The sequence below is a fragment of the Micromonospora sp. NPDC050417 genome, from assembly GCF_044458865.1.
Lineage (GTDB): Bacteria > Actinomycetota > Actinomycetes > Mycobacteriales > Micromonosporaceae > Micromonospora_G.
This window is the reverse complement of the sequence record NZ_JBITIH010000036.1, coordinates 1-47001: the sequence shown is the minus strand read 5'-3', so window position 1 is coordinate 47001 and position 47001 is coordinate 1. Positions and strand designations below refer to the sequence as shown.

Genomic DNA, 47001 nt, shown 5'->3' with positions numbered 1-47001 from the left:
TCCGCTGCCTCAAACGCTACGTCGCGCGAGAGCTCTACGAGCTCATCACCCAACCCACCAGTTCCACAGCCGCTTGACATCCATAGGGGCATCAAGCTCGCAGTCCGCTTCCAAGCCGTACTCACCATCACCATCATCACTGAGTGGCTATGACCGGCTTATGAAACACGCCTTAGGTCCGTTTCTCGGCAAGGGCGAATACTCCGGCAGGCCCCGGTGTGCGGGTCGCGGCGATCGGCATGGTGAACGTCGCGGGCAGTCACTTTGTCCGGCGACCCACCCGGGACGGTCTCGGTTCCCACCTTTCCGAAGGCTGCTCAGCGAGCCGGCGGACGCGGTAGACAGCGCTGCCGAGCGCAAGGAGTACGAAGCGCCGATCCGGCTGCTTCCTTGGAAGGTGGTCAACGACCTTACGGTCAACGGCCGTCGTCACCGGATCATTCGCGCCCAGCCGTTCATCAGGATGGGACCGGACGGACCGGAGCCACCCCGGCCTACTGACCCGGACCCCACTGAGCGGGCAAGAAACACGGATGGGCCGGCGCGTAACGCGCGCCGGCCCATCCGTGGGTTCCGGGGTTTTAGCCTCCGTTCATGATGGTGCGGATTTGGTTGGTGTCGGTGATGGGTCCGACGTAGGCGCGGACGTCGTCGATGGTGCCGGGGAAGAAGCCGGCGTTGTTGTCGAGGTACTTGTAGCTGCCGATGCGGATGGGTCCGGTGGCGGCGACGCCGCCGGCGAGGGTGCCGGTGGCGGCTTGCGTGCCGTTGAGGAAGAGGGTCATTTTGGTGTTTTTGGGGTCCCAGACGCCGCAGAGGTGGGTCCAGGTGTTGGCGGCGGCGGTGCCGGGTGCGGCGACGGCGGCGTAGGCGCTGTCGCTGGTGGCGATGACGAATTCCCATGCTCCGGCGCCGTTGGTGCGTAGGTAGAGGCCGCTGGAGCGGGTTGCTTCTTGGCTGAAGATGGCGTGCCAGCGTGGGTCGCTGTTGTCGAGTTTGGCCCAGGCGCAGATGGTGTAGCCGATGGTGCTGTTGAGGGTGTTGGGCGCGGTGGCGTAGCTGGCGCCGTCGAGGGTGAGGCCTTCGCCGTACTTGCCGCCGTTGCCGGTGTTGGCGGTTCCGTACAGGGTGAGGTTGCGGTAGCTGCCGGAGGTGTCGGTGGTGCCGCCGGTGGCGTTGTCGAACTTCCATTCGCCGGCGAGTGCGTGTTGGACGCCGGGTGCGGTGCTGGAGAATCCGTTCATGATGTCGTTGATTTCGTCGGTGTCGGTGATGGGTCCGTCGTAGGCGCGGACGTCGTCGATGGTGCCGGGGAAGAAGCCGGCGTTGCTGTCAAGGTATTTGTAGCTGCCGATGCGAAGTGGTCCGAGGGTGGTTACGCCGCCGGTGAAGAGTTGTCGGTTGACGAGGGTCCCGTTGACGAAGAGCATCATTTGGGTGGTGCCGGGGTCCCAGACGCCGCAGAGGTGGGTCCAGACGTCGGGGGTGGCGGTGCCGGGGGCGGCGACGGCGGCGTATTGGCTGTCGCTGGTGGCGATGACGAATTCCCATGCTCCGGCGCCGTTGGTGCGTAGGTAGAGGCCGCTGGATCGGGTTGCTTCTTGGCTGAAGATGGCGTGCCAGCGTAGGTCGCTGTTGGTGTGTTTGGCCCAGGCGCAGATGGTGTAGCCGATGCTGCTGTTGACCGTGTTTGGCGCGGTGGCGTAGTTGGTGCCGTTGACGGTGAGCGCTTGGCCGTACTTGCCGGCGCCGGTGGTGGTTGCTCCGTCGACGAGGGTGAGGTTGCGGTAGCTGCCGGATGTGTCGGTAGTGCCGCCGGTGGCGTTGTCGAATTTCCATTCGCCGGCGAGTGCGTGCTGGGTGTTGGTTGCGCCCAGTTCGGTGGGGGTCAGTGCCGCGTTCCAGGTTTGGACGTTGCTGATTTGTCCGGAGTAGTACGAGGACGGGGCGCTGTTGTTGAGGTAGCGGCCGATGACGAACTTGCCGCCGGCGGGCCAGGTGCCGGCCGGGTCATGGTATGCGGTGTCGGCGAGGGTGCCGCTGACGTAGAGGGACATGGTGTGCGTGCTGGCGTTGAAGACCGCGGCGAGGTGGGTCCAGACGCCGAGTTGGGCGCCGGCGGGGGCGACGGCCTGGTCATATACCCAGCCAGTGTTGTCGCTGTTGGCCATGCCGAAACGCCAGGTGTTGTCGTCGGCGTTGTCCCAGAGGATGAAACGCGATGAGTGGGCGCCGTCTTCGGAGACGATGACGCCGCCGGCGGCGGTGGGTTTGACCCAGACCGCGATGCTGAACGACTTTGTTGTGTCGATGAGTGTGCTGTTGCTGGTCAGGACGTCCGTGCGGGTTCCGTCCGGGCTGGTGCCGTTGGCGCTGGTGTTCATCAGCAGGTCGGGGCTGTGGAGATCACCGTCGTGCCAGATCGGCCGTCCGCTGACCGTCAGCGGTGCGCCGCCGGTGGTGTCAGCTGCGGTGGTCGCGACCGTGTTCCCGAAGCCGTCGTTCAACGGCCAGGTGTGGGCGGAGGTGACGAGGGTTTGTGTTGGTTGGGCGGTGATGGTGGGGGTTGTTGTCAGGTTGCCGGTCAGGTAAGCGGTGACCCGACCGCCCGCGCCGACGGTCCAGAGGTCGGGGTTGCCGTCCCTGTTGATGTCGGCGGCCCGGAGGACGAGGCTGGCCGAGGTGTTCCAGCCGGTGGCGAGCTGCGTTTGGGTGTAGGTGAAGTCGATGCCGTCGAACGCGAGGCGCTGCCAGAGGAACAGCGCACCGGTGCTCTTGTTCCAGAGGAACAGGGCGGTTCCGGTCGGCGTTTCGGCGCTGGTGATGGTCCAGTTGTTCCAGTCCGTGCCACCGGTGGGGGTCCCGGTGGCGAGGGTGATCGGCCATTGGTAGTTGGCGGTGCCGTCGCCGCTGGCGTAGTAGTTCAGGTAGTAGCCATGGTCGCTGTCGCCGGTGATGGAGAGTAGGTCGGCCCAGGCGAGGTGCTGACCGGATGCGTCGCCGGCGCTGACGAGCTGGGTCGGGTTCAGGTTGTTGTCGTCGAGCAGGTCGCCGGGGCGGATGTTGGCCCCGTTTTGTGCGGTTTGCATCGCGGAACCGTCACCGCTGCCGGTGAGGTAGGCGCCGCTTCCGGCGCGTGGGCCGGTGGGGTAGTAGGCGAGGACGCCCTGCAGGCCGTTGCCGGTGAATCGTCCGGTGCTGATCTGGGCTCCGTCGAAGTCGGCGGGGTTTCGGGTTCCGAGCAAGCCGTCGGCGCCGAAATTGCTTGCGTTGGTGGCCAGCGCGCCGGTGGTTTTTCCGGTGGCCAGCCATGCGCCCGGTGGCAGTCCGTTCGCTGAGCCGGCGAGGAGCAGGTCGGCTACGTTGTCGCCGTTGAGGTCTCCGTCGAGTGCTGCTCCGGACGGCCGTGAGTTGAAGGTGATGGTGGCCGTGTCGCCGAAGTTTCCGGCGGGGGAGAGGCTGGTGACGGTCAGGGTGTTGGTGCGGCGGGTGGGGGTGACGGCAATGGAGGCGACTCCACTGGCCGTTGCGGTGACCCTGCCGGGTGCGCCGCCGTTGAGTTGGTAGGTGTAGGACGTCGGGATGGTGCCGGAGGTCGGTGGGTTGACCGTGATCGTGGCGGGTGTGCCGATGGTGGTCGTGTCCTCACCTGGCGTCGGTACGGTCGGTGCGCCGGCTCGGGTGGGGTCGAAGTCGAAGTTGCAGGTAGTCGACCAGTTGCTGGTGGCCAGGGTGTCGGTGACCTGGACCTTCCAGGAGAACCGGGTGACAGCGTTGCCAGCGGCGGCCTTGAGTGTGGCCTGGGCGACGTTGAGGACGGCGGTGGTGCCGGAGGTGTAGGTCAAGCTCGCCGGGTTGGACGAGGCGACCGGCGCTTGGTTGGTGTCGGAGGTCTTCCAGAGCTTGAACGCAATCCCGAGGCTGCCTCCGTCGGGGTCGGAGATCGGCGCGTACAGCGATACCGGCCCGTCGCCTAGGGCGGTGGGCGTCGCCGCCGTACATGACGTGGCGGGGGAGGTGTGTAGGCCGCTGGGAGTGTTCGGTGTGTGGTTGTAGGTGATGGTCAGCGTGGGGCTGGTCTCGAGGAACTTCTTCCAGCTTTCCAGGTCAGACGACTCGTTGACGCCAGTCATGACGAACGTCTGAGTTTTCCTGTTGCCGCTGACGGCGGATTTGATAGCCGAGAGCACATTGAAGGACACACCGTCTTGTGGGCAGGTGGAGTTGTAGCCGTGCGCGACGGTCTGATTGGCGACAGCGGTGCCCAGGTCGACACCGTCCCAGTAGTTCCATGTGGCGTTCGACTGAGAAAGCGTCGTCGAGGGAGCGTAGACGTTCACCTGCGTCTTTTTGCAGGAGTACGAGTACGTCTCGGTGATCTTGAAGGTAGCCTCGTTGATGGTCGCGCCGGCGAGTGCCGTGGTGTTGATCGGAAAGTTAATCAGGGTGTGTGACCACATGGGCCCGGAGTTACCGACCTGCATTCGTCCCTGAGGGTCCGGGGTGTTCATCCAGTAGTTCGTGGTCGGGTACGGTTTCCCCACCGTGGCCCAGCCTTTGCTGCTCGACCCGGACGACGACCAACTCGGGTCGATGAACAGCGGATAAACCGTGTCCACCGCGGACAGCAGTTCCGTGTCGGGGGAGAGAATGATGGTGTTGGCCCGGACGGTCGCGGCGACCTTGGCCGTATGGGCACCTTGACCCGGCCCGCGAGCGCTCGACGCGGAGGCCATCGCAGCATTGGTCTTGCCGCTGGGGCTGGGGCTCGGCGTCGCGCCCTTCGTGCCGGCGCTGGCCGTGGTCGTGGTCTGGGTGGTCGCGGAGTCCCACATCAGCGGTGTCGGTGCGGTGAAGACCGGCCGACCCGTGCGGTCGGTCGCGGTGAGGTTGCCGGCATCGTCGGCGGCGAGAGTGACTCCGTTCGCCGTGGTGTTCAGGGCGAGTTGTTTCAGTGCGGGGTCGGCCGCCGCGGCTGCGGTGCGCACGACGAAGACCTGCCGGAAACCGCCCTGGGCGTCGGCGGTCACCTGAAGGTCCACGTCAGTCAACACGTTGGCGTAGGTCGCGGTGTCGCCGCTGAGCGTCGGTGCCGGTAGGGGCATCGGCGCGGTAAGGGCGAGTGAGCGCCCGCCGTTGGCCATCGTGGCCAGGGGGCCGGAACCGCCGCCGGAGAAGGTGATGGTGTTGGTCGTGACGGCTGGTCTGACCGCGCCTTCCGCTGTGCGGGTGAGGGCCGTGTCGAGACTCTTCCAGTCGTCGCCGACCCGCTTGCGCACCGGCACTGCCGAGCGAGTCAGCGTCAGGGTGCCGTCCGGGTTCGCGGTCACCAGGTCGGTGGCGTTTGTCGCGCCGACCACGTCGACGGCCTTGCCGGTGCGCTGCGCCTGGGCGAGTGCCTGTTCGGTGGTGAGGACCGTCGAGACCGGCGCGGCCGGCTCGTCCACCGGCGCGGCAGAGACGGCGGGGACGGAGACGAGTCCGACGGCGCCGAGTAGCGCGGTGGTCGCCGCGACGGCTCCGGTTAGGACCTTGTTGGGTCGGCGACGTGTGGATACACGCATGAAGGGCTACTTTCGCGCGCTGTGACAGGTGAGGTGCCCGAAGGCTCCGACAGCTAATCAAGATCATCGCGGCGGTCACCCTGCGTGCGACGGAGGTCACTGTCTATTTCGGACGAGCTTGTCACGGTTGCTCGCATTTAGATCTTGGACCGTTACCTTTTCGTGATCGTGCCCGACGGTTTGATCATGGGACAGTGGCGCCCGGCCATGAGCGGACAAACATCCGCAGGCCGGTCGATTCCTCGATCTGACGGGGTGAGGGTGCGATGAGACGACACACGGGACTGTCGCGTGGGGCACGGATCCGGGGCGTACTCGCCGCCGCCGTGGCCACGACGGTGCTCGGTAGCGCGGTGGTGGTCGCCCCCGCCACGGCGGCCACGGTGACCGCCAAACCCACACCGCCGCCGACCGCCCCGGATGTCCGGGCCGTGCGCGGGGTGAAGCCCCTGCCGACTCACTTCGCGTCGCCGGCAAAGCCGACCGAGTCGTACGCCCCGACCCACACCAGTTGGCCGGCCGCCCGCATGAGCTCACTCACCCTCGCCTCAGCGGCCACCGCGACCAGCGGGATTCAGGCCGCCAAGGTACGCGGCGACGGATCACCGGTATGGGCGCAAGCCGTAGCCGACAGTAAAGGCCGCTACGCCGGCCCGACCGCCCTCGATGTCCGGGTACTCGAGCATTCGGACGCACAGGCGGCAGGTGTCGCGGGAGTGCTGTTGACGGTGGCAGGGGCCGGTGCCACTGCCGGCGCCGGTTCGCAGGGCGAGGTCACCGTCGGACTCGACTACTCCTCCTTCGCCCAGGCCTACGGCGGCAACTACGGACTCCGACTACGTCTGGTAGCACTACCGGCCTGCGCCACGAGCACCCCGGCGCTGCCGGCGTGCCGGCAGGTGACACCGCTTCCGTCGACGAACGACGCCGCCAGCCAGAGTGTGTCGGCACGGGTGAAGCTCACCGGGACAGCACCGATGGTGCTCGCGGCCGTGTCCGCCGCCGCTGCCGACGGCGGCAAGGCCGGCACGTACGCCGCCACCGACCTGATGCCGTCGGGGTCCTGGGCGGCCGGGACCAACACGGGAACGTTCAGCTACTCGTACCCGATGACCGTGCCGCCGGCGTCAACATCGCTGGCTCCGACCTTGTCGCTGAACTACGACTCGAGCAGCGTGGACGGGCAGACCGCCTCGACCCAGGCCCAGTCGTCCTGGGTCGGGGACGGCTGGTCGACCCCGAAGTCGTTCATCGAGCAGTCATTCGTGTCGTGCTCGGAGAACCCGGGCGGCAGCGCGTCACCCGTGTCCACCCCGGACCAGTGCTACGACGGTCCGATCCTGACCCTGTCGCTGAACGGATCGTCGTCGTCGCTGATCTGGGACGCGGGCAAGAAGGTGTGGAAGGCCGAAAGTGACAAGGGTGAGGTGATCATCCACGTCACCGACGCCAACAACGGCACCGGCACCTACAACACCGACTACTGGCGGGTGACCCTGCGCGATGGCACCAGCTACGAGTTCGGCCGCAACCAGTTGCCGGGCTGGTCGTCGGGCAAGGCGACCACCAACTCCGTCGACGTGCAACCGGTCTACTCGCCCCACCCGGGCGACCCGTGCTACAACGCGGCCGGATTCACCTCGTCGGTCTGCACCATGGCCTACCGCTGGAACCTGGACTACGTCAAGGACATCCGCGGCAACGCGATGGCCTACTACTACAAGCAGGACGTCAACTACTACGGCCGTAACAAGGGCACGAGCAACGTCTCGTACACCCGCGACAGCTACCCGGCCCGAATCGACTACGGCTTCCGTGACGGCGGCGCCTACGGCACTGTGCCGAACCAGGTGCTGTTCAACACCGACAACCGATGCGTGTCCGGCACCTGCGCCCCGTTGAGCGACAGCACGAAGGCGAACTGGCCCGACGTGCCGTACGACCTGGTCTGCGCGGCGGGCACGACCTGCACGGCGTGGAGCCCGTCGCACTTCTCCACCGTCCGACTGAAGTCAATCAGCACCCAACAGTGGTCGACCGCGCTGTCGAAGTACGTGCCCGTGGACACCTACGCTCTGGCGCACCGGTTCCCGAAGACGGGGGACGGCACCTCGCCCGCGCTCTGGTTGGACTCGATCACCCGCACCGGGTCGAGCACCAAGGCCGACGGCTCGACCGAGTCGATCACGCTTCCGTCCGTCTCGTTCGGCGATGTCGAACTGCAGAACCGCACCAACCCGGATGGCCTGGTCGCGTTCATGCGCCGCCGGATCGGCACCATCACCACCGAGACCGGTTCGGTGATCACCGCGACCTACGAGCTGCCGAAACCGTGTGCTACCCCGGTGACCCTCGACCCGGCCACCAACACCTCCTCCTGTTACCCGGTCTACTGGACCCCCGACGGATTCGTCGACCCCATCCGGGACTGGTTCAACAAGTGGGCGGTCACCAAGGTGACCTCGACCGACCCGACCGGTGGCGCCGCGGCGACCGCCACCAGCTACCGGTACCTCGACGGGGCGGCGTGGCACTTCGACGACAACGAACTCGTCAAGGCGAAGAACCGAACCTACGGGCAGTTCCGCGGCTACGCCCGCGTGCAGACCAGGAACGGTGACGGGGTCAACGACCCACGGACGCTGTCCGAAGCCACCTACTACCGGGGCATGTCGCGCAACAACGGCGGCGCGGCGGTGAACATCACCGACTCACAGGGCGGCAACCACGACGACGCCGACGAGCTGTCCGGCATGGTGCTGGAGTCGACGTCCTACCTCGGTGACGGCGGCCCGGTCGACAGCTCCACCATCACGTCGTACTGGGTGTCGGCGGCGAGCGCCACCCGGAGCCGCACCGGGCTGCCCGCCCTGACCTCGAACGTCGTCGCGCCGGTCCAGACGTACAACCGGCAGGCGATCACCGGCCCCGGGGCGACCACCTGGCGGGTCACCCAGACCGACAACAGCTATGACACGACAACCAGCAGCACCTCGTTCGGGTTACTGCAACGCACCTACGTCCACACGGTGCCGGTAGACCCGGCCTACGACCAATGCACCACCAGCACATACGCCCCGGCGAACGTGACGAAGAACCTCGTCGGTCTGGTCGCCGAGACCGAAACCGTCGCGGTGGCCTGCGGCGGCTTCACCTCAGGCTCTCCGGCATCCGTACCGGGAAGCCTCAACACCCTGACCGCCCCGACCACGGTGTCTCGCCCCGCCCAGACCGTGAAGGCCGTCCGGACCTACTACGACGACCAGGACTGGTCCACCACCTGGCCGCAGCCGAACCCGCCGAGTACCGGTGCCGCGACCATGACCCGTACCGCCACCGACTACACCGGGGGCGCGTACGTATGGCAGACCACCAGCCGCGCCAGCGCCTACGACGACTACGGTCGCCCGACCCTCGCCTACGACGCCAACGGCAACAAGACAAGCTCCTCGTACACGGTCAACGCGGTCGGCCTCACCACCGGCGTGAGCGTCACCAACTCGTTGAACCAGACCTCGTCCACCACCCTGGACACCACCCGGGGCTTGACCCTCACCTCCACTGACCCGAACAGCGTCGTCACCACCCAACAACATGACGCGCTCGGCCGGAACAAGGCGGTCTGGACCGACTCCCGGGCCACCAGCCTCCCCGCGAACTACACCTTCGACTACCAGGTGTCGAAGACCGGCGTGACCGCCACCACCACCAAGACGATGAGCGAACTGTCGCTCTACCAGACGTCGGTCACCATCTACGACGCGCTCCTGCGTACCCGGCAGGTCCAGTCGATGACGCCCAACGGCGGCCGGATGGTCACCGACTCGTTCTACGACACCCGAGGCTGGGTCACCCGCACCTACAACGGCTGGTGGGACGACACCACCCTGCCCACGGTGTCAACCCCGGTCAGCGCCGCCGACCTGCACAAACAGGTCGCGAACCAGACCCTCAACACGTACGACGGCCTTGGTCGAGCGGTAGTCGTCACGGCGGCGAAGGACGGCGTTCCCGTCTCCACGACGACCACCGTCTACAACGGTGACCGAACCACGGTGGTCCCACCGACTGGCGGCGTCACCAAGACCAGCGTTCTCGACCCACTCGGACGGACCAGTCACCTCCTCGAATACACGGCACGGCCGACCGTCAACACCCCGTCGAACACGTTCACCGGCGTTTTCACCGTCACCGGCGGCACCGCGGTCGACACCACCTACGGCTATGACGCCCGAGGTAACCAAACCACCGTCACGGACACCGCCTCAAACACCTGGACCTCGACCTACAACCTGCTCGGCCAGGTCGTCGCCAAGTCGGACCCGGACGCCGGCACCAGCACCATGCGCTACGACGCCAACGCCAACCTGATCCAGAACACCGACGGCCGCAACAAGACGCTGTCCTACACCTACGACGCGCTCAACCGGAAGACCGGCAGCTACGCCGCCACCGTCGAAGCGCAGTCGACCGCCAACCGGGTCGCCTCCTGGGTGTACGACAACTCCGACAACGCCGCGCCCACCATGAAGTACGGGATCGGGCACCTCACCAGCAGCACCTCCTACGTCAACGGCGCCGCCTACACCATCCAATACAAAGACTTCAACATCTTCGGCAAGTCACTCAGCGAAACGGTCACGATCCCCGCGACCCTCGCCGGGCCACTCCTCGCCGGCACCTACACCTACGCCCACAAATACGGCACCACGACCGGCCTACACACCAAAGACGTCCTCACGGCCCACGGCGGGTTGCCGATCGAAACCATCAACTACGCCACCACAGGCGTGTTCGACCTGCCAGTAGCCGTCGCCGGTGTGGGTAGCTACGCCCTCAACGTCACCTACGACGCCTACGGCCGTGTCACCCAGCAGGTCCTCGGCAACTCGACCAACCAGGCATCGGTCACCTACACCTACGACCAGCACACCGGCCGACTCACCGACCAACTCGTCAGCCGCGGCACCGCCACACCCAAGGACGTCGACAAACAGTCCTACTCCTACGACCTCGCCGGCAACATCCTCCACGAGACCAGCACCCGGCTGTCGGCCGCCACCCCGTCCGAGACGCAGTGCTACGGCTATGACGGCCTCGCCCGACTCACCTCCGCGTGGACCGCGACCGACAACTGCGCCACCGCGCCGACAACGGCGAGCCACGCCATGGTCGGCAACAGCATCGGCGGCGGCAGCGCGTACTGGACCAGCTGGCAACTCAACTCCGTCGGCAACCGGACCCAACAGGTTGAACACAACCTGACCGGCGGCACCGACTCCACCACGAACTACCAATACAGCACCAACCAGCCCCACGCGCTGACCTCGACCACCGGCGGCACCGGCGGCACCACCACCTACGGGTACGACACCGCAGGAAATATGACCAGCCGCATCGCCGGCAAGGGCAACCAGACACTCACCTGGAACGAAGCGGGCAAACTCACCGCCGTCACCGGCGGCACCGCCGGCAACAGTGACCTGGTCTACGACGCCGACGGCAACCTGCTGTTGGAGAAGAACCCCTCGAGCACCGTCCTGTACCTGCCAGGCGAGCAACTCGAACTCCGCAACGGCGCCACGGCCGTCACCGGCACCCGCTACTACCCCCTGCCGGGTGGTGGTAGCGCCATCCGCACCGGCACCGGCGCCAACTTCTCGTTCGCCATCGCCGACAACCAAGGCACCCCCAGTCTCTACCTCGACTCGACCGCCCAGATCCCCACGTGGCGGCAACACACCCCATACGGGGCTCCCCGAGGCGCTGCAGGTACCTACCCCGACAACCGCGGCTTCCTGAACAAGCCAGTCAACACCGACATCGGCCTCATCCACGTCGGCGCCCGCGAGTACGACGCGACGATCGGCCGGTTCGTCAGCGTCGACCCGGTCCAGGACCTGACCGATCCGCAGCAATGGAACGGCTACGCGTACGCGAACAACAGCCCGGTCACCATGAGCGACCCCACCGGCCTGCGTCCGGAATGCGGCGAAGGAAGTGTCTACGACTCCTGTGACAACGCGGTAAAGGCGGCATCAGGATCGGATGCGGCGAAGACCTTCGGTGGCTGGAGCAACAACAAGGTCGGCTACAACCACTGGGACCGGCCGGTACAGCACGTTCGCCAACCAGGCGAAGAAGCCCCAGCACCCAAACCAAAGAGCAACAGCAACAGCGACTGGCTCAGCCGGGCCTGGAACAGCACCAAACACTTCGCCCAAGAACACCCCGTCCTAACCGGGATCGTCGTCTCGGTCGCGGTCGAATTCGGTTGCACCGTAGCCACAGGCGGCGCAGGAGCAATCGGATGCGCCGCCCTAGCCGGGGCCGCCGGCAATGCTGTCACCAGCGCACTCGAAGGGGATTCGGCCGAGGATATCCTCGCCAGTGCCGCTGAGGGAGCCGTGATTGGTGCCGCATTCGCTGGCGCCGGCTCGCTGCTCGGCCGACTCGGTAAATGCCACAGCTTCGACCCGAACACGCCAGTCCTGCTCGCCGACGGTAGCACCAAACCGATCAAGGACGTTCAGGTCGGCGACGAGGTCACCGCAACCGACCCGACCACCGGCACAACCACCGCCCAACCAGTCACCGCCCTACACAATAACCTCGACACCGACCTGACCGACGTCACAATCACCACCGCCGGTGTGTCTACCACTCTGCATACCACTACCAACCACCCTTTCTGGGACGCGACCACCAACGAGTGGGCCGACGCCAGCGAACTACAAACCGGCCACCTCCTACGCGCTCAAGACGGACAAACTGCGGCAATCACTGCCGTACGCAGTTTTACTTCCGCGCGTCAGATGCGTGACCTCACCGTCGATCAAATCCACACGTACTACGTGATCGCGGGAACTACGCCCGTTCTGGTCCACAATTGTGGAAAGAGCGCAAGTATTGGCAATAAGTTTGGTGTCCCGAATCGACCGGGCGTTTATACCATCCATCTCGATGATGGCAATAAGTACGTTGGTTCCGCGATCAGGAACATGAGGGGGCGCGTGAACGCCGCGCTGATGGACCCCGGTCATTCGGTCGCCAAGGCGGGCTACAGCATCCCGAATGTTGTCAACGTTACGTGGATTCAGATGCCGAAGCGAAAGATAACCGAATACGTCGCAAGACGACTTGAACAATCTGTCATGGATGGGGTCGCAGGTCCTTTGGTGAACACAAAGTATCCGGAATTCCGACTCTGGTACCATGAATAGTCGAGTCGAGCCCGGGGCTCGCTCGTTAGGAAAGGTGGGTGCGTATGTCGACCTGGGGAACGGGGCTTTTCGCTAGCGATGGGGCTCAAGACTTCCTGGAGGAGTTTGCGGAGCTGGAGGCCGGCGACCGCGTGTCGGAGTTGGAGGGGATTTTTAGGGAACTACTCAATGACCCGTCACTTTTGATGCGAACCGTCTTTCCGGAGTCCCTGATAGCCGCCACATCTCTGGTCGCCCTGAGTCTGCCTGGTGGGCAGCGGATTATGGATCGTCAGAGTAGCTTCATCGCAGATTCAGTCGGGGAGGCGTTGCTCGATCGTCCTGCCTTACATTTGGTGCCCTCTGCGTTGCGAGTTCTTGCAATCGTGACCGCACCGGACGGTTCCTGGAGTAAAGAGTGGCGTCGACCGGAGGATCGAGAGGAGGCTCTTGGTGATATAGAAGCCGTGAGGGAGATTCTTGAGTCGGTGCACTCGTAACGACCGTGCCTACCTCGGGTAGAGGGCTGTCCAACGTGGTGGCCTGACCCACTGGCAGGCACGTGCCGCAGCCCCGGGTGGCGCGTTTATTGAGTTTCTGTCCTGGTCTCCCGTCACCTCCTTGGCAGTCGTGCCAGGTGCAATCTATTCCGCACGACGATCGTGTAGTTGCGGTTCAACTCGGGCCTGCGACACGAACCATTCCGGTAGCTGGTTTGGGTACGTGGTGCCAACGGGGTGCTGGCGGGCGGCAGCGCGGTGCCCGTTTGAAGATCGTCGAGATGGCGAGTTTCGTTACCGGGAGAGTCTGCTCCGAATCTTGGAGAACGCGTCTACCGCAGTGTCATCAGCGTCGGGGAGCGTGTGCAGGTACTTCTCTGTCGTCGAGATGCTTCCGTGACCCAGCCGCTCCTTGACTACTTGGAGGTCGGCACCCCCGGCCAACAGCCACGACGCGTGGGCATGGCGTAGACCGTGCATCTTGATGTCGACGTCGAGTCTGGAGGTGATGAGGGCGGGTTTGAGGACGGCCTCACGGAACCAGCGGCGGGGGATATATCCGGTCGTGTCCCAGCGGCGTGGCTAGCGGGGTTCGTCTTTTCCCTGACTGCGTCGGATTGCCCGGTAGTCCGCGTAGGCGCGTTTGCAGTAGCCGCATCGGCATTTGCCCGCGTTGTAGGCGCTGAGGGTTCCATGCCGGTACTGCCTGCCGTTGTCGTTGGGTTCGGTAAGCCCAACTCACTGGACTTGCCCAGAGAAGCTTCTCGGGCATTGCTGGTGACCTTGGGGGAATAGACAAAGAAAAGGTCGCTGTCACCGAGGTGCCTCGCTTCCATGAAGGCCTCAAGCTTGGCGATGATTTGGGGGCTGAGTTTAAATCGGCGTGTTTCTTTGTCCTTTGGATACTCCTGAACCATGAAGCGCCCGCCGTCTGGGTGGAACCGTGGATTTACCTCTACAACCTTGCGACTGACGGAGATTATGCGACTTCGCAGGGCGATATCTTTTGGTCGAAGTTCGGCCAGTTCCCCCCAGCGCATGCCGCTCTCGATGGCGGTCTCAACTAGTAGCTTTGACGTGATGTCGGGCAGGTGGTTGTAGAAGGTGTCGAATTCCTCGGGGGTTACGATCCGCAGCGACCTTTGCGGTATGGTTGGGGTCTTGACTCCCCTGCAGGGATGGAGAACGGTGACCTGGTCGTTGAGTGCCGTCGTGAAAATAGCGCTCAAGATGCTCTTGTTGAGCCGTATATTAGCGGGGCTCATGCCATCTGTGACAAGCTGGGTGACCCACTCGCGTACGTGACTGGGAAGGATCTCGCGCATACGGATAGGGCCAAAGGTGTCCATAATGTGGACGTAGATTGAGTATGTGTATCCTTCGCGGGTAGTGGCTTCCATTACGTGGTGGGGCAGCCATTCTTCCTCGACGTATCGCCGAAAAGTTTGTTTCCCGCGAGCTGGGCCACCGGCCCTCCCTTCGGCAATCCGTGTCTCCGCGCGCTGCCACGCCTTGTCGGCCTCCTTGGCGTTGCCGAAGGTGCCGGCCGAGCGTTCCTCGCCGCGCAGATCCGGGTAGTAGGCCGTGTAGCGCGGCTTGCCGGAGTGCCCCACTCTCTTGCGGCTGTACCCCATAGCTTCCTCCCCACGATCGACGGAAACAAACGCCGCTGGATTGCGTATTCGTCTTCGCGAACTTTTTGCCCGTGGGCAAGGCATTCGGAATTCTCAAGAACAGCAAACGAATTGCCAAGACGCTGGAACGCGCGACTAAGGCTTTGAAGACCTTCTTCAAGGAATCCAAGTGGGCTGACAGCACCATCAAAAAGGCGGGGAGCTGCGCGGTTCAGCCGCACAGCTTCGCCCGCGGCACGAAGGTGGTTCTGGCAGACGGCGAGACTGAGTCAATTGAAAATCTTAAGGAAGGTGATCGGGTTCTCGCGACCGACCCCGAGACAGGTAAGACTACAGCTCGCCCGGTCACCGCGACCCACACCAACCTCGACATCGACCTCACCGAACTGACCGTCACTCATGGTGACGGCAACACCGCAACGCTTCCGACCACGCAGCATCACCCGTTCTGGAGTGAGACGCGGGGTTCCTGGATCAATGCCGGGGACCTTCGGCCGGGTGAGCGCCTTCTTGCTCTCGATCGAAGACCCGCCACCGTCGCCCGCGCGCACAATTACACCGGCTCCAGTCTCATGCACGACCTCACCGTCAGCGACGTCCACACCTACTACGTGGTCGTCGGTGTCAATCCGGTCCTTGTGCACAATACCGATTCGAGCTGTCCAATACACGGTGGTCCAACCGGTGTTCCAACCCGCGACCTGTGGGGGGTCTGTGGATTTAAGGGTGTTTCCGGCCTGACCTGCCGGGCGTTGTGCCTGGTGAGGAGGGTGCCGTGATGACTGCGACACTGAACGATGTGACCCCGAGGAAGGTCAAGGCCGAGTTGTCGGCGGAGGCGAAGGCCGCCGCCGATCTGGTCCGGTTGGCCAAGGAACAGGGCCTGTCCTTGACCGGCCCGGACGGGCTGCTCAAGCAGTTGACGAAGACGGTCCTGGAGACCGCGCTGAACGAGGAGATGACCGGGCACCTCGGCTACGAGAAACACGAGACCGCCGGCGATGGGCGGTCGGGCAACGTCCGTAACGGGACCCGGTCGAAGACGGTCATGACCGATACCACCGGACCGGTCCAGATCGACGTGCCTTACCGGGGGAACCTCATGCCGAACCGAGTATTCGAGCCCCACAGGCGCGTAGGCCCGGCCGGGTCAGCGTGGTCGACCTCAACCGCCGGGTCTGCCCCGAGGGCTGGTTCACTTGGAACGCGGGCAGCATCCGGATCCGCAGCGACGGGCTGCACCTCACCCCCGAGGGGTGCGGGGCTGGATCGAACCCTGGCTGATTCCGCAGCTCACCAAGCTCGCCACCGAGGGGCCGGGCTGACCGCGTCACCCGCCGATCGGCCGGAACTGCGCCCGCAGGCCGGTCGGTGCGAGCCGGCCGAGGAACTCCGGGTCGGCCGCCTCGGCGTTCGGCGACTCGATTGTGAAACGCTGGGCCAGCCGTGAGGTGGCGAGGGTGAGCTGCCGCATGGTCAGTGCCGAGCCCAGGCAGACCCGTGGACCGGCCCCGAACGGCAGGTACGCCGAGCCGGGTGCCGCCTGCCCGCCCAGCCACCGGGCGGGGTCGAACTCGTCCGGTCGCGGCCACCACCGTGGGTCCCGGTGGATCAGGTACGGATTCAGCAGCACGTCGTCGCCGGGGCGCAGCGACCAATTCCCCAGGCTGGTGGCCGTACGGGCGGTGCGGGTCATCAGCCATACCGGAGGGTAGAGCCGGAGCACCTCCTTCACCACCGCCTCGGCCAGCGGAAGCCTTGCCGTTGGCGGGGCCTCGGCACCGGCCGGTCCGCCCGCCTCGGCGCGCAGGTCGGCGGCGAGTCGGGGCCGGCGGGCCAGTTCCCGGACGATGGAGCTGAGCGCGGAGGCGGGCACACCGTGGCCGCCCATCAGGATGCCGCGAAGGGTCGACATCACCGTACGGTCGGGCATCTCCGGGTGCACACCGAGCAGCATGGAGAGCAGGTCCCCCTGCGACGCTCCGTTCGCGGAGGCGCGTCGCCGCCGGACGATCCCGTACAGCGTCTCGATGGTGTGCCGGTGGGCCCGGAAGAAGCGGCGGTTGCGGCGCAGCGGAACCCAGGCGGGGAACTGGTACGACGTTCCCGAGAACGGCCGGGTGACGTCGAGGGCCTCGTCGAGCAGTTCGGGGATGCCGGCCGAGTCGGGCCCGAAACAGTATTCGGAGATCGACCGGGCGGTGAACGTACGCGTCAGGGTGAGCACGTCGCACTCGCGACCAGCCACCTCCCCGGTAACCGTGTCGAGGATCTCGACCGTCCGGTGGTCCGCCTCGGTCGCGGCGGAGTGGCTGAGCCCCGGCCACACCGTGCGGCGGGCGGACATCCAGGAGTCGCCCTGCTCGGCGGCCTGGTCGATGTCCCGTCTGGTGTCGAACGGTGCCAACTCGGTGAGGAAGTCGCGGTTGGTGCGAGCGAGCACATCGTGGGTCAGGTCCGGGTCGATCACGAACACCGTGCGTTCGTCGTACGAGAACACGTCGCCGTACTCGTCGTGGTTGCGTCGGAGGAAACCGATCCGGTCGGCGTCGTACTCCGGAATGTTGCCCATCAGCCAGTGGCCGCGCGGACCTGGCGGCCGATCGGTGTCCGCACCGTTTGCCATCCGGACCTCCCCGGGTAGAGAGAGTCACAGGATCCCGGGTGGGGATCCTGTGACCGGTTTCTGCCTGCCGTTCGTGCTGGAATCCGTGCCTGTCGGTGGGGCGGCGGGCTACTCGGGGTATCCGTAGAACCAGTACGGGTAGCGTCCGCTGACCTGCGGCTTGCCCATCAGGCGAGCCGTCACGTGTCGCAGCATCCTGGCCATGAGCACCTCCTACATCGATAGGGGACGATCATCTGAGCGGATGGTGGCACAGGAGGTCGCGGCTGGGCAACGGGCCCCGATGCGAGCCGCCAGTGCGCTGACACTCGGGAAATCGCCTTCCGAGATGCCCCCGGAAATGTGGCGTCGGCGGGCCGGGGTTGTCCCGCCATCGGGTCGCGGCCGCTTGACCGGCGGGTACTCCGGCGGCGCGGCCCATCCGGTGGCCACGCGGCGACTGCCGCCCGTCGACCACCAGACCGGTTGTCGACAGCACATGGCTCCCAAAAGGACTATCCCGCTCACGCAGGCATGACAGTACACATCAGTACAAGATCGCGTCGGCCGCTACCGGCCCGCCAGCGGCTCCGCCCGATAGGCTGCGCAGGTGATCAACCCGTACGCGGGAACCGATGATGCCGAGGTGGCGATAGCCGCGGTACGCGCTGGCGCCGACGTGGTGCGCGCCATGTACGGTCAGCGGCTCACCCGGGTGGACAAGGGTGGCGGAGACTTCGCCACGGCCGCCGACCTGGCGGCCGAGCAGGCGATCCTTGACGTCATCCGTGCGCGCCGGTCCGATGACGCGGTGCTCGGCGAGGAAGGCGGGCAGCAGGGCGCGGCCGACTCCGTACGCCAGTGGTTGGTGGATCCCCTGTGCGGCACGTTCAACTACGCCGCCGGCAACATGCTGGTGGCCGTCAACGTGGCACTGCGTGACGGGGCGGCGGCGGTGGCCGACCCGTTCAGCGGCGAGATCTTCTTCACCGATGGCAGGACCGCCGGGGTACGGCACGACGGCGTCGACGCCCCGCTGACGCCCACGCCGGCCACCCAACTCGTGGACGTCAACCTGGACCCGCCGTACCCGAACGCGCCGGGATTCCGGGCCGTGGACCTGCTGGCACACCCCGGTTTCGTTGCACGCTTCCGACCCCGGGTGGTGTCGACGACGCTGGCGCTGACCTGGGTCGCGGTCGGCAGACGCGCCGCGTACGTGACCGATGGCGGTGACCTCTCCGAGAGTGTGCACTTCGCCGCCGGCATCGCCGTCTGCCGCGCCAGCGGCTGCCTGGTCACCGGCATCGACGGCGCCCCGATCGGAGCGGAAGGCCGAGGGCTCGTGGTGGCTGCCGACGCCGATACCCACAGCCAGCTGATGTCCCTGATCCACAACTGATACGCGTTCCCGCTGGCGAGGAGCCCACGGGGTGGCGTGCTCAACGAGGGTTCGATACGGTCCCGCCGTGAAGCTTCGATCTCATCAGGCCGCCCGCAAACGTGCCCTGGGAACCACGGCGATAGTCGCCGCTCTACTGATCTCGGTGCTGGCGATGCCGGGCGATTCCGCTTCGATTGAGCCGTACATCCTCGCCTTCCTCCTGGTCCTAACGGGGATCGGACTGCGTATCGAGGTGGCGATCAACGAGTCCCGGATATAGCCGACTTGACTGTCCACACGCACCGGGGCCCTCGACCAGACGTAGAGCCGAGGGCCAACATGCGCCACCTTCAGCAAGTGCGCGACGAGAACCCAACTCGTCCGGCCCGATTGGTTGCGCCCAGGACGCGGAGACGGCGACTGGCGTGCTCGATCACGGCGAGCAGGTACATTCGCGTTCCGGCTAGGGTGACCGTTTCGAAGAAGTCGTACGCCAAGCAGGGCGTGGGCTTGTGAGCGGAGGAAGTCGGCCCAGGACCGCGATCGTGACCTGGATCGACCGGACCTACCACCGCCGCCGACGCCAACGATCGCTGTCCCAGTCGACCCCTACTGGAACTGTCACCTATCGGTGCAGCAGACCCGCAGTGGTCGACCGCGCTGTCGAAGTATGTGCCCGTGGACACCTACGCTCTGGAGCACCGGTTCCCGAAGACGGGGGACGGCACCTCGCCCGCGCTCTGGTTGGACTCGATCACCCGCACCGGATCGAGCACCAAGGCCGACGGCTCGACCGAATCGATCACGCTTCCGTCCGTCTCGTTCGGCGATGTCGAACTGCAGAACCGCACCAACCCGGATGGCCTGGTCGCGTTCATGCGCCGCCGGATCGGCACCATCACCACCGAGACCGGTTCGGTGATCACCGCGACCTACGAGCTGCCGAAACCGTGTGCTACCCCGGTGACCCTCGACCCGGCCACCAACACCTCCTCCTGTTACCCGGTCTACTGGACCCCCGACGGATTCGTCGACCCCATCCGGGACTGGTTCAACAAGTGGGCGGTCACCAAGGTGACCTCGACCGACCCGACCGGTGGCGCCGCGGCGACCGCCACCAGCTACAGGTGCCTCGACGGGGCGGCGTGGCACTTCGACGACAACGAACTCGTCAAGGCGAAGAACCGAACCTACGGGCAGTTCCGCGGCCGCGCCCGCGTGCAAACCAGGAACGGTGACGGGGTCAACGACCCACGGACCCTGTCCGAAGTTGTAAAGCCAATCCGCTCCTCGAGAACAATGCAACGGTGGGTGACCTGCTAAGTCTTGAACCAGGGAATGTCTTGGAGGCGTCCAAAAGAGTCTTCGGTGGCTATTCCGGCGATGAGTTGTTGAGGGCAGTTCGGACACCGGACACCGGATGACGGTCCCTTCGGACAACTTTCGCTTACTGGGCGAGGCTCGAATACTCTCGGTAATGGAAATCATCGTGCTGAGGAACTGTTAACCCGAGTGAAAGACCCGAACAGTTCGATTAATGATGACACTCCCATCCCAATCTGGTTCTTCGGGAAGGGTTAGTAGGCTGGAGGGGATAGGATGAGGGTGTCGACGCGGTTGGATTCAAGGCGAATTGCCTACCTTCGAAGGCGTGCCGACTTTCGGTTATCCGATGTCGCTACGCTATCGGAGATAATGGTGGACGCTGCGAGACTTGGGCTCAGTGGAAAAGGGCGTCCGGGCTGGCTCGAACGAAGTGAACCGGAGATTCAGCGAATAGTCCTTAATGTCGTTCTGGTGGAGAGGGCGCCAATCGATTGCTACCGATGTCGCGCGGTGGTGATTATGAGGGAACATGTTGCAGTGCAGTTCCTGGTTGATGTTCTTCCGACACGTTACCATTCCTTGCCTCGGCTTCGGTTGTTCAGGATGGTTCCTCTGATTCGTGAACTGTTTGAACGGGTTCCACGGCTTCCGCCGGATCCCGACCAGACGGCGCTCTGGTAATTGCGGAGTAGGAGTAGCTCCCTGGCGGATGATGCTGGGCTCGACCTGACTCGACGGACAGGGTCGATGAGTTGACCTCACGCTATCTTGCTGATCAATCTGCTTGCGTAGGCGGTGGCCTTGTGAGCGGCAGGGCTGAGGTAGCTGGTCACGCCGAGGTACGCCAGTCGAAACAGCACACCTCATCGTCGCGCGGTGCTCGACGCAGACGGAACATCGCGATCCAGCCGAGAGGTTCCGCGTCTCCACCGGCGGCTTCCACCTCGATCATGAGTATGGCTGTGACCCAGGACGGATGAGATTGTCGGCACCCACAACGTCGGCCACAACCCGCTGCTCGGCACCGACCCCAACGGCGACTGCGGCGAAGCTGAACAGCATGACGTGCTCCCGTCGGGGTGCGGGTGCCGGCCGGGTCGGCTGATCCGGCGCCGGGTGCCGCGCTGACGGGCCGGTCATAGCCTGCCCGTGGGCCGGGGCTGCAAGCAATCAGTAACCACGATCCATATCACCCGCAGGGGTGCGATACGGCGGTCTGCCCATCGAGACCTCACCGCAGACGCATCGAAGAATCGCGAGTGGCGGATGCGCGGTAGCCCGCGCCATTCAGGTGATTCGGTCGGCGGGCGGATAACGAACCGGGCGGGACCGCTGGATGCGGCCCCGCCCGGTGGGGGTACGGGTCAGGCGAGGCTCAGCGCAGGCCGAAGGCCCGGGTGAGGGTCTGCGAGACGGTGTTGCCGGAGCTGTCCTTGGCGTTGGTTCGCAGGGTCACGAACTGAGCCGCCGTGTTGGTCGCCTTGAGCTTGGTTGACCAGCCGAAGTCGTTCTGCGTCAGTTTGGCCCGTTGCCAGGTTGCCCCGTCGTCGTAGGAGAGTTCCAGGGTGACCTCCCGGATGGTCGCGGTCACTCCGGGCAGGTGCGAGGCGGCCACCGACAGTTCGGTGTGCCGGCCGGCTTTGCCGTCGGTGTCCGTGGCCACGTCGTAGTCGAGTTGGATCAGTGGCAGTGTCTCGGTTGACTCCTCGCCGGTGGCGGCCGAGGTGAAGTTCCATTCGGTCAGTGTGTGGGTCGAGTATGGGCCGGGCCAGTCGGCCCGGTCGTTGTCGACCACCAGCCGGTACGGCAGCCGCTCCGGGGCGAGTCCGCTGACCGGGAGGTATTCGGCGTTGCCCCACTGGAGTTGCTGGTCGCCCTGGTAGAGCGCGGCCCAGTTCCGTACGTCGTAGTTGCCGCCGGCGTCGCCGACGTAGCCGGAGCCCGAGGCACCCCAGCCCGGCACCGGGATGTAGACCGCGTCGAGGTACCGGACGGGCTGGAAGTTGATCGGGCCCATCCGGGGGCGCTGGATCGGGCCGAACCAGCTCACCTTGCTGATCGGCCCGACCGGGTAGCGGGTGACGACGCCCAACAGGTGCTGTCCGGTCTCGTTGAGGATCTGCGCGTCGTTCGTCCAGTTGACGTCGGCGGTGACCCAGTCGGTGCGGTCACCCTGTGCGGGTGCGGTGATCAGGTTACCGACCGCCCAGCCGCGCCAGACGTCGGGCCGGAACTCCATTGCCTTGCCTTGGCGGAAGTTGCGGAACGAGACGTCGACCCGGGCCAGGTCCTTCGGGACCGAGCGCCAGGTCGGGTTCGTCGGGATTGATCCGTTCCAGTGGTGTACGACGTCGTACAGGTAGTCGGTGGTGGGGTTGGAGGTGATCGTGAGTGGCACGCTGCCTCGGCGCAACTCGCCGATCAGTTCGTTGCCCTCGTCGGTGGTGAGGGTTGCCACGGTGATCGGCGCGGGGCTTTCCGGGGTCCACGGGTTCTCGTCCCACGGATCGAGTCGCCCCACCCCGTCGTTGACGACCACCAGCAGCTTCGCGCCGGCGGTGGCCGCGTTCTGGGCCTGTTCGGCCAGGGCGATGGTGTCGTTGCGGCGGACCACCACGGCCTTGCCGCGTACGTCCCGCTTGGCCAGGTCGGCTGCGGTGCCGTCGTTGGCGAAGACGGCCGGTAGTTGCTCGGTGCCGGCCGGCAGCGGCGTAGCCGCCCGCTTGACGAGCAGGTCCTCATAGGTACGTGACTTCGTGGCGACGGTGAGCGCCGGCTGTTCGAGCCGGAACCGGGCGCCGAACTCGAACTCCCCGTCGGTCACCTTCTTGCCGGTCGGCAGCGCCCAGATGCTGTCGTACGACGGGTTCGGCAGTGCCGAACTCTCGACCAGGCTGTCGGTGTAGGAGCGGTGGATGTCGAGCCGGACGGCGGCCGGGGTCGACTCCTTCGGCACGTACGCCATCACCCGGCGCAGCTTCGTGCCGTCCAGGGTGACGGTCCGGTCCTTGTTGAGCTTGATGTCGTTGAAGGGGAGTAGAGCCGTGCCGAGCGAGTGCGGACCGTTGGCACCCTGTACGTCGGCGGTGAGCCAGCCGGAGTAGGTGCCGACCGGCAGCCGCAGGGTGCCGGTGCCGGACGCGTCGAGGTCGACCGCGGTGAAGAGGTTCTGCGCGGCGACGATGACCTTGCCGGGGAGTGGTTTGCCGGAACGGTCGGTGGCGACGACGGTCAGATTGTGCCGCTGCCCTTCGCGCACCCCGCCGATGAGCGTGTGGGCGCGGACCTTTCCGGTGCTGTCGGTGGCGTTGATCATGCCGCTGATCGCCTTGTCGGCCGGGAGCAGGTCCAGGTGCGCGGTGAGGGTGACCGAGGCGGTCCCGTTCGCGGGAACGGTGACCTGGCGGGTCGAGAGGGTGAAGAGCCCGGCCGGGGCGGCGGAGTCGACCGCCAGGTCGAGGGTGACCGGGGTGTCACCGACGTTGGTGTACGTCACCTGCTTGACGTCGGTCTCGCCCTGCTTCGGCGGCCACGGGTGGAACCCGGAGGAGGCGGAGGCGGTGGCGAAGACGGTGGCGTGCACCGCGGCCTCCACGTCGACCCGCCCGCTGCCGGCCTGGTACGGCGTGTACTCCGGGGTGGCCTTGACGCTGCTGACCAGGGCCTGCTTGACCTGCTGGCCGGTCCAGTCCGGGTGGGCGGCGAGCACCAGCGCGGCGGCACCGGCGACGTGCGGAGTCGCCATCGAGGTCCCGCTCATCGTGGTGTAGTAACCCGACCCGCCGCGTACGAAGTGCGACCGGGCGGCCAGGATGTCGACGCCCGGGGCGGTGATCTCCGGCTTCAGTCCGCCGTCACCCACGCTCGGACCCTGGCTGGAGTCCTCGGCGAGCCGGTCGTTGGAGTCGACCGAGCCGACGGTCAGCGCGGATTCCGCCGTACCCGGGGTGCCGATGGTCTGGGGGCCGCTGTTGCCGGCGGCGACGACGAACAGCGCACCGGTTTCGGCGCTGAGCTGGTTGACCGCCATAGTCATCGGGTCGGTGTCGTCGGTCGCGCCGCCGCCCAGGCTCATGCTGATGATCCTGGCTTTTTCCTGCCGGGCGGCCCATTCCATGCCCGCGATGATCCAGGAGTCCTGCCCCTGGCCCTCGCTGTTGAGAACCTTGCCGACGTGCAGTTTCACCCCCGGCGCGACACCCTTCTCCAACCCGTCCGAGGCGGCGCCGCTACCGGCGATGGTCGACGCGACGTGCGTACCGTGGCCCTGGTAGTCGGTCACATCCTCGTCCGGCACGAAGCTGGCGCTGCTGGCGATCTGGTCGACCAGGTCCGGATGTTCGGTGTCCACTCCGGTGTCGAGGACCGCGACCGGGACGCCGGTGGCGGTGTTCCCCTCGGCCCAGACCCGCTGCGCGCCGATCTGTGCGGTCGAGTCGGACAGGTCGGCCGTGACCCGGCCGTCGAGCCAGACCTTGGCGATGCCGTTGGTGAACGACGGGGCACCCGTGGCGCGACGGGTCGTCGGCGCGGCCGGGCCCGGCACCGGGGTGCCGGTCAGCGACGACCAGAAGGTCGGGGCCTGCCCGCGCTGCTGCCCGACGGCCGCACCCTGAACACTGGTCAGCGGGCGTACGGCGGTGGACCCGGCCACGTTCGCGGTGGTACGGGAGCGGGCGGCAGCATCGGTGTAACGGACGATCAACGGCAGCTTGTCGCTGTGCGCGTCGTCATAACCGTCGGCGATCAGACCCGTCACGTTGAACAGTTGCCGATCGAGCACACCCGCGGTGACGTACGGCAGAGCCGCATCCGGATAGACGTAGAGCGAGCCGTCGATCACAGCGCGGTGGAAAGTGGCGGTGGTCCCGTTCGGACCCTCGACCGAGCGCAGCGCGCTGCCGTCGGCCGCGGTACCGACGGTCACCTTGTCACCGGTGATCAGTGTGACGCTCCGCGAACCAGCGCCCTCGGGCAGTGGCACGGTGACGGGGTGCTGCGGCGGCACCGGGCCTGCGGGTGCCGCGGCAGCCGGTGGCGCGACGCCTACGGCCAGGGCCGCGACCGTACCGAGGGCGATCAGCCCCGGTCTACGGAAAGGGGAGAGAGACAAGAGACTTTCCTTTTGGTGATCTCGCTAAAGCGGTTGTTGACAGAGTTTCTGATCGGTCTGATAGCACGAGCCTCGTGATCACGGAACCATCTTGTGACGTGAACCGTATTGCGACACGAGTTCAAAAAAGAAGTACGTGAATCGTGACGGAATTGCTCCACCTCAAAAGCAGCTTCCGTCCTTGCGTTAACTGGTTCATTTAGTCGTTCGGGTGGCCACCTGCGCGAAGCCGGGTACGGACGGTAGGGCTGCCCGGTCAGCGAGGGCACGTCGGGTGGTTCACCTATTCACATGCTCTCCAGTGCATCCATGTGGGACGCACGTCTCGGTTGGACACGGCCGGTACGATACCGAAGATGAAAATCGTTCTCAACGTCAGTGTTTTCTAGATCACTCCCCGTTCCCTCAACATGAACGTGCCAGGAAGGCGGAGCCGCGCGAACTGCGTGCCAGCTCACGGCAACCTCCTTGAGCTCGGCTCAGTCCTCACACGCGCAAGGCTCCGGCGCCTGTCACGGCTGGTTGGATCTCCACTGTAGACCCGACTGGAGGAACCAAGGCGCACAAGTGCCCGGTATGGCCCTGGGTACGACGTAGCCTGCTGCAGCGTCGGTGATGACGCCCTGTGGGGCGTTGTCCGGGCCAGGAAGTCCGCGGCCAACACCCTCGCCGTGCTCAAGTCGATCCGCGCCGCCCGCCCGGACGAGGCACCGATCTACGTCATCCTCGACAACCTCTCCGCGCACAAGGGCACGAAGATCCGGCCTGGGTGGCCACCAACCGGGTCGAGTTGTGCTTCACCCCGACGTACTCCTCCTGGGCGAACCCGATCGGGGCGCACTTCGGCCCGCTACGCACCTTCGTCGTCGCCGGGTCGAACCACCCCAACCGCACCGCCGCGACCCGGGCGATGCACGCCTATCTACGCTGGCGCAACGCCAACGCCCGCCACCCCGACATCCTCGCCGCGCGACGCCGAGAACGAGCCCGAATCCGCGGCGAACGCCACCACCGATGGGGCTAAACCATCACCACCCGAGCGGCCTGACCCCAACCCGGCCAACGTGCCCGGTCACAGCACTCGAGATCTTTTCAGGAGGAGGCTGATCTCGCGGGTAGGAGGGCAGCTCATCCCCTCGGGGTGATGCGGAAACAACCTCCGCCGAGTCAGGCTGACCCTGAGCCCGTACGAGCGCTAGCGGGACGGACGGCCAGGGCAGAGGGGGCGGATGAGTGGACCGGACGGGGGAGTATTTGGCGGGTCCGGTGCGGCAGCGCGCCCACCTGCTGCCCCGTGGCTACTCGGCGACCGTACGCCTCGATCTGCGCCGGCCGGAAGGCATGACCCGCTGGTATCTCACCGTCAGCGAACACGGCATCTCGGTCTTGCCGGACGGCGAGCGGGAGGCGGACTTCGTGCTCACCGCCGACGGCGAGGTGTTCGACCGGCTGGTGGTCGGAGGCGACCTGGTGGCGGCGGCGCTGCGTAACGATGTGACGTACGTCGGGTCGCAGCGTGCCCTGTTCTATTTTGAACGCCTACTGCCCGGTCCGCCCGACTCACACGGCCCCAAGCGGGTGTCCGGCAGCAGGGCAGGGCAGCACCACGTCGAGGGCGGTCAGAATGGCGGACTCTGACCAGATCAGCATCCTGGAGGGGCTGACCTACGTCGTCAGCGACCGCAGTGGCGATGTGGACCCGGGCCCCGAGGACCCGGACGGGTTGTACTTCTTCGACACCCGGTTCCTGTCCAGATGGGTTCTGACGGTCAACGGGGAGCGCCTGACTCCGCTCTCCGTTGACGACCTCCAGTATTTCGAGGCGCGGTTCTTCCTCGTGCCCGGTCAACCGAAGCACTACGTCAACACCACCCTCTCGGTGATCCGTCACCGCTCGATTGTGGCCGGCTTTGAGGAGGAGTTGACGGTCCTCAACAGCAGTGGTGAGTCGGCCGAGGTGACGATCCGGCTGGACGTGGCGGCCGACTTCGCGGACGTTGACCGGATCAGCCCGCCGGGCGTACGCGGTGACCAGCGACGGGAGAAGAAGGGCCGCTTTTCCCACGAGCTCGGCGACAATCACCTGAACCTGCGCTACGCACGCGAGAATTTTCACCGCGCGACGCTGGTGCAGACCGACGAGGCGGCGCGGGTCGACCAGGACGGGATGACCTTCACCGTCCTGATTCCGGCCCAGGGAAGCTGGTCCAACCGGTTGCGGGTGACGACCGACATCCGGGATCCGGGCGGCAGCGACGTTGGTGGTGGGGCACCGCTGATCCGGAAGACGAAGGAGGGAATGCGAGAGGAACTGGACCAGTGGGTTGCCCATGCACCCCGGCTGGAGTGTGACTTCGAGCCGCTTGCCGAGGCGTACCACCGGAGCCTGGTCGACCTGGCCGCGCTGCGGATTCCAGGGCCCGACGACACCGGTCCGATTCCGTGCGCGGGTCTGCCTTGGCTCAACTCGGTGGTCGGCCGGCAGAACATCTTCACCTGCCTGCAAACACTGCCCTACGTGCCGCAGTTGGCCTCGACCTTGCTGAGGACGTTGGCGGTCTGCCAGGGGTCGAGGCTCGACGACTTCCGGGAGGAGGAGCCCGGGAAAATTGTCCATCTGCTCCGTTGGAACGAGGCCGCTGCCTTCCAGGAGACCCCGAACGCCCGCTACTTTGGCTCCGTCGACGCGACGCCGCTGTTCGTCGTGCTGCTCGACGAGTACGAGCGCTGGACCGGCGACGCGGAACTGGTCCGTGGGCTGGAGCGGGAGGCGCGGGCCGCGCTGAACTGGATCGACGAGTGGGGTGACCTGGTCGGTGACGGCTACCTCTGGTACCAACCACCACGGGCACCGGGCAAGGAACCCAACCAGTCCTGGAAGGAATCCGAGCGGGCGATCTGCTACTCCGACGGCCGACTGCCCGGCTTCCCCCGAGCCACCTGCGAGGTGCAGGGCTACGCGTACGCGGCGAAGGTGCGCGGCGCCCGACTGGCCCGTACCTTCTGGAACGATCCCGCCTACGCCGACCGACTCGAACGTCAGGCCGGCGAGCTGCGGGAACGGTTCAACCGGGACTTCTGGCTGCCGGACCGGCGGTACTACGCGCTGGCCCGCGAGGCCGACGGCGGCAAGGTCGACGCGCTCGCCTCGAACCTGGGACACCTGCTTTGGAGCGGCATCGCCGAGCCGGATCGGGCGGGGTATCTGGTCGATCACCTGCTCGGGCCACGGCTCTTCTCCGGCTGGGGAGTGCGCACGCTCGCCGATGGCGAGGCCAAATACAACCCGGTCGGTTACCAGGTCGGCGCCGTGTGGCCGTACGACAACTCGATCATCGCCGAGGGTCTGCGCCGGTACGGGTACGCGGCCGAGGCGGGAACGATCGCGCGGGTCACGTTCGAGGCGGCCCGCTACTTCCAGGGGCGGCTGCCGGAGGCGCTCGCCGGCTACGACCGGCAATTCACCACCGCCCCGGTGTGCTACCCCACCGCCACCAGCCCGCAGGGGTGGTCGGCCGGGGCGGTGCTGTCGCTGCTGCGTACCGTCCTCGGCCTGGAACCGTACCCGGATTACCTGGTGGTCAAGGCCGCCGTGCCCCCCGAACTGGGACAGATCGCCCTGCTTCACCTACGCGGACCGTGGGGCATGACAGACGCGCTCGGCCGCCCCAGCGCCTCCGCGCCGTACACCTGAAAGCACGGCGATGTGCGCCGCCTACGGCTGAAGAAGCCAGGCGGTATCAGTACCGGGACTTCACGGCTCGTGGCCCCAGGTGCGTGTCAACTGGCCCAACGCCGACGGTCCCCATCCGGTCGAGTCGTCGCCGGCTGGCGCCATCGCCAACCCTGCTGGAGCAGGAGGATGTCCAACCAGTCCGCCTCGGCCGGGGTCAACGCGCGCACGCAAGCGATCAGCCGACAATTCTCGACACCTTCGGTCGTACGTTCTGTCACAACGGTTACGCGGTCACTGAAACCCGACATGCGGCCGACATCACAACCGCGCGAATTTCGGCGCGGGACGGCGCCGTGCCGGATGGCCGTCCCATGCCGGCCGATCCGCTGTTTTCCCAGATCGCAGCGGTGCTCGGTCGGACTCCCCGGGGTCGACGATCAACCGCCGCGAGTCGCCGAATCGACCGGTTTTCCGATGCCAAATAGCATGTCCATCGTGGACGTACAAGCGGTTCGTACTGTCGACTTTGCGAGCCGCTCCGGCCGTTGAAATTGCCCTACGGTGAACCGGCGTTACCGCAGCAGCCGAGACCGCCGCGACCATTCTTAGGGAAACGCAAAGACATGCGCCTACTCGCCGTGCCCGTCAGGGTGGATGCCCTGTGGCTCGCCACCGACCGCACCGTCACCGGACCCACCGCCGACTTCACCCGCCTGCCGTACGTGGACGCGACCACCCGTCGGGACGTCGACAACGGCGAACGCAACCTCAGCGACGCGATCCTGCCCGCGCCGTTCCAGCAGGACCTACTGTTGCCGGCCGGTATCCACCTGCACTGGGCCCTGCCGGACGCGCTCACCCGGCTGACGCACAGCGCCACGACCGCCGGTGCTACGACCGCCGGTGCCAGGCCGGCCGTTGACCTGCCCCAGGTGCCCAACCGATGGCTGGTCACCCGCACCCGGCCGGGTGGCGCCCAGGACCGGTGGGTGGTGGAGAGCGACGCGCTCGCCGACGTCGACCAGGGCGGCGTCGTCCACCCGCTGCTCGACGATGATCCCCGGGGCAGGACCGGCCGACCGTGGCGGTACCTCGGTCGGCGCCTGCCGCTGTCGACATGGCCGGGTAGGCCGACCGACCGGCTTGCCGCGCTCACCGCGCTGGGGTACGGCGAGCCCACGTTCGCCGCGTTCTACCCGAACTCGTCCAGCGTCTTCGGGCACCACGACGAGGAGTACGGCGCGGTCGCCCCGCCGGACGGGCTGCGCTACGACGTCGTCGGCTGGTACGCCGAAACCGTCGACGACGAGCTGCTGGCGGTGCTGTCCGCGGCCGACGGCCGGAGCTGGCCACAGACGATCGCCGACGAGTTGGACTGGTCGGTGCCGGACAACAGCGGGGACGTACCGGCTCGGATGGTCTGCTTCGGCCGGCTGACCTTCACAGGTGCGACGAAGCAGGCGTCGGCGCCGGGCCCGGGGACCGACACCGAGAGCGGGGTCTGGGTGGCGAACACCGCGACCGAGGCGCTCGCCGCGCATCTCGGCGCGGTGCTGCCCGGGGTGACCGAGACCGAGACCGAGAACCTGCTTGAGGCGCTGACCGTCGCCGACGAGTTGGAGAGCGCCACGTTGGACCTGTCGGCCCGGCTGGCGCAGGCCCGGCACGAGGCGTCGTTCGGCAGTGTGCCCTCCGGTGTGGTGTGGACGGTGCGGCGTCGGGACGATCCGGCCGACAGTGGTGACGACGGCAACCCGGTGACGGTGGAGCAGCGGCAGGCCCGGGAGCGGCTGGAACTGCCGCCGAGCTTCGGTGCGCTGCTGGTCGCGTTGAACCGGGCGCAGGCGGCGTACGACGCGGCGGCGGCCGAGGTGACCGGGGCGCGCCGGCGGATTTTCGCCGACTGGCACCGGTACCTGGTCTGCGCGTACCCGCCGCCGGGCGGCCGAGCCGACTATCCGAACCCGGACCTGGTCGGCTGGTATCTGCGGCGGGAGGTGACCGAGCTGTCGACCCGGCTGGCGGCCCTGGGGAGTTGGCCGCCGGTCGGCAACGGCACGAGTTCGGCGCACCGGCTGTTCGCCGCGCAGCAGGGCGCCCAGGCGGCACTGGACACGGTGAACGCGGTGGCGGCCACCAGCGCCCGCAGTCGGTTCGAGTTGCAACCGGTGCCGGGAGCGCCGTACCAGGTGCCGAACGAGCCGGTGGTGCTGTTGACCGGCGCGGCGGCGACCCCGTCGGACCGGTACGGCCAGGACGGCGTCGACCAGCCGGACGGGCGGCTGCCCTGCGTCCCGATGGAGTCCGGGCTGGGCGAGGCCGACCTGCGCAACGCGAGCGGCATCGGTCGGCTCGGGGACGCCCTCGCCGGGTTGGCCACCAAGTTGGCTGCCGGGGAGCCTGATTTCCCCGCGTTGCGGAGGTGGACGGGCCAGCCCTGGCACCCGGTGCTGTTGCAGTGGGAGGTCGAGTTCTTCCCGGCCCGGGCCGGCAACAACCTCGACCCGTCCGGGCGGGACTTCGACCCGACGTTCGTGACCACGAACTACACGCTGCCGTACGGAGACCGGGAACTGCGTGCGCGGCCCGGCAACGATGTGCTGGACACCGGGGCGAACATCTACACCGGCACCACGGTGCTGTCGGCCTCGGCGCGGCCGGTGCTCTCCACCCGGATTCTGCGCTACCTGTGCGGTGGGCCACTGGCCCGGGCGAACGACGTGCGGGCGGCGGCTGGGCAGGCGGCGTGGAGCGTCGACCAGGTGACCGCCGACCCGAAACCGCTACTGGACTGGTGTGCCGCGCAGACCGGTGAGCCGAGGTTGGGCACCCTCGCCGCGGCGTACCGGCACCTGGCCGAGCACGAGGAGAGCAATCTGGCGCAGAGCCTCGGCGGTTTCAACGACGCCCTGGTGATGTTGCGGATGGTCCGCCAGTTGCCGATCGCCGATCCGCTGGGCTTTCCCGACGACCGGGCGTTCGCCGCGCTGGTGGCGCAGGCGGTCGCCGGGGAGGGGCGCTACGCGCCGGTGCCGCTGAGCGACTTCAACCCGGTCCGCGCGGGGGCGCTGCGGTTGCGGCGGCTGCGGATCGTGGACAGCTTCGGCATCGGGTACGACGTGGATGCCGAAGAACCGCGTACCACCTCGTGGCTGAGCATGCCGAACCGCCCGACCTGGGTGGCGATGCCGCCCCGGCTCGCGGTGCCGGCGCGGGTACGGCTGGACCTGCTCGACGCCGACGCCGACCGTCCGCTCAGCGGCCTGCCGGACTCCTCTCCGGTCTGCGGCTGGCTGCTGCCGGATCCGCTGGACGACGGGTTGCGGGTCTACTCCGCGAACGGCGACTGGCTGGGCACGCTCTACCTGACCGCCGATCCGGCGCGGCCGGGCCGGGCGTTGTGGGAGACCGCCCCGGACGGGCCGGTCACCGATGTCGGGCTGATCGGCAACGTGCGGCTGCGTCGGGTCGTCGAGCGGCTCCGTGGGCTCGGTGCCGCCGGACTGGCCGACTTCATGACCAATCTCGACCTGGCGCTGGACGCGGTGGAGCCGGAGGATCCGGCGCAGCACCGGGGCCGGGCGACGCTGATCGGTCGGCCGGTGGCGGTGGTACGGCTCGATCTCGACCTGGAGGCACCGGGGCTGCCCGTGATCCACCAGGACTGGAATGTCTTCCGGCAGGACCTGGGCCGGGCCGGCCGGGAGAGCAACGAGTACCCGTCCGTCCGTTTCCCGGTCCGGCTCGGCGAGCGGGGCCGGCTGGGCGACGGCACGTTGGGCTACTGGCTGGAGGACGCGCAGGGCGTGCTCGCCGAGCGCTACCACGACGTGGTCACCCTCGCCGAGGACGACACCGACCCGCCGCTCGCGATCGGGATCGACCTGCCGGCGGTCACCCTCACCGTGCTGCTGGAGCCGGCCGGGGCGATCCACGCGACCACCGGGGTCCTGCCGACCGTGTCGTCCCGGCTGGACTCGGCGCACCACCAGGAGGCCCTGGCCCGGCTCGAAACTGGTTTCCTCGCCGCACCGGTGCTGACCAGCGCTGACGCGCTCGGGCTCATCACCCCGGCGGCCGACCCGGACCGCCTCTGGTCGTGGCGGGAACGCGACGGGGACACCTGGGTCGAGACCGTCGAGCCGCCCGAACTCGCCGACGCCTTTCCCACCGGCCTGACCGCTCGCGAGGGCTGGCTCAGCCTGCGTCAACGCTCGGCTGACTGAGCCGACCCGCACACCGTCCCGCTCCTGTCACGTCCCCTCGATCGAGAAAGTGATCCCATGCCACAGATCAACCTCACCCTGTCCCTGGAACAGACGAACCTGGTCCTGGAGGCGCTCGGGCAGTTGCCGTACGCCCGGGTCTACGAGCTGATCGAGACGATCGGCCGGCAGGCCAGCGCCCAGGTGCAGCCCCCGTCGGTCGAGGCCGAGCGCCCCGGCCTGTCCTCGGTGCGGTCGGCATGAGCCGCGACCCGCTGCTGTTCTGGCAGCTCGACGACATCGCCTCGGGCAACGTCATCGTTGACTATGCGACCGGGAAGTTCAACGGCCAGATCGAGGGCAATCCGACGGTGGTACCGAACGACCAGTTCGGTGCGGCGCTGGTGCTCGACGGGTTCGGTGACGCGGTGGTCTCCCCCGCGAACCTGCCGGAGTATGGGCCCTACACCATCTCTGGCTGGGTACGGGTGCCGAAGCCGGCCGCGGACACGAGCACCTTGATGGCCCGGGGCGACGCGACGCTCCGGGTGAGTGCCTCCGGCCAGATCGTGGTCAGCACCGTGGGGTCCACCGTGTTGAAGTCCAGCACCAAGGCCGGGGTGTTCACCTTCGACACCTGGCACCACGTGGCGGTGAGCCAGGACAAGGGACCGCTGCGGATCTACCTCGACGGCGTGCTGGTCCTGGACCAGACCGCGGTGCCGTCGAAGTATCTGCAGGGCAGCTTCGTGATCGGGCGCTCGACGGGGAAGCCGGTCCAGTACCAGGCGATGTCGGTGGCCGCCGTACGGGTGTTCCCGCTTCCGCTGAGCGGCGCCGAGATCAGGGACCTGATGGCGCTCGACGAGTCACCGATCAACACGTTCGTGCGTACCCATCCGCTCGACTTCGAGCTGGCCAACGTCGACGAGCAGCCGGTGCTCTACATCGACGACGCGGCGTCCAGCCAGACCCTGACCCTGCGGGTGACCAACTCCGCCCGGCACGACATCACGCTCTGGCCGGTCAGCGGCCCGCCGTCGGCGACGAACCGGCACTTCACCCTGAGCTGGCGGGTTGGCACCCTCGCCCCGGTGAGTCCGGTCGCACTGGCGGCGGCCGGGTGGGCGTTGGGCGCCAACTCCGACCGTACCGAGCTGTATCTGCTCGGGCCGGCGAACGCGGTCATCCCGGCGGGCAAGTCGATCGAGTTGCCGTTGACCGGGCTGCGCGCCGACGGCACCGACGGCACCCACGTGTCCCGGGTCGAGTTGGCCTACCAGCGTCTCGGCTACGCCGGGGAGACCAGTGAGATCGTCGGCAGCCGGCAGCAGTCCCTGGAGGTGGTGAACCACCGGGGACGGCCGGACATTCCGTTGGACATCGCATTCGTCGGCGGCAACCGGGTGCTCAGCGACGGGTCGGGTACGAGTTCGCTGAAACTGCGGGTGGCCAACGTCTCGCGGGACGTACCGATCCGGTTGGCCGGGTCCGCCAAGGTCGGAAAGGAGGCGGCCTCGGCGCTGGTCCTCTCCTTCGAGGTGCAGTTGGCCAACGAGACGCGGGACTGGGCGTTGACCACGGCCGGTCAGGTCGGTTCCGTCGACGTGTCGCTCAGTGGCACCACCGGCGTCGCCTGGGACGTCGACGAGCTGATCGACGACGAGCGGGCGATGTGGACGTTGACCCCGAAGGCGGACACCACGATCACCTCCGACGGCTGGGTGCAACTGGCCATCGGACCGATCTACGGGTTGGCCACGCCGGGGCACGCACCGGTGGTGTTGTCGTACCGCAACATCCCCGGGTTCCAGGACGGCTTCGTGAGCGTGGACGTGGAGCGCACACCGCTGCTGTTCACCGGTAGCCAGGTCGGGGTCGGTACCGCGACGCCGGTGGCGAAGTTGCAGATCGTCGACCAGTACACCGATCCGAACGGCGGCAGCCTGATCATCGGGCCGACCAACGTGCCGAACCTGCGCTTCGGATACCAGAACACCTACTCCTGGATGCAGTCGCACTCCGGTTCGCCGTTGTCGATCAACCCGCTCGGCAACAACGTCGGTGTTGGCACGACTGTCGCGCCGTTCCGGCTGACCGTACGGTCCAGCACCGAACACCTGCAGTTGCGCCGGGAGGACCAGAGCGGCGGCGCACAGGTCTTCCTGGAGCTCTACCAGGCGCCGACAGCCGAGGGAGTGGTCACCTATCCGAGCATCCGCTTCCACCACGCGAGCAAGTTCTGGCACCGCATCGAGGGCCGCCCCGAGGGCTTCATGTTCAAGTGGGGTCCGATGGACCGTGACGACCTCAGTGACATCTTCGTCCGGCTCGGCGTCTTCAACTCGGTACGGGTGGACAGGGTGTCGGTCAGCGGGGCGGAGGGACACCTTCGGGTGGAACGACAGGACAAGGCCCTCGGTAAGCAGGTGTACCTGGAGCTGTACCAGCAGGAGACGCCCGCGGGGCAGGTGACCTTTCCGAGCCTGCGGTTCCATCACTCGCACAAGTTCTGGAACCGGATCGAGGCCCGCGCGGAGGGTTTCTTCTTCAAGGACGGCGACCTCGCCTCCGACGACCTCAGGAACATCTTCGCCGCGACCGCGTCGCTCTCCGCGGTGCGCCTCGGCGAGGCCGTCCTCAACGAGGCCGACTTGAAGCGGCTGCTCGACCTGAGCCACCGCTGGCCGTTCTAGTCCACCTGTACCGTCGCGGAGGAGCCAGCACCATGCCCACCAGTGGGAACAAGCGCAGCCGTGTCACCAAGGACACGCCGAAGAAGGTGCCGAAGAACACGTCCAGTAAGCGGGTGAAGATCGAGGAGATCGAGGCGGAGAAGGCGAAGCTGGCCAAGGCGCACATCGACGCGGAGGCGCTACGGCTGCTCAAGGACGTCGTAGGGACAGCGCGGGTGGTGCCGGCGACGGTCGGAGTGCGAGCGGACAAGAACTTCTACGCCACCTTCCTCCGGTCCGGCGAGGGTGACTGCATCGTGTTCAAGACTCCCGGGGGCAAGGTGGTGCTGGTCGACTGTGGATCGAAGAGACTGGACGCCGAGATCGGAGAGGCGCACGACAAGTTCATCTGGGACAGCCTGAACAGGCCCCGGTACCTGTTCGGGACCGACAAGATTCACACGTTGGTCTTCACGCACAGCGACATCGATCATTACAATCGTCTGGCCGCGGTGCTCGACGACGATCTCACCGGCCAGAAGATGAAGGTTGGGCGGGTCTACCACACCGGCGCGGCCGAAGACTACAAGGACGCCCACACGTGGTTGACCGGGCACATGGGCGACAAGAAAAAGATCTATCGGGTCGTCCACAACCTGGACAGTAAGATCAAGGGCACCGCGATCTCGCTCAATGGCGTTCCGGTCCTGGCCGCACCGAAGGACGCCGATGTCGGCTATCTCGACGGCGACGGCGGCATCCGGATCATCGATGAGACCGGGCCCGCCTGCACGGTCACCATTCTGGCCGCCGGCGTCGAGGAGGACTACTGGAAGGCTGTCCACGACAAGAAGGACGGCGACACCCCAGGCGCCAAGAACCGGGCCAGCATCGTCATGCTGATCGATGTCTATGGCAAGAAGCTGCTACTCAGTGGTGACGCCACGCGAAGTACCGAGCTCTATATGATCTCCGCTGGGACGTACGCCGCCCAGACCAGGGAGCGGATTCGCGGGGTCGACGTGATGCACATCGGGCACCACGGCAGCAAGGTCACCTCAAGTTCGCCGGCACTGCTGGACGTGGTCCAGCCAAAAACCGAGGCGATCATCAGCGCGGCCCGGAACGGCAGCAGGGGGCACCATCTGCCGTCCTGGCCGGTCGTGGAACGGTACGTCACCAACCTCAACGCCCGCTCACTCAAGGCCAACCACAAGGGGTGGTGCTGGGATCTCACCGTGAGCAGGCATGAGGTTCAGGAGATGGACATCCTCGCGCCGGTGTACGTCACCGGCTCGCACGGCAACCTCGACATCGTCTGGACGGGGCCGTGATGAACCGGCGAACTCTGGAAACACTGCTGGCCACGGTCGCCGCCGGTCAGCTCGACCTGCCGCTGTCCGTCCTGGACGCGCCGCACGCCGCCTACCTGGGACGGTTCCTGCCCACCGGTCGGCTCACCCTGACCAACGCCAACCGCACCCGCCCCGACCCGACCGGGTCGGTCAGGGTCACCGGCACCGGCACCGCCGGCCCGTTCGCCGGACTGCCGGTGACCGTGGACTTCGTCCTCACCGGCGACACGGTCACCGGGGTACGTGTCCATGCCACCGCCGGACCGACCTGGTCGCTGGCGGATCCGTACCCGATTCTGGCCAACACCCTGCTGGCCAGCCTGCGGTTCACCGCGCCGACGATGACGCTGGACACCGCCGTGCTGGCGCCCACCGGCGACGACCCGGCTCCCGACCCGGCCGACGCGCAGATGCTCTTCAGCGGCGAGCTGAGGATCGATTCGGCCATGACGGCGGTCGCCGGGTTCTTCTCCGGCGGCACGCACCCGGTCTCCGGGGAGATCGCCATGGTCACCCTCTCCTCGGACGAGCTGCCGCTCCCGACCCCGACCGTACCGAGGGTCATCCTCTACGGGCCCGAGGGGGAGACCCTCGACCTCGGGCTGTTCTCGATCACCAACCTACGCTACGAGATCTTCGGTGCACCCGAGATCAACTACGCCACGGTGGACAGCGAGGTAGCCGGCATCCTGGTGCTGACCGGCGCGATCGACGTCGACGTCAGCACCGGGTCGGTCGGCACCCAGACCCACCAGGTGCTGCTCTCCGCCCAGATCGTGGGCTGGGACAACGACATCGTGCTGGCCGCCGACTTCAGCGGGCTGGGAACCCTCACCCTGGACGACGTCGCGCGGCTCGCCGGCCTGGACAGCCTGACCCTGCCGTTCGACCTCAGCCCGGACGCCGGCATCTCGCTCGGCGAGGTGATGGTGTCACTGACCCACCCGGGCGGTTCCTGGTCGATCAACCACATCGCGCTCACCGTCCGCGCCGAGACGGACTGGGCCATCATCGACGACCTGCTGGAACTCCAGGCCCTCGAACTGACCGTACGGGTGGACCAACCTGGCCCGAACGCGAAGACGTCGTTCCTGGTCGACGGGCTGCTCGCGATCGGCGACGAGGGCACCCTGCAACTGGTCGCGAACCCGGAGACCCGACAGCTCGGCGGCAACCTCTACGGCGACGCGCCGCTGCGGATCCGGGAGGTCTACCAGCACTTCACCGGTGCGGACGCCGGCCACCTGCCGCCCGACCTGGAGGTGCGGTCCTTCCAGACCGGGGTGACCCTGGCCAACGGCACGAACCCCACCAGCGTCAGCGGCGAGATCCTGATCGACGGCGAGTGGAACCTCAGCGAGCAACTCGGGCTGAGCGAACCGATCGAGCTGACAAACGTCTCCTTCGACCTGCGTCACTCCGGGGATGAGACCGACATCCGGGCGATGGCCGGCTTCTCCATCGGCCAGGTCACCGTCATGATGGACGCCGCGTACGACTCGGCGCCCGACCGGAAGTGGGAGTTCTCCGGAGAGACCGGGCCGGGCGAGCTCATCCCGATCGGGTACGCGGTCGACGCCCTGGCCGAACGCTTCGCCGGCCTCACCCTGCCGGCGCCGCTGGCCGACCTGACCATCGACAACCTCGGCGTCGACGTCACCACCGGCACCGGGCGGGTCTACGTCACCGGCCAGGCCCGCTTTCGGGTCGACGGCACCGACGTGGCCATCACGGTCGCGGTGGACACCGAGCGACGCTCCTTCGACGGGGTGATCGACCTGGCCGTGCCGACCGGCGACGGCACCGTGTTCCACCCCCGGCTGGACGTACACCTGGCCAGCGACCCGACCGCCCGCCGGCTCGCCGCCTCGTACAGCCATCCGGACACCGACCCGGTGCCGGAGCTGCGGTCCCTGGTCGGCGCGGTATCCCTCACCGCCGCCGACTACGTGCCGCGCGGCATCGTTGTCGACCCCCGACACCTGCTCTTCGCGTTGACCCAACCGGGCGACGGAGCCGGTACGGCGTACGTCTTCGGGGTGGACCTCAAGCTCACGGTCGACCTGGCCAACCTGCCGGTAGTCGGCGAGCATCTGTCCGGCGACACCACGATCGGCATGGACCTGTTGCGGATCCTCGCGACCACCAACGCCCTCAGCGCCGCCGACGTCACCGCCCTGAACGGGCTGCTTCCGGCAGAGGTGCCGGCACTGCCGGCGGCCGGGCTGCCGGCCGGGTTCACGGTCGACGGCACGCTGCGGCTGGGACCGCTGGACCAGCCGGTGGCGCTGCCGGTCACCGGTGTGAGCGGGACGACCACCCCGCCAACCGGGCCGGTGCCGGCCCCGGCGAACCAGACCACGACCGGTGACAACGCCGCCTGGCTGCCGGTGCAACGAGCGTTCGGCCCGGTCCAGCTCTCCCGGGTCGGGGTCGCGTTCCGCCAGGACAACGGCGAGGACCCGCGCCTCGCGCTGCTGCTCGACGCGTCGGTCGGGGCCGCCGGGCTCACTCTGTCGCTACAGGGCCTCGAAGTCGGGGTGTCGCTGACCGACCCGCTCACGATGCCGTCGTTCGGACTGGCCGGGATGGGGCTGTCCTACAGCGAGGGGCCGGTCAGCATCACCGGCGCGTTCCTCAAGAACGAGATCGAGTACGAGGGCGTCACGTACCCGGCGTACGGCGGCACGGCCCAACTGCGCAACGGGGAGCTGTCGCTCGCCGCGATCGGGTCGTACGCGCAACTGCCGGCGGGACCGTCCGTCTTCGTCTACGCGTGGCTGGACTACCCGATCGGCGGGCCGCCGTTCTTCCACGTACGCGGAATCGCCGCCGGATTCGGCTACAACCGGCGGCTGGTCCTGCCCCCGATCGACAACGTGGCCTCGTTCCCGCTGGTCGCCGAGGCGACCGGTAGCCGCACCCCCGGAACCACACTCGGCGACGAACTGCGTGTGCTCTCGCAGTGGCTGCCGCCGTCGGTCGGGGACATCCTGCTCACCGCCGGGGTGCACTTCACCTCGTTCGAGATGGTCGACTCGTTCGTACTGGTCGCGGCGACGTTCGGGCACCGCTTCGAACTCGACGTGCTGGGACTGTCGACGCTGACCCTGCCCGCTCGCGACGTCACCGCCGACGCGGTCACCCCGATCGCCGAAGTGCAGTTGGCGCTCCGGGCCAGCTTCGTGCCCGAGGACGGTTACCTGACCGTGCTCGCGCAGTTGACCCGGGACTCGTACGTGCTCTCCCGAGCCTGCCACCTCACCGGCGGCATCGCCTTCTCCACCTGGTTCGCGGGCGCACACGAGGGGGACTTCGTTCTCACCGCCGGCGGGTACCACCCGCACTTCCCGGTGCCGGCGCACTACCCGACCGTGCCGAGACTCGGGTTCAACTGGCAGGTCACGCCGGAGTTCAGCATGTCCGGGTCGGCGTACTACGCGCTCACCCCGGGCGCGTTGATGGCCGGCGGGGGACTCAGCGCGGTCTACCAGGACGGGTCGCTGCGCGCCTGGTTCGACGCCTCGATGGACTTCCTGATCTCCTGGCAGCCCTACCACTACGAGGCGTCCCTGCACGTCAGCATCGGCGCGTCGTACACGTACCACTTCTTCGGCACACACAGCATCAACGTGCACGTCGGGACGGACGTCGACCTGTGGGGGCCGGACTTCGGCGGCACCGCGAAGATCGACCTGAGCGTCACGTCGATCCGCATCTCGTTCGGCGCCGATCGGGGCGGCGGCCCGAAGCGGCTGTCATGGGGCAGCTTCCGCTCCACCCTGCTGCCGGCGCCCGACGAGATCATGAGCGTCACGTTGCGGGCCGACAGCCACCGGGCCGCCGCGGACGCCTCCAACGACGACCTGGGTCTGGTCGACGCGACCACCCTCGTGCTGCGCACCGACAGCAGGATCCCCGCCAGCCGGGCCGTACGCGGTGCCGGCACCGGCGAGCGGACGTTGGGCACCGGCCCGGCCAACACCCGGTTCGGCGTCGGGCCGATGGGCGTGGCGACCGGCGACGCCACCGCCACCCACCGCATCACGATCAAACGCACCATCGACGACGGCGCGGTCGACGACCGCTTCGACTACCAACCCGTGGTGAAGAGCCTGCCGGCCGCGCTCTGGGGTGGACGCCTCACCCCGTCGGCCACCGACCCGGCACTCCTGCCGGGGATGCTGAGCGGTTACACCATCACGCCACGTCCGACGACCAACCCCGATCCGGTCTGGATCGACCGGGCGGCGTTGCAGGCCGACACCGCCCTGTTCCAGGTCAGCGACGCGATCCGGCTCGCCACCCCGGCGGCCGTACCGGACGCGGGCGGCACCGACGCCGACCGCGCGAAGCTGATCACCGGGAGCCTGCGTACGCCGGCCGTGGCCGCCGCCCGGGCCGACGTGCTGGCGGCGCTGCTGCCCGACGCGTCGGTCGATCTGACCGGCTTCGACACCAGCCAGTTCCACGAGATCCCCAGGGTGGCCGCTCATGCCTGACAGCACTGTCACGTTCACCGCGCACCGCCGGCCGCCGTTGGAAGCCGGTGACTACGAGATCACCGTGACGCAGGAGGTCGCGGTCGGGACGGCGACCGAGTCGTTCCAGAACACCCGACAGTTCAGCGTCGGCGGCGACCGGTTCACGCTGCCACCGACAGCGATCCGTTCGGTCTTCCCACCGGACGGCAGCCTCGGCGACCACAGCAACGTGCTGCCGCACGTCGTGCTGGACCGGCCGAGCCTGCCCTGGGAGCGCGATCCCGGTGGTGGCGGCGAGGACCGTGCGCCCTGGCTCGCGCTGCTGCTCTTCGACGAGGACGAGAGGCCACAACCGCGTACGACCACGCTGGGCGCGCTCGCCGACGAGGGCGAACTGCCCGACGCGGCGACCGCCCGGGAGAAGCACGACTCGGCCGGCGACCCGGTCACCGTCATCGACGTACCCACCAGGCTGCTGACCGGACTGGTGCCGTCGTACGCCGAGCTGCGCCTGCTCGCACACGTACGCGGGGGGACCGGGACCTCGGCGGACGGCGACGCGGCGGTGGTCGTCGGCAACCGGCTGCCCGCTGCCGGCGCGACCAGCACCGTCCACCTGGTGTCGCTGGAGCATCGGTTCGGGACCAGCGGCAGTGGCGCTCCCTGGCTCGACCTGCCCCACCCCGGCCGGGGCGCGACCGGGATCCCGACCGTGCCGGTGGTCAGCCTGGCGAGCTGGCGGTTCGCCTGCGTCAGCGCGGACCACTCGTTTCCCGCCCTGGTACGCGACCTGGCGGCCGACGACGGTGAGCTGCGGCTGCCCGACGTCGGCGACCCGACCACCGACCGCTATCTGGGCCGTGGCCTCGTGCCGCTGCGGCACCGGCTGCGCCAGGGTGGCCGGAGCATCGGCTGGTATCGGGGGCCGCTGGCGACCGGCGCTGCCGACGGCGGTCCGGTCGTCCCGGAACGGAGCGCCGACGCGCTGCTGCGGCTGCACCCGGACGTCGGCATGTTCGACGTCAGCTACGCCGCGGCGTGGCAACTCGGCCGCCTGCTCGCGCTGCGCAGCACCGACATCAGCACCAACCTGTACACCTGGAGGCGCCGGCGTGACCTGGACGCCAAGCAGAGCGTCGCGGCAGGCTACCCGCTCGCCGTGTCGGCGACCGACACCACCATGCCGGAGAACCTGCTGACCTGGCTGCGGAACCTGACCCGGTTGGAGGGGGTGCCGTTCGGCTATCTGCTGCCCGACGAGCGGCTGCTGCCGGTCGAGAGCATCCGTTTCGTCGGCCTGGACCAGCGCTGGGTACGCCACCTGGTCGACGGCGCGACCAGCATCGGGCGACTCGGACCGGCCGACGCCGAGCGCGACGCGGCGGACCCGTTTCCGCTGGAGTTCCCGACGGTCACCGGGGCACTGATCCGCTCCGCGATCGTTCCCGGGTACCCGGGCCTGCTGATCGACGCGTACGGCGACACCGCGGGCACCCGCCCGCTGACGCCGTGGCGCACGGCCAGGCTCGCGCCGGACATCCTGCTCTGCCTCTTCGGTGGTGACCTCGCCCGGCTGGACCTGCACCAGCCGCCGGAGGGGCAGCACCTGGCCGTCGAGGAGTTGAGCGACGGCGTGATTGGCAAGACGCTGCGCGCACCCGGCGGCTCCACCACCACTCCGGCGCCGGTCGGCCCGCTGTCGCTGGGCACGCCGCGGACCGTGCCGGTGGCGGCGCTGGCGTCGGCGATCGCCGGTGCGCTCGGGGTCGGTCCGGCGGATCTCCACTCCGGCGACCTCGCCCTACAGCTCACCGAGACCGCCGAGCGCGTGACATTCCTGCGCGGCTAGATTCCCGGCCTGCGCGACGGTGCCGACTGGCCGAGTCTAGGCCGTACCCCAGTCGGAGGAAGCCGAGAGGAGGTACGGGATGGCATGGGATGCCCTACCCAGTTGAGTTCCTGGACCAATGCGGCAGGGTCCATGCCTGCCTCCGTTGTCGGTTCGGTGGTCGATCGTACGGCCTGTAACCTCCGTCGCCCATGACGTAGGAGCAGGTGTGGTGATGATGTTTGGTCGAGGTCGACAGGAGTGGCGAGAGCGGCAGTGGTGCGCGCGTCGGTCCGGGCCTCCGTCAGCGACCCCGGCCGGGGCGGGCCGGCGGTGGCCCGGGGCACACCTATCGACTTCGACACCGGCCCTGGTGTTGATTGATCCTGATCGGTTTACTCCGTGTTGTTCGCGACGAGTTTCTTGACGCTGGTCTGTCCGAGTTGGACCTTGGCGAGGATCTCGTCGGCAGTCGCGGTCCACCGGAACGGACGTGGATTGGCGTTCCAGGTGGTGATGTAGTCGCGGATGGACCGGACGAGGACCTGGACCGAGGCGACGGTGTCGCGGCGGATGGCCTGGCGGGTGATGATTCCGAACCAGATCTCGGTCTGGTTGATCCAACAGGAACGCCGCTGCGTCGCGGGATGGTCGACACCCGCAGACGATCTCACCGGCGGCGATGATCAACGCCGCGAACAGGTTGGTGGTTCCGTGTCGGACGTGGTCGTGGGTGCGTTGCTCGGTGGCGTCGAACTCGGTGGGCGGCAGCGGTTGGGTGCGGTCGAGGGCTTGGGTCTGGGTCTTCTCGTCGGTGCTGAGGACGATCGCCCTGCCGGGCGGGTCCAGGTAGAGGTCGACGATGTCGGCGACCTCGTTCGCGAACTGCGGATCCCTGGACAGTTTGGACGTGCCGGCCCGGTGGGGTTTGAGGCCGTGCTCGTGTCAGGGTTTCGCCACCCGGTGGCAGGAGACCGCCACTCCCTCGACGCGGGTGATGTAGCCGGCCATCTCCCGGCTGGACCAGTGCGACAGGCTGGTCTCGGTCGGCGACTTGCTTTCGAAGCTGGCACCACGCCTTGGGACCGCGACGAACCTCGCCAAGCACAGCGCTGAGCGCGCCCAGCCCGACGAAGCGTCGAGCTGGGCGCGTCGAGTCAGCTATGCCACGAAGCGGGAACGGCGCCGGCGTCCGATCAGGTAGCCCGCCCAACCGAGGAGCAGAAGGGCACCGCCAATACCGGCCACAGTCGCGGTGTTGGCACCGGTCACGGGCAGCCCACCGCCCTCGCCGCCGGGAGCACCCAGGCTGGCGGAGGAAGTAGGGGTCGGTGCAACGGTCGTCGTGGCACTGGGCGAGGCGCTTGGTGTCGTTGTGGGCTGAGACGTTGGTGTCGCGGTGGGCTGAGAAGTTGGTGTCGCTGTCGGCTGAGACGCGCAGTCAAGCGCACGTGCGGCGTATAGGCCGTTGTTCAGGTAAGCCAGGTAGGCGTCGATGGCTCCGTCGCGGAGCACCTTTTGGGCGGCCTCGTTCACGTTGGTACCGGCGCCCGTCAACGTCCGGGCCACCGTGATCCGCAGATCCGTTGACCATGTGTTCTGCATGTCGTCCTTGAGGAATTCGCGCAGATCTTCCGCGGTGCCGTCCAGTCGCTCCTGTGTTGCGCGAGGCAAAACGAGCAACGAGTCGGCGGTTGCCGCAGCCAGGATCTGGTTGGCCAACACGCGCACCTCTACATTGGTGGCGGTATCCAGGTCGATGGTGACAAGCTTGTGGATATCCTTGTACACCTTGCGCTCGACCGTTTGGCAGGACTCGTTGAGCCCAGGCGATTCGGTTTGAGCCACCGCCGGTGCCGCCGGGATCAGAAAGACCAGCGCCATTAGAGCGCCGGCCGGTATCTTCCATCGCATTTGGGTCTTCCTCCCCGCTGCAGGCCAAAACGTGGAGAGATTACCGTCAGCGGGCGGAAGAGCCAAAAGGGATTGATGTTGTCGATGGGTGCCCAGGGTTTCCGGCCAGAGGATGCCTGGATGCCAGAGGATGGTTGACGTCCTGGACTGCGCAGTGAGCGCCTGTACGTCGGGCGGTCGTTGCTCAAATCCCTCTACAAGGGATGGAAGACCCACCGTAGATTATTTTGGTAGGAAGTCGTAGCGGGCTGGGCAGACTGAGATGGTGCGAGGCACCAGCTGGTTCCCGCCGCGCCCGTTGCGTACCCGTTCCTGCGGGAGCCGAGGGCCAACGGCGGTCGGGGATGCTCGTGGGTGCTCGGGTGGAGTTGGTAGTAGCCAACCATGGCGACCTCGACAGGTCTTCCTTCCGTGACGGCTAGCTGCTGGAGTTGTTCCTCTCGCATCCACCGGTCTCGCCTAAACGACGGTAATTCCACCCCTGCTGGATTTCTGTGGCCGTGCTGTCTGGGTTCCTTGGCCGTGTTCCTTTGACCGTGCTGCCTGGGTTCCTTTGGCCGTGCTGCTCATAAAGGTTCCGGATTGTCGCAAATCTTCCTGATTCTCGTGGTGCGCCATGGCTCCGGATGGACCCACTGGATCTGCCCATCGTTCGGCTACAGGTCGTCGCAGACTCCCGCAGCGCGAGGTGTTATCAGACGGGTTTGGCGGTAAGGAGTGGAGTAACATGCGTCGGTGATCCGCTCATGAGGCCGACCAGCGCTGCCGAGACCCAGCGCAGGACCCTTACCCAGTACCTGACCAGCACCTTCGGACTGACCGAGGGCGGCGTTCGTCAGGGTCCTGAGGGCTTCCTCTCTCACCCCGAGCAGGGCATCTTCCGTGGGCCATACCTGCGGATCCATACCCCCTTCCGGTGGCGGGCGAGCCTGGACTGGATGCTGGTCGACTTCACGCCCTATCTGCGCCAGGCCAAGGCATCTGCCGGCAGAGGCGGTTTGGTGGCCCGATTTGCAGTGGTTCGTGAGGGCGTCCCCGGAGCAGGCACGCGAGAGTGCGAGTGAACTTTGCAGACGTACCTGCCGCGTGGTATCTCGTTCTACGACATGCTCGGTGGCTTCTGAGGCGAGGCCCCGGGCGGAGGACTGGTTGGCCGGGTATGACCGGAGTTGTGTTGACCACGACGTCTTGAAACAGATGGAGAAGCCGGCTGGCGTCCTCGTTATTCCGGTTGGTGCGTACGGTGCGGTGTTGACTCAGGATGGTCGGGGTGTTGATGCGTGGGTGAGATGTTGGTGCGGACGTCCGGCCTTACATGCGGACCCGGCCAAGAGAGTCAATGTGGATAATGTTCTAGGTTGTCCTGAGTGGCAGCTTGTTGCGTGCAAGAAGGGAGGGCTGCGCCGTCCGGACGGTGTAGCCCTCCCTTGATTGGGGTGTTGTGTCGTGCCGTTGCTTCGGGTGCCGGATTGGCTTGCTCAGTTTTTCAAGTGGTTTTATGGTGAGGAGTTTCCGGGTCTTCTGGCGGAGTTGTTC

The 47001-nt window shown here is 67.1% G+C and carries 23 protein-coding genes and 2 pseudogenes; 17 read left to right on the top strand and 8 right to left on the bottom strand.

The window, feature by feature from the left end; translation table 11 throughout:
• Positions 1-160: 160 nt before the first annotated feature.
• Positions 161-598: a DUF5954 family protein gene (locus tag ACIBF5_RS30695; protein WP_396816421.1), complete on the top strand. Its 438-nt coding sequence runs from the start codon at positions 161-163 to the stop codon at positions 596-598.
• Here ACIBF5_RS30695 and ACIBF5_RS30690 read toward each other — a convergent pair.
• Positions 582-5564 (bottom strand): LamG-like jellyroll fold domain-containing protein, encoded by a 4983-nt coding sequence (locus ACIBF5_RS30690; RefSeq protein ID WP_396816420.1) that lies wholly within the window; start codon positions 5562-5564, stop codon positions 582-584. The two genes, ACIBF5_RS30695 and ACIBF5_RS30690, sit on opposite strands and share 17 nt — an antisense overlap.
• Positions 5565-5830: 266 nt before the next feature.
• Between ACIBF5_RS30690 and ACIBF5_RS30685 the strand changes: the two genes are divergently transcribed.
• Entirely contained in the window at positions 5831-12787 is a 6957-nt protein-coding gene (locus ACIBF5_RS30685; RefSeq protein ID WP_396816419.1) for a polymorphic toxin-type HINT domain-containing protein, read from the top strand.
• A gap of 44 nt (positions 12788-12831) precedes the next feature.
• Positions 12832-13266 carry a DUF4259 domain-containing protein gene (locus tag ACIBF5_RS30680; RefSeq protein WP_396816418.1) on the top strand — a complete coding sequence of 145 codons (435 nt, stop codon included), beginning with the start codon at positions 12832-12834 and terminating at the stop codon, positions 13264-13266.
• 294 nt (positions 13267-13560) lie between these two features.
• On the opposite strand, the gene ACIBF5_RS30675 is transcribed toward ACIBF5_RS30680, so the two are convergent.
• Both ACIBF5_RS30675 and ACIBF5_RS30670 read right to left on the bottom strand, forming a co-directional pair.
• Positions 13561-13746 (bottom strand): tyrosine-type recombinase/integrase, encoded by a 186-nt coding sequence (locus tag ACIBF5_RS30675; protein ID WP_396816417.1) that lies wholly within the window; start codon positions 13744-13746, stop codon positions 13561-13563.
• Positions 13683-14900, bottom strand: a complete 1218-nt coding sequence (locus tag ACIBF5_RS30670) for a tyrosine-type recombinase/integrase (RefSeq protein WP_396816416.1) — start codon at positions 14898-14900, stop codon at positions 13683-13685. The genes ACIBF5_RS30675 and ACIBF5_RS30670 overlap by 64 nt, the downstream gene beginning before the upstream one ends.
• 71 nt (positions 14901-14971) lie before the next feature.
• Between ACIBF5_RS30670 and ACIBF5_RS30665 the strand changes: the two genes are divergently transcribed.
• Together ACIBF5_RS30665 and ACIBF5_RS30660 are read left to right on the top strand one after the other, a co-directional pair.
• Positions 14972-15679, top strand: a complete 708-nt coding sequence (locus ACIBF5_RS30665; protein ID WP_396816415.1) for a polymorphic toxin-type HINT domain-containing protein — start codon at positions 14972-14974, stop codon at positions 15677-15679.
• Positions 15679-15987: pseudogene (locus tag ACIBF5_RS30660) on the top strand (transposase); the annotation flags it as partial. The gene ACIBF5_RS30665 and the pseudogene ACIBF5_RS30660, both read left to right, overlap by 1 nt.
• Before the next feature lie 243 nt (positions 15988-16230).
• Here the strand turns inward: ACIBF5_RS30660 and ACIBF5_RS30655 are convergent.
• A complete protein-coding gene (locus tag ACIBF5_RS30655) occupies positions 16231-17526 on the bottom strand; it encodes a cytochrome P450 (RefSeq protein WP_396816414.1) in 1296 nt (431 codons plus the stop codon).
• A gap of 589 nt (positions 17527-18115) precedes the next feature.
• Between ACIBF5_RS30655 and ACIBF5_RS30650 the strand changes: the two genes are divergently transcribed.
• The 3 genes from ACIBF5_RS30650 to ACIBF5_RS30640 all read left to right on the top strand — a co-directional run bounded on the left by ACIBF5_RS30650 (position 18116) and on the right by ACIBF5_RS30640 (position 20212).
• The gene (locus ACIBF5_RS30650) at positions 18116-18907 is read left to right on the top strand and encodes an inositol monophosphatase family protein (protein ID WP_396816413.1); all 792 of its coding nucleotides are present in this window, start codon (positions 18116-18118) and stop codon (positions 18905-18907) included.
• A 67-nt stretch (positions 18908-18974) separates the two neighbouring features.
• The gene (locus ACIBF5_RS30645) at positions 18975-19169 is read left to right on the top strand and encodes a hypothetical protein (RefSeq protein WP_396816412.1); all 195 of its coding nucleotides are present in this window, start codon (positions 18975-18977) and stop codon (positions 19167-19169) included.
• A gap of 398 nt (positions 19170-19567) precedes the next feature.
• The gene (locus tag ACIBF5_RS30640) at positions 19568-20212 is read left to right on the top strand and encodes a hypothetical protein (protein ID WP_396816411.1); all 645 of its coding nucleotides are present in this window, start codon (positions 19568-19570) and stop codon (positions 20210-20212) included.
• An 832-nt stretch (positions 20213-21044) separates the two neighbouring features.
• Here the strand turns inward: ACIBF5_RS30640 and ACIBF5_RS30635 are convergent.
• Both ACIBF5_RS30635 and ACIBF5_RS30630 read right to left on the bottom strand, forming a co-directional pair.
• Positions 21045-21167, bottom strand: coding sequence for a hypothetical protein (locus tag ACIBF5_RS30635; RefSeq protein WP_396816410.1), 123 nt, complete (start codon positions 21165-21167; stop codon positions 21045-21047).
• A gap of 423 nt (positions 21168-21590) precedes the next feature.
• The gene (locus tag ACIBF5_RS30630; protein ID WP_396816409.1) at positions 21591-25328 is read right to left on the bottom strand and encodes a S8 family serine peptidase; all 3738 of its coding nucleotides are present in this window, start codon (positions 25326-25328) and stop codon (positions 21591-21593) included.
• A gap of 554 nt (positions 25329-25882) precedes the next feature.
• Here ACIBF5_RS30630 and ACIBF5_RS30625 point away from each other — a divergent pair.
• From ACIBF5_RS30625 to ACIBF5_RS30585, 9 genes and pseudogenes are all read left to right on the top strand, one after another.
• Positions 25883-26352, top strand: a pseudogene (locus ACIBF5_RS30625) (transposase); the annotation flags it as partial.
• 209 nt (positions 26353-26561) lie between these two features.
• The gene (locus tag ACIBF5_RS30620; protein ID WP_396816408.1) at positions 26562-26966 is read left to right on the top strand and encodes an SCP2 sterol-binding domain-containing protein; all 405 of its coding nucleotides are present in this window, start codon (positions 26562-26564) and stop codon (positions 26964-26966) included.
• Positions 26953-29022 (top strand): glycogen debranching N-terminal domain-containing protein, encoded by a 2070-nt coding sequence (locus ACIBF5_RS30615; protein ID WP_396816407.1) that lies wholly within the window; start codon positions 26953-26955, stop codon positions 29020-29022. The genes ACIBF5_RS30620 and ACIBF5_RS30615 overlap by 14 nt, the downstream gene beginning before the upstream one ends.
• A gap of 605 nt (positions 29023-29627) precedes the next feature.
• Positions 29628-33230, top strand: coding sequence for a hypothetical protein (locus ACIBF5_RS30610; RefSeq protein ID WP_396816406.1), 3603 nt, complete (start codon positions 29628-29630; stop codon positions 33228-33230).
• A gap of 57 nt (positions 33231-33287) precedes the next feature.
• The gene (locus ACIBF5_RS30605) at positions 33288-33473 is read left to right on the top strand and encodes a hypothetical protein (protein ID WP_396816405.1); all 186 of its coding nucleotides are present in this window, start codon (positions 33288-33290) and stop codon (positions 33471-33473) included.
• Positions 33470-35905 carry a LamG domain-containing protein gene (locus ACIBF5_RS30600; protein ID WP_396816404.1) on the top strand — a complete coding sequence of 812 codons (2436 nt, stop codon included), beginning with the start codon at positions 33470-33472 and terminating at the stop codon, positions 35903-35905. Before ACIBF5_RS30605 ends, ACIBF5_RS30600 begins: the two co-directional genes overlap by 4 nt.
• 113 nt (positions 35906-36018) lie before the next feature.
• Positions 36019-37218: a ComEC/Rec2 family competence protein gene (locus tag ACIBF5_RS30595; protein WP_396816403.1), complete on the top strand. Its 1200-nt coding sequence runs from the start codon at positions 36019-36021 to the stop codon at positions 37216-37218.
• Entirely contained in the window at positions 37218-41741 is a 4524-nt protein-coding gene (locus ACIBF5_RS30590; RefSeq protein WP_396816402.1) for a DUF6603 domain-containing protein, read from the top strand. The genes ACIBF5_RS30595 and ACIBF5_RS30590 overlap by 1 nt, the downstream gene beginning before the upstream one ends.
• On the top strand, positions 41734-43572 hold the full coding sequence (locus ACIBF5_RS30585) for a hypothetical protein (RefSeq protein WP_396816401.1): 1839 nt from the start codon (positions 41734-41736) through the stop codon (positions 43570-43572). Before ACIBF5_RS30590 ends, ACIBF5_RS30585 begins: the two co-directional genes overlap by 8 nt.
• A gap of 374 nt (positions 43573-43946) precedes the next feature.
• On the opposite strand, the gene ACIBF5_RS30580 is transcribed toward ACIBF5_RS30585, so the two are convergent.
• Both ACIBF5_RS30580 and ACIBF5_RS30575 read right to left on the bottom strand, forming a co-directional pair.
• On the bottom strand, positions 43947-44225 hold the full coding sequence (locus ACIBF5_RS30580; RefSeq protein WP_396816400.1) for a hypothetical protein: 279 nt from the start codon (positions 44223-44225) through the stop codon (positions 43947-43949).
• A 487-nt stretch (positions 44226-44712) separates the two neighbouring features.
• Positions 44713-45465: an LPXTG cell wall anchor domain-containing protein gene (locus ACIBF5_RS30575; protein WP_396816399.1), complete on the bottom strand. Its 753-nt coding sequence runs from the start codon at positions 45463-45465 to the stop codon at positions 44713-44715.
• Positions 45466-47001: the final 1536 nt, after the last annotated feature.

Coding starts and splice junctions, on each gene's coding strand:
- ACIBF5_RS30615 (WP_396816407.1), top strand. CDS start 26,953: ATGGCGGACTCTGACCAGATCAGCATCCTGGAGGGGCTGACCTACGTC.
- ACIBF5_RS30670 (WP_396816416.1), bottom strand. CDS start 14,900: ATGGGGTACAGCCGCAAGAGAGTGGGGCACTCCGGCAAGCCGCGCTAC.
- ACIBF5_RS30575 (WP_396816399.1), bottom strand. CDS start 45,465: ATGCGATGGAAGATACCGGCCGGCGCTCTAATGGCGCTGGTCTTTCTG.
- ACIBF5_RS30600 (WP_396816404.1), top strand. CDS start 33,470: ATGAGCCGCGACCCGCTGCTGTTCTGGCAGCTCGACGACATCGCCTCG.
- ACIBF5_RS30605 (WP_396816405.1), top strand. CDS start 33,288: ATGCCACAGATCAACCTCACCCTGTCCCTGGAACAGACGAACCTGGTC.
- ACIBF5_RS30610 (WP_396816406.1), top strand. CDS start 29,628: ATGCGCCTACTCGCCGTGCCCGTCAGGGTGGATGCCCTGTGGCTCGCC.
- ACIBF5_RS30680 (WP_396816418.1), top strand. CDS start 12,832: ATGTCGACCTGGGGAACGGGGCTTTTCGCTAGCGATGGGGCTCAAGAC.
- ACIBF5_RS30695 (WP_396816421.1), top strand. CDS start 161: ATGAAACACGCCTTAGGTCCGTTTCTCGGCAAGGGCGAATACTCCGGC.
- ACIBF5_RS30675 (WP_396816417.1), bottom strand. CDS start 13,746: ATGCACGGTCTACGCCATGCCCACGCGTCGTGGCTGTTGGCCGGGGGT.
- ACIBF5_RS30655 (WP_396816414.1), bottom strand. CDS start 17,526: ATGGCAAACGGTGCGGACACCGATCGGCCGCCAGGTCCGCGCGGCCAC.
- ACIBF5_RS30690 (WP_396816420.1), bottom strand. CDS start 5,564: ATGCGTGTATCCACACGTCGCCGACCCAACAAGGTCCTAACCGGAGCC.
- ACIBF5_RS30635 (WP_396816410.1), bottom strand. CDS start 21,167: ATGATCGAGGTGGAAGCCGCCGGTGGAGACGCGGAACCTCTCGGCTGG.
- ACIBF5_RS30685 (WP_396816419.1), top strand. CDS start 5,831: ATGAGACGACACACGGGACTGTCGCGTGGGGCACGGATCCGGGGCGTA.
- ACIBF5_RS30585 (WP_396816401.1), top strand. CDS start 41,734: ATGCCTGACAGCACTGTCACGTTCACCGCGCACCGCCGGCCGCCGTTG.
- ACIBF5_RS30590 (WP_396816402.1), top strand. CDS start 37,218: ATGAACCGGCGAACTCTGGAAACACTGCTGGCCACGGTCGCCGCCGGT.